Here is a 57,671-nt window from a genome sequence, read left to right as displayed (position 1 = left end):
ACCAACATCAAATCGAAGTGGTTGGCCGTGAATTAAGAAAAATGATGCCATTCGTAAAACCTCAACAAAAAGAGAAAGAAGTGGTAGCCGTTGCGAAAAATTAATATATTTGAAACTACGCTTCGAGATGGGGAGCAATCAGCCGGTGTGAATTTGAATTTTACCGAAAAGCTTGAAATTGCTTATCAGCTTGAAAGATTGGGTGTTGATATTATCGAAGCCGGTTTTCCGGCAGCATCCAAAGGGGATTTCAACTCCGTACAGGAAATCGCGCGCAAAATTAAAAACAGCTCTGTTACGGGGCTGGCGCGTGCTGTAAAAGGAGATATTGATGCAGCTTGGGATTCATTAAGGGACGGGGCGGAACCGAGATTGCATACGTTCATCGCCACTTCGCCCATTCATCGTGAATATAAGTTAAAAATGTCGAAGCAGCAAGTGATTGAAAAGTCGGTTGAAATGGTTAAGTACGGAGCAGCGCGTTTTCCGATCGTGCAATGGTCTGCAGAAGATGCAAGCCGTACGGAACTTGACTATTTGGCTGAAATCGTTGAAGCGGTCATTCAAGCTGGTGCTAAGGTCATTAATATCCCGGATACTGTAGGGTATGCAGCTCCAATCGAATACGGAAACATTTTCAGATACCTTCGTGAACATGTTCCTTCTATTGATAAGGTTAGCTTATCTGCACACTGCCATGACGATCTTGGAATGGCAACGGCCAATTCATTGGCTGCCATCGAAGGCGGGGCTACACAAGTCGAAGGCACAATCAACGGCATTGGTGAACGTGCTGGAAATGTGGCACTTGAAGAGGTGGCTATGGCACTCTACATCCGTAAAGATTTCTATCAAGCGGGAACGGGCCTTGTATTAAATGAAATTAAAAGGACCAGTGACCTGGTCAGCCGCCTTACGGGAATGCAAGTTCCTGCTAATAAAGCCATAATAGGCGCCAATGCTTACGCACATGAATCTGGCATTCATCAGGATGGCATGTTAAAAGAAAAAACGACATACGAAATCATATCACCTGAACTCGTCGGAGTTTCGTCCAATTCACTTGTTTTAGGGAAGCATTCAGGACGGCATGCTTTTAAAGAAAGGTTACAAGAGTTGAATTTTACGGTAACGGATGAGGAAATGAACTCATTATTCGTTCAATTCAAGGAATTGGCCGATAATAAAAAGACCATGACTGATGAAGATATCGTGGCACTGGTGCTTGAAGAGAAAGCGACGGATATCAGTTTCTATGACCTGATTTCTTTCCAGATTTCCCACGGTACACATCAAGTTGCCACAGCGACGGTTACACTGAAAAAAGGCGATAATGAAGAGATTCAGGAAGCGGCTACAGGGGCAGGAAGTGTTGAAGCCCTCTATAACACGCTTGAAAGATGTTTGGGCAGTGAAATCAACTTACTGGACTATCGAATTCAATCGGTGGGTGGCGGTATGGATGCCCTTGCTCAGGTTTTTGTGAAAATTGATTATAACGGTGTGGAAACGAGCGGCCGCGGTCTTGATCAGGACGTCTTGGAAGCATCTGCCAAAGCGTATTTGAACGCTGTGAACCGTGTGATCATCATGAAGGAACTGGAAGAAAAAGCAGTATTACAATAGGAAGGGGAGATTTCGATGAAAAGGAATATTGCGGTGCTTCAAGGAGATGGCATCGGGAAAGAAGTAACAAGAGGCGCTGTAGAAATCCTCGAAGCCGTTGCCCAAAGATATGGACACGATTTTGAATTTCAATATGGTGAGATTGGAGGCGGGGCCATCGATAACACAGGCTCCCCCTTGCCGGATGAAACAGTGGAGATTTGTAAAAACAGCGATGCGGTATTATTGGGTGCCGTTGGAGGACCTAAGTGGGATGACCAGCCTGCACACCTAAGACCGGAACGTGGTTTGTTGAAAATCCGAAAAGATTTGAATCTTTATGCTAACATCCGTCCAATCAGCTACTATTCCAGCTTGTCGGAATCTTCTCCTCTTAAAAAGGAATTCATTGAAGATGTTGATTTCGTGATTGTCAGGGAACTAACTGGCGGCCTGTATTTCGGTAAGCCAAGTGAGCGCGTTGAAAGAGAAGGGAAAGAAGCTGTCGTCGATACCCTTTTCTATCAGAAAAGCGAAATGAAGCGCATCATTGAACTTGCTTTTGAATTAGCATCGGAACGCAAGAAAAAAGTAACATCCGTGGATAAAGCGAATGTTCTTGAATCTAGCAGGATGTGGCGTGAAACGGCTGAAGAAATCGCCAAGGGCTATCCGGATGTAATCCTTGAACACATGCTTGTGGATAATGCAGCCATGCAACTGATTAAAAACCCGAAACAATTTGATATTATCGTGACGGAGAATATGTTCGGTGATATTTTAAGCGATGAAGCGTCTGTATTGACTGGCTCGCTTGGAATGCTTCCTTCCGCCTCCATATCAACGGAAGGGCCTAATCTATATGAACCGATTCATGGCTCTGCTCCTGATATTGCGGGCAAAAACTTAGCTAATCCAATTGGGACCATTTTATCAGCGGCGTCCATGCTGCGTTTGTCCTTTGGCTTGGAAGATGAGGCACATGCCGTTGAGCAGGCAGTGGAAACGGTCCTTGATTATGGTTTGAGAACAGGCGATATCGCAAATGGCCAACCAATTATTACGTCTACTTCAGAGATGATTGCAGAAATAAAAGCCAATCTTTTAGACCAGGAAGCCATTTCCAATATCATGGGAGCTTACGCATAAACTTCTTTCACGGCCTAATATTAGGCCGTGTTTTTTAAAAAAATATAAGATTGATCGAGGTGGGATAAGATGGGAAAGTCGATAATAGAGAAAATATGGGATCGTCATATTGTAAATGAAGAGGAAAATAAACCGGATTTGATTTATATAGACCTTCAATATATTCATGAAGTGACATCTCCGCAAGCATTTGAAGGATTGAGATTAAAAGGACGCACAGTCAGGAGACCAGACCGTACTTTTGCGACAATGGATCATAATGTACCAACCGTTAATCGCTATTTCATCGAGGATGATATTGCTAGAAAGCAATTAGAGGCACTAGACCAAAACTGTAAGGAGTTCGGTATCCGCCTGGCTGATTTGGACAGCCCGGAACAAGGGATCGTTCACGTTATCGGGCCGGAATTAGGGCTTACACAGCCAGGGATGACGATTGTATGCGGTGACAGTCATACTTCCACACATGGTGCGTTTGGATCGATTGCGTTTGGAATCGGTACGAGTGAAGTTGAGCATGTTTTGGCCACACAAACCCTTTGGCAAACAAAACCGAAAACATTAAAGCTTGAGGTTAATGGCAAACTTGGACACGGTGTGATGGCGAAAGATGTCATTTTATATGTGATTTCTAAATTTGGCGTCGATTTCGGCACTGGGCACATCATTGAGTATTGCGGGGAAGTTTTCCGGGATATGTCGATGGAAGAGAGAATGACGGTTTGCAATATGTCGATTGAAGGCGGGGCAAGGGCGGGGCTGGTTGCTCCTGATGAAACAACCTTCTCATATTTGAAAGGTCGTAAATATTTGCCGAAAGGAGAAGAGTTCGAGCAATGTGTTCAGGAGTGGAAGTCACTTTCAAGTGATGAGGATGCTGTATATGACCAAGAAATCATTCTTGATGGCAGCCTGATTTCACCTATGGTCAGCTGGGGTACAAATCCTGGAATGGCTAGTGGAGTGGACGGAAAGGTACCTACCTTCGCGGAAGGTATCATGGATTCTAAGGAGCTGAATCGGGCACTTGAGTACATGGGTCTTGAGGAAGGCATGCCAATCACGGATATCCCCGTTCAGCATGTATTCATAGGATCTTGTACGAACTCACGCATTGAAGACTTGCGGCAGGCCGCAGAAATGATCGATGGCAAGACTGTGCAAAAAGGAGTTCGGGCGATGGTCGTTCCCGGTTCACAGAGTGTTAAAAGGCAAGCGGAAGATGAAGGATTGGATGAGATCTTCAAATCTGCGGGCTTTGAATGGCGTGAATCAGGTTGCAGCATGTGCTTGAGCATGAACCCTGATGTGGTTCCAGCCGGAGAGCATTGTGCCTCCACCAGTAATCGGAACTTTGAAGGCAGGCAAGGAGCTGGTGCAAGGACACACCTAGTTAGTCCGGCAATGGCTGCCGCGGCGGCCATTCATGGGAAATTTGTCGATATCAGGAATTCGGAAAGAACTGAACAGGTCCATTAAGAATAAGAATTAACCGGAGGTGCAGAGAATGGAACCCATTACTATTTACAAAGGAAGAGCGGCGGCACTTGACCGTAAAAACGTGGATACGGACCAAATCATTCCAAAGCAATTTTTAAAACGGATTGAGCGAAGCGGATTTGGAGAATTTTTATTCTATAACTGGCGTTTTGATGAGAATGGAAAAGAAAGTCCTGATTTTGAATTGAATCAGCCCCATAATAAAAACGCGTCCATTTTAATAGCAGGTGAAAATTTTGGCTGCGGTTCTTCTCGTGAGCATGCTCCGTGGTCATTGAAAGACTATGGATTCGATATCATCATCGCACCGTCTTATGCTGATATCTTTAAAAGTAATTGCATGAAAAATGGCATGGTCCCCATCGCTTTAACCCAGGCTGAAGTAAAGTATTTAATGGAGAGGGTGTCGGCAACTGATTATGAGTTGACTATCGACCTTCCCAATCAGACATTGAAAGATGGTCAAGGGTTTGAAACAAGCTTTGACATCCATCCATATTGGAAGGAAATGCTTATTAAGGGCTGGGATGAAATTTCGATAACCCTGCAATATGATCAAAAGATTTCTGCCTATGAATCGCAAGAAAAGGTTGTATCGAGTATTTAATTGAAGAATGTCATTTTCCCGTCATCCTTTCATTTGAAAGGATGCGGGTTTTTTTTGAGGAAGCTGGTTAAGACGGAATGGCGTTCATCCGTCCATATAATTTTGTGTTTCCTGCTATTACATGCTAAACTGTTTTTCAAAAAGCGAACGGTGAGGCGGAAAATAGGATGGATAATGAGAACAACCAAAAGAAGGCCGGAGAAACCAAGATTATCGCCTTTCCAAATCTCGGTGAAAGGCTGATTGCAAAAGGGCTTGACGAGCTTGGGAACAGAAACTTTATAGCGGCTGCACAGCTTTTCAGCCAAGCCAGGGAGTATGAGCCCGAAAATGATGAAGTTTGCATGGGGCTTGTAGTCTCACTAGTAGAACTTGAGTATTATGAGGAGTCAAAAGAGTTGTGTATAGAGATGCTGAATAAAGGCATAGGCGACTATTTTCAACTTATCAATATCTATTTGATGGTACTGCTGCAATTAGGCGAGCATCAGGAAATGGTCACGACAATCGAGCTGCTATTTGAAGAGAGCCAAATTCCCTTTGATAAAGAGGAACATTTCGAAAAGATGCTTCAGTTCAGTAAAAGGGCCCTTGAGGATAAAAAGGAAGAAAAGGAAAGGCAAAATCAGCAGCTTGCAGAGGAATTGCAGGAGAATGATCTTTTTGAAGGGAAAATGGATAATGAAATGTTCATGGTCATTTCAAAACTAACGAATATCAATATTCGACCATTTATCCCGGAAATCGTACAATTTCTACAAAATGATGAGGGACACCCTTTCTTTAAAACGATGCTCCTTAACATTCTTATTGACCAGGAATATAACGAGGAAGTGACACTAAGGAAATTCAATCAAACGAAGTCGGTCATACCAAGGGAATTGAAAAGTGTGAAGGAGACGGACTTCTATAAGAAGGTCACCGGCCTGACTGAAGAGGAAATCAGTCAGGAAAATCCGAGCTTATTTGAAATGGTCCATAGTTTGATTGACCGTCATTCCTTTATATTGTATCCCTTTGAACCTGGACCTGAAAGATTTGCGGCGTGGGCAGCAGCCTATCATGCCTTAGCGGAAGAATACATGACTGGGGAAGTTTTTGGGAGTGACTTGGCTGACCTTTATCTGGCTGATGAAGAAACCGTTGCGGATATCCTATCCTATTTAAAAGAAATTGAGGAAATTTCTTATCCCATTATTTAAGCTATTGCTGTTGTAACAGATTAAACCTGTGGTATAATGTAGTGGTTGTAATGTATAATCGTCAGGTTTTGACGATTTCCCAATATTTTTTTTGGGTATATTTGAGGGATGACTTGTTACACTTGCAAAGCATATTCATCCAATGCTTATTATTGAAGTATATAGATTTTTTGGAGGGAAACACATGTCTGTAAAATGGGAAAAACAAGAAGGTAATCAAGGCGTACTAACAATTGAAGTTGACTCTGCAAAAGTAAACGAAGGTTTAGACGCAGCTTTCAAAAAAGTAGTGAAACAAGTAAATGTACCTGGCTTCCGTAAAGGGAAAATGCCACGTCAAATGTTCGAAAAAAAATTCGGCGTAGAATCACTATACCAAGATGCGCTTGATATCATTCTTCCAGATGCTTATGCAAATGCTGTCGAAGAAGCTGGAATCCAGCCTGTAGATCGTCCAGAAATCGACATCGAGAAAATGGAAAAAGGTGAAAACCTGATCTTCACTGCAACTGTAACAGTTAAGCCTGAAGTTAAATTGGGAGATTACAAAGGTGTTGAAGTTGAAAAATTCAATACTGAAGTAACTGACGAAGATGTTGAAAACGAATTGAAAACTTTGCAAGAGAAGCAAGCTGAGCTTGTTGTTAAAGAAGAAGGACAAGCTGCTGACGGCGATACAGTCGTTCTTGACTTTGAAGGATTCGTTGATGGTGAAGCATTCGAAGGCGGAGCTTCAGAAAACCATTCATTGGAAATCGGTTCAAACTCTTTCATTCCAGGATTTGAAGAGCAGCTTGTTGGTCTTGAAACTGGCGCTGAAAAAGATATCGAAGTTACTTTCCCTGAAGAATATCATGCTGCTGAACTTGCAGGTAAACCAGCTGTATTCAAAGTGAAAATTCATGAAATCAAAACTAAACAACTTCCTGAGTTGGATGATGAGTTCGCGAAAGATGTCGACGACGAAGTGGAAACTTTGGCTGAACTTAAAGAAAAAACAAAACATAAATTAGAGCATGACAAAAAACACGAAGAAGAAAACTTCATACAAAACACTGTAATTGGTAAAGCTGTTGAAGGCGCAGAAATGGACGTTCCTGAAGCAATGATTTCAAACGAAGTGGACCGCATGATGAATGAGTTCTCTCAACGCATTCAATCTCAAGGACTTAATTTGGAACTTTACTACCAATTCTCAGGTCAAGACGAAGAAGCTTTAAAAGCACAAATGAAAGAAGAAGCTGAAGGACAAGTTCGTACGAGCCTGACTCTTGAAGCAATCGCTGAAGTTGAAAAACTTGAAGCGACTGACGAAGATGTAGAAGCTGAACTTGGACAAATGGCTACAATGTACAATATGGAAATTGAAGCGATCAAACAAGCTCTTGGAAACTTAGAAGGAATCAAAGGCGATCTTAAAATTAAGAAAGCTATTGACTTCTTGGTAGAAAACAGCAAAACAGTTGACGCAAAATAATTTTTATAAATAAGTAGATTTAAATATTTCCTTAAAAAACAAGGCGCGAGTAATCGTGCCTTGTTTTATACATATTGAGAATTAGTGGAAATTTCAAATATCGGTAAGTTCCTGATTGATTTTTTTTGAATTTCAGTGTAGATTAGTTCTAATACCGCATATACATATTTATACAGCAAATCCTGATTTTAAAAATCAAAAGTTTTGGGCATACTGGTAAAGGGCAAATACATATTGATTGATTATTGTACATATTTACAACTCGGACGCGTGAGCATTTTTGTTACTAAACTTCCTAGAACATGATAAAATGCAAAACATGCTAGGGATTTTGGAATGCTTAAGTAGGTGTGTGCCCGGTTTTTTTACAATCGGGTACCGCTATGTAATAGAGTTGGAAGAGTATTTGAAGGGGTGAACGTACATGTTTAAATTTAATGATGAAAAAGGACAGTTAAAATGTTCTTTTTGCGGTAAAACACAAGAACAAGTCCGTAAACTGGTTGCTGGTCCAGGTGTATATATTTGTGACGAGTGTATCGAGCTTTGTACGGAGATCGTCGAAGAAGAGTTGGGGACTGATGAAGAAGTAGAATTCAGAGATGTGCCTAAACCTATGGAAATCCGTGAAATTCTTGACGAATATGTGATTGGACAAGAACAGGCGAAGAAGTCTTTGGCTGTCGCTGTTTACAATCATTATAAACGTATCAATTCCAATAGCAAAGTCGACGATGTTGAGCTTTCTAAAAGTAACATTGCCTTGATCGGACCGACTGGAAGCGGGAAAACCCTTCTTGCGCAAACATTGGCGCGATTACTGAATGTTCCTTTTGCAATTGCTGATGCGACTTCATTGACAGAAGCTGGATATGTTGGGGAAGATGTTGAAAACATCCTTCTAAAATTGATCCAAGCAGCTGATTATGATGTGGAAAAAGCGGAAAAAGGCATCATTTATATTGATGAAATTGATAAAGTTGCCCGTAAATCAGAGAATCCTTCCATTACACGTGACGTGTCCGGTGAAGGTGTGCAACAAGCTTTATTGAAAATTCTTGAAGGAACGGTTGCAAGCGTACCGCCTCAGGGTGGACGTAAACACCCACATCAAGAATTCATCCAAATCGATACGACCAATATCTTGTTCATCTGTGGCGGTGCATTTGATGGCATCGAACCGATCATCAAACGCCGTCTTGGTCAAAAAGTCATTGGTTTTGGCTCTGACGTGAAAAAGGATGATATTGCAGAAAAAGAATTGCTTTCAAAAGTTCTTCCTGAAGACTTGCTTCGTTTCGGTTTAATTCCGGAATTCATCGGGCGTCTTCCGGTAATTGCGACTCTTGAGCAATTGGATGAAGCTGCTTTGATTGAAATCCTGACAAAGCCGAAAAATGCCCTTGTTAAGCAATATCAAAAATTGCTTGAGCTTGACGATGTTGAATTGGAATTCGAACAGGAAGCGCTAAGTGAAATTGCTAAAAAGGCAATTGAACGTAAAACTGGTGCACGTGGTCTGCGTTCCATCATTGAAGGTATCATTCTTGAAGTTATGTTCGATCTGCCTTCACGTGATGATGTTGCGAAATGTGTAATCACAGGCAGCACGATTTCGAAAAATGAATCTCCAAAGCTCGTCCTTAAAGACGGTACAACCATCAAAGGACAAGGAAAGAAAACATCTGCTTAATTTATAGGAAAAGTAAGACTGCCAGTTCATCCTGGCAGTCTTTTTTTCTTTTGTCTTTTTTTATGTTTATTGAGAAAATACTGTTCTTTAAGATGAAAACCCCAAAATTTACAACACGAAATTTTTGGATAATTTCGCCCTTCCAAAGGAGATACTAACAGAAATGACAAACTTGGAGAGTGCAGGAGGGAATACGATGAATTGGACAGGATTGGCGTTGTTTATCCAGCTGTTTTTTGGGATCATTATTGGATTGTATTTTTTGAACTTATTGAAAGGCCAGCGGACACAAAAAGTTTCCATTGACCGTGATTCACGTAAGGAAATGGACCAATTACGGAAGATGAGATCGATTTCGTTAACAGAGCCATTGGCGGAGAAGGTTAGACCAAGCACATTTAATGAAATCATCGGTCAGGAAGATGGCATTAAATCTTTAAAGGCTGCCTTATGTGGACCAAATCCCCAGCATGTGATAGTTTATGGTCCTCCTGGGGTGGGGAAAACAGCAGCGGCCAGGCTTGTTTTGGAAGAGGCTAAGAAAAATGGTAAGTCCCCTTTTAAGAATTCGGCAGTGTTTGTTGAACTGGATGCCACCACCGCCAGGTTCGATGAACGGGGGATTGCCGATCCGCTGATTGGTTCTGTGCATGATCCAATCTATCAAGGGGCCGGGGCGATGGGACAGGCTGGCATTCCGCAGCCAAAGCAAGGTGCAGTAAGCAATGCTCATGGGGGCGTACTGTTCATAGATGAAATAGGGGAGCTTCATCCAATACAGATGAATAAACTGTTGAAGGTATTGGAGGATCGCAAGGTCTTTCTGGAAAGTGCCTATTACCAAGAGGAAAATCAAAGTATTCCCACTCACATCCATGATATTTTTAAAAATGGACTTCCGGCTGACTTTCGATTGATTGGGGCCACAACAAGAACGCCAAATGAAATCGCACCTGCGATACGCTCGAGATGCATAGAAGTGTTTTTTCGTGAACTTGACAGGGAAGAAATAATCACTGTGGCTAAGAATGCCTCCGATAAAGTTGGAATTACCATCAGTGAAAAAGGCTTGCAGTCGATTTCGGATTATGCCCGAAATGGCAGGGAAGCTGTCAACATGATTCAGACTCTTGCAGGAATATCAATTAATGAAAACAGGACTTTTATCAGAGAAGAAGATATTGATTGGATGGCACATAGCAGCCAACTTACCCAAAGGATGGACAGGAAAATAGAATCAAATTCTAAAATAGGCCTTGTCAACGGTCTTGCAGTCTACGGTCCCAACAGCGGGGCATTGCTGGAAATCGAGGTCATGGTCATGGCCGCCCCTGATGAAAAAGGTTCGATTAATATTACCGGCATTGTCGAAGAAGAGAGTATTGGCGGTGGGAATGGCAAGTCGATTCGCCGCAAAAGCATGGCAAAAGGTTCGATTGAAAATGTGATTACGGTTTTACGATCGATGGGAGTGCCTGCCGATCAATTCGATATCCATGTCAACTTTCCGGGCGGAAGTCCTGTAGATGGTCCTTCTGCTGGAATTGCAATGGCAACAGGCATTTACTCGGCCATTTATAAAATCCCTGTAGATCACACATTAGCGATGACTGGAGAAATTAGCATTCATGGCGGTGTTAAACCGATCGGCGGAGTCATTCCGAAAATCAAGGCAGCAAAACTTGCCGGGGCAAAGAAAGTAATCATCCCTGCCGATAACATGCAGCCGCTGCTATCTGAGATCAAGGATATAGAAATCATTACAGTTTCGAATGTGAAAGAAGTGCTGGATCAGGCACTGAAAAAGGAACTGATGTCGGAACAAATTCTCACATCCTTAGACCTATCGAAAAAAGAAAGCGTATAAAGGAAATGCCCCGGATTAAAACAGAACCGGGGCATTTTAAGGACCATAATGGGGGTCTTCCATAAACCTAACAAAAAAATAAACACTGTTAAGACGTGCTTTTTTATCTAATATTGGAGATAATAATAGCAGTCGAAACGTGTTAAGGTAAACGAATAGACACTTCTATATAAATAGGATAGAATTGTTAAAAGGTTGAGAACATGGGTAAATAGTTTACAACGACGATACTAATTAGATGGAGGTGTCAGGAAATGACTGATCAAGAAATCATCGTCCCCCTCCTGCCGCTTAGAGGACTGCTTGTATATCCAACAATGGTACTTCATTTAGATGTAGGCCGAGATAAATCGGTACAAGCCCTTGAGAAAGCAATGGTGGAAGACCATCTTATATTTTTGACGACACAACAAGATGTTTCGTTGGACGAACCAGGTGAAGAAGATTTATTTACTATGGGAACTTTAACAAAGGTAAAACAGATGCTGAAGCTTCCGAATGGTACAATCCGGGTGTTAGTGGAAGGATTGAACCGGGCAGAGGTCATTGAATTTTACGATTATGAGACACATTATGGTGCCAAGATTAAAATATATGAAGACAGTGATGAAAAGGATGCTGAACATCAAGCATTAATGCGCACCCTACTGGATTATTTTGAACAATACATAAAAATGTCCAAGAAAATAACCGGTGAAACGTTTTCGTCCACTTCCGATATTGAAGAGCCGGGGAGATTAGCGGATATAATCGCTTCCCATTTGCCTTTGAAATTGAAGGAGAAGCAAGAAGTGCTTGAGACCATTGATATGAAAAAGCGTTTAAGCCGGGTGATCGAAATCATCAATAACGAGAAAGAAGTTCTTTTTCTCGAGAAAAAAATTGGCCAGCGTGTTAAGCGTTCGATGGAACGGACCCAAAAGGAATATTACCTACGTGAACAAATGAAAGCGATCCAAAAGGAATTGGGCGATAAAGAAGGAAAAACAGGGGAAATTGAGGTCCTCAACGAAAAGATAGAAGAAGCGGATATGCCTGAGCATATTAAAGAAACGGCATTAAAGGAATTGGACCGTTATGAAAAGGTTCCGTCAAGCTCTGCCGAGAGTTCTGTCATCCGTAATTATATCGAATGGTTGATCTCGCTTCCTTGGTCCAAAGCGACTAAAGATGACTTGAATATTCACAAAGCTGAAAAGATCCTGAACAGGGACCACCATGGATTGGAAAAGGTGAAAGAACGGGTGCTTGAGTATTTAGCCGTCCAGCAATTGACCAATTCATTGAAGGGACCGATCCTTTGCTTAGTGGGACCACCCGGCGTCGGGAAAACAAGTCTGGCTAAATCGATTGCCTCATCCCTGAATAGGAATTTCGTCCGTATATCTTTAGGCGGGGTGCGTGATGAATCAGAAATCCGCGGACATCGCCGCACATATGTAGGGGCGATGCCGGGAAGGATCATCCAAGGCATGAAAAAAGCTGGAACGATCAATCCTGTCTTTTTACTGGACGAAGTTGATAAGATGTCCAATGACTTTAGGGGAGATCCATCTGCAGCGATGCTGGAGGTGCTCGATCCGGAGCAAAATCATAATTTCAGTGATCATTATATTGAAGAAACGTATAATCTTTCCAAAGTCATGTTCATAGCGACTGCGAATAATTTGGGATCTATTCCAGGCCCGCTTCGTGATCGTATGGAAATCATTTCGATTGCAGGTTATACTGAGATAGAGAAACTTCATATAGCCAAGGATCACTTACTGCCAAGACAGTTGGAAAACCATGGTTTAATGAAGACACAATTGCAAATCCGTGAGGAAGCACTTACCAAAATCATCCGTTATTATACCCGGGAAGCCGGTGTTCGGAGTCTGGAGCGACAGCTTGCAAGCATCTGTCGTAAGACTGCAAAAATCATCGTGTCCGGAGATAAAAAGCGGGTCGTCATTTCTGAAAAGAATGTCGAGGAGTTTTTAGGGAAAACCATGTTCCATTATGGACAGGCGGAAGTCGAAAACCAAGTAGGAGTAGCTAATGGTTTAGCTTACACATCGGTTGGTGGCGATACGCTGCAAATCGAGGTTTCCTTGTCACCGGGTAAAGGCAAGCTTATCCTGACAGGAAAGCTTGGCGATGTAATGAAAGAGTCAGCCCAGGCTGCTTTCAGTTATGTCCGTTCGAAAACCGAAAAACTTCATATTGATACGAACTTCCATGAAAAATATGATATTCATATTCATGTCCCCGAAGGTGCCGTCCCTAAAGATGGTCCTTCTGCAGGCATCACGATTGCAACAGCGTTAATATCGGCCCTTACTAATAGGCCGATCAGAAAAGAGGTAGGCATGACAGGCGAAATTACATTACGCGGACGGGTTCTTCCGATCGGCGGGCTTAAAGAAAAATCTTTAGCGGCCCATCGCGCAGGACTTACGAAAATCATCATCCCGCAAAATAACGAAAAGGATATTGATGATATCCCGGAAAGTGTCCGTAAAGCATTAACATTTGTTCCAGTTTCACACGTCGATGAAGTCCTTGAGCATGCATTGGTAGGTGTGAACGAATGAAAGTGACAAGTTCAGATATTGTCATCAGCGCTGTAAAGCCTGAACAATATCCCAATACTCCAATACCGGAATTTGCCTTGGCGGGCCGTTCCAATGTTGGGAAATCCAGTTTCATCAACAAAATGATCAATCGAAAAAACTTGGCGCGCACATCCTCTAAACCGGGTAAAACGCAGACCTTGAATTTTTACATCATAAATGAAGCAATCCATTTTGTTGATGTACCGGGTTATGGCTATGCAAAGGTTTCAAAAACGGAGCGTGATGCTTGGGGAAGGATGATCGAAACGTACTTCACTTCCCGTGATCAGCTCCGCGCTGCGCTTCTGATCGTCGATTTGCGTCATCCGCCTACAAAGGATGATATCGCAATGTATGAATTCCTGAAGCATTATGACCTGCCCAGGATCGTAATTGCAACAAAAGCGGATAAAATTCCAAAAGGCAAATGGCAGAAGCACTTGAAAATAACACGCCAAACGTTAAATATGGAAAGAGAAGATGAATTGCTTCTTTTCTCGGGTGAAACAGGCGAAGGTAAGGAACAAGCCTGGGGCGTCCTTAAGAAATATATGTAAAAGAAAAGGGTATTCCGCATTTGGAATACCCTTTTTCATTATGAAATTCGCATGAAATGCGACTCGGCTGAAGTTTTACTTTTTTCGAACCAAAAAGTAGATGCCGATTGCCATCAAGGCAAATGGCCAAAACCTTTCGATGTTAGCCGTATTTGTTTCAACAATCCCGAAAGACGTTGTGATTTTATCATAGAACAAGAAAAGGATCGAGATGATGAATAATACCATCCCGTGAAACATTCCAGAATTTGTTTTACGTGCCCGGAGAATAAATCCCAGTGAGATGATTAAAATAAAGATACCTATATTATCCGGCCAAATATCAAGGTTTGCTACGATATGGAAGTGAGCCCCGAACCCCAGTAGGATGACGCCTGGCAGGATGGATTCATATTCATTACCGCTATAGGCCTGAACCAAGAAGGCGGCACCGACTATGCATAATAAAGTGGGCCAGCTATAAAAGCCTGGAAAGATTTCCATTTGGGAATGTTCAAGAAAAAAATAGAGTCCGAAACCGATTAAAACGGTTCCGGGGAAAATACGTTGCGTTTTCATTTTATCCTCCTATTCAATTCGATTACTTGAAGTTCTTTGCCATTTTTGATATGGTACTTTTGTACACAATGTCGAAATATGTATGTAACTTACAAATCCCGCTTAGACACCTTTTGGAGCAATTCAGGCGTTTTGGCGTCTTTTCATGGTAGCATACGTTTTCATAAACTGTTCATATTATTTACGTGTATCCATTTTAGTACATGGTATAATAAATTTACATGAAAAATTTTGGGGGTGCAAAACAAAAGGATGCATATTCTAGCGGTTGGTATTAATTACAAAACTGCCCCTGTTGAAATTCGGGAAAAACTATCGTTTAACGAAGCCGAACTTGCCGAGGCAATGAAAGCTCTTAAAAATAAAAAAAGCATCTTGGAAAACATTATTATTTCAACATGCAACAGAACAGAAATATATGCGGTCGGTGACCAGCTTCATACGAGCCGGTATTATATAAAGGAATTTCTTTCGGAATGGTTTAACATCGATAAAGAAGAATTTTCTAAATACCTGTTCATCTATGAAGGCGATGGGGCAGTCGAGCATTTATTTTCAGTTATCTGCGGCTTGAATTCCATGATACTGGGGGAAACCCAGATTTTGGGACAAGTGCGTACAAGCTATATGTTAGGACAGAAGGATGATACGATCGGCACCGTTTTTAACCATCTCTTCAAGCAAGCCATTACATTAGCTAAAAAGGCTCATTCAGAAACGGATATCAATACGAATGCCGTTTCTGTCAGCTATGCGGCAGTCGAGCTTGCAAAAAAAATCTTTGGAGGCCTGAACGGCAAGAACGTCTTGATTCTTGGGGCCGGTAAGATGGGTGAGTTAGCCATTCAGAATCTGCATAGTAATGGCGCTGACAGCATCACAGTCATTAACCGCACCTTTCAGAAAGCGGTCGACTTGGCGGAGAGATTCAATGGTACAGCGAAACAGCTTCAAGAGCTGCAATGCGCTTTAGTGGAAGCGGATATCCTGATTACCTCCACTGGTTCAAAGGATCTTCTAGTAACAAAAGAAATGATGACATACGTGAATAAGCTTCGTAAAGGCCGTCCTATTTTCATGGTGGATATCGCAGTGCCTCGTGACCTTGATCCAACATTGGCGGAGCTTGAAAATATCTTCTTGTATGACATTGACGATCTTGAAGGGATCGTGCAAGCGAATATCGAAGAGCGCAAAAAAGCTGCCGAGAAAATAGAATTGATGATCGAATCTGAAATTGTGGACTTCAATCAATGGATTAATTTGCTTGGTGTGGTTCCTGTCATTTCTTCTTTACGGGAAAAATCCCTATCAATACAACAGGAAACGATGGAAAGCATCGAAAGAAAGCTTCCTCATTTAAGCGAACGGGACAAAAAGGTTCTGAACAAGCATACGAAGAGCATCATCAACCAAATGCTAAAAGATCCGATTCTTTATGCAAAAGAGCTTGCGGATGAGCCGAATGCAAAAGAGCAATTAAATAATTTCGTGAAAATCTTTCATTTAGAGGACTTGATTGAAGACCAGCTGGTAGCGGATGATGAAAAAGAAATGAACAGCTCCAAGGCATCCCTATTGAATCCAGTTCCTGTCCAGTAATGAGGTAAATATGGAATTACTAATGACAAGATTGCATGAAGCCACTGTATTGTTGTATGCCATCAGTATGCTTTTATACTTTATTGACTTCCTTAATAATAACCAGAAGGCGAATAAGGTCGCCTTCTGGTTGCTTTCTATTGTTTGGGTACTGCAAACAATTTTTTTATTTCTGTATGTATTGAAAACGGGAAGGTTCCCGGTATTGACGATTTTTGAAGGCTTATATTTTTATGCATGGGTCCTCATATCGTTATCTTTAATCATTAACCGATTGCTAAGAGTCGATTTTACGGTCTTTTTTACGAACGTATTAGGTTTTATGGTTATGGCCATCCATACCTTTGCACCTGTTCAGATAGAATCTCAAGTGCTTGCACAGCGTCTGGTTTCAGAGCTATTGCTCATACATATCACTTTTGCCATCCTATCTTATGGGGCATTCACGCTTTCTTTCGTTTTTTCCCTTCTCTACTTAATTCAATATGATTTACTTAAACGGAAGAAGTGGGGGAAACGGCTGCTTCGACTCGGCGATTTAACGAAGCTCGAGCAAATGTCTTATGTCCTCGCAGTAATAGGTGTTCCATTATTAGTGGTCTCCCTTATCTTGGGGATTCAATGGGCTTATATAAAAGTGCCTGGGGTATCCTGGCTGGATATGAAGATCATCGGTTCATTCATTTTGCTCATCGCTTACAGTATGTTTTTATACTTGAAAATTCGGAAACAAATGTATGGAAGGACCCTAGCCTTTCTGAATATTGGATCTTTCATGATTGTGTTAATTAACTTTTTCCTTTTCGGAAGCCTTTCAACATTCCACTTTTGGAATACATAGGAGGAAACTATGAGAAAAATAATTGTTGGTTCTAGACGTAGTAAATTAGCGATCACCCAAACGAACTGGGTAATCGATCAACTTAAAGAGCTTGGGGTTCCATACGAGTTCGAGGTGAAGGAAATTGTCACAAAGGGTGACCAAATCCTTGATGTAACGCTTTCCAAGGTAGGCGGAAAAGGCTTATTCGTTAAAGAAATCGAACAAGCGATGCTGGATAAAGAAATAGATATGGCTGTACATAGTATGAAAGATATGCCGGCGGTGCTGCCTCCAGGCTTGACGATCGGCTGCATACCACCGAGGGAGGACCATCGGGATGCCTTGATTTCAAAGAACCATGAAACCCTTTCTGAACTGAAGCCCGGTTCCATTATAGGTACAAGCAGCTTGCGCCGCGGCGCTCAAATTTTGGCTAGAAGGCCGGATCTTGAAATTAAATGGATTCGCGGGAATATCGATACCCGTCTCAATAAGCTGAACACGGAAGATTATGATGCCATCATTTTAGCAGCAGCCGGACTATCAAGAATGGGATGGGAGCAGGACATCGTATCGGAATTTTTAGATGAAGATATTTGCATTCCTGCAGTTGGACAAGGGGCACTTTCCATTGAATGCCGCGAAGACGACAAAGAACTGCTGGCTGAACTTGAGAAATTAACCTGTGAAAAAACGAAAAGAACGGTTGAAGCGGAACGTGCCTTTTTGGATAAAATGGAAGGCGGATGCCAGGTGCCGATTGCCGGATTTGCGGTAGCGAAAGATAATGGATTCGTTTCCTTGACGGCTTTGGTCGCTTCTCCGGATGGAAAAGTGATTTATAAAGAAATGGTTGAGGGGGCTGATCCCGAGACGGTTGGGCATGATGCTGCCAAACAGATAAGTGAAATGGGCGGTAAAGAATTGATTGATCGCGTAAAAGAGGAGCTTGATCAGTAATGAATCCCTTTCAACCTCTTAAGGATTATCGGGTATTAATCACCAGAGGGAAAGGGCAGGCAGATGGTTTAAAAGATTCGATCGATAAAAATGGCGGAACGCCGCTTCTTGTGCCATTGCTTGAGTTCACTCTTCCTGATCATATGGAAGTTGTTCAAGAGCGGTTAGATGAGCTGCATACCTATGACTGGATAATTCTCACCAGTCAAAATGGAGTGGATTTCTTCTTTAAACTTATTGGTGAACAGCCTTTAATGCTTCCGAAAATAGCCGTTATCGGCTCTAAAACAGAAGCGGCCCTGAAACGACATGGATATAGGGCGGATTTCGTTCCAGCTCAGTTTGTTGCCGAAGGGTTTGTTTCGGAGTTCATTACCCTGCTTGATTCCGGTTCGCGTGTATTGCTGGCAAAAGGGAATCTCGCGAGGGCGGTTATTGCGGAGGCAATCAATGAAACTGGTGCATCCTGTGATGAAGTGATAATTTATCATACCGTGCTTCCCGGAAGCAGTGAAGAAAGACTCGTGAAACTTATAACGAATCATGAAATTGACATCATAACCTTTACGAGCTCTTCGACGGTCAATCATTTTTTACGTATCATGGAACGCCATGATTTGGATACATACATAGACCGGATCATCATCGCATGCATCGGGCCGATTGCCGCTAGAACGGCTGAAAAAAATGCGCTACACGTTGATGTTTGTCCAGATGTTTATACGACGGATGCCATGGTTGCGGATTTAATACGCTTCATAAGTAAAAAGAAATAATAAGGGAGGAACTTCAAAATGAAAAACATTCCATTCAATCGCCACCGTCGCTTGCGTGCAAGTGCTGGTATGAGGGCTTTAGTCCGTGAAACACAATTGCATAAAGAGGATTTGATCTATCCGATCTTCGTCATTGACGGTGAAAATGTAAAAAATGAAATCAACTCGATGCCGGGTATATATCAGTTATCCATGGATAACCTTGGGGCTGAAATGGATGAAGTCGTAAGTCTGGGCATTAAGTCAGTCATTTTATTCGGTGTCCCTTTTGCTCATGATAAAGACGAACAAGGCACAGGAGCATTTCACCATAACGGACTTGTGCAAGAGGCAACCCGCTATATCAAAAAACAATATCCTGAAGTCATTGTCATTGCTGATACATGTCTTTGTGAGTATACAAGCCATGGCCATTGCGGGGTCGTTGAAGGGGAAAAGATCCTGAATGACGCTTCCCTTGACCTTCTTGCCAAAACGGCGATCAGCCAGGCTGAGGCCGGTGCCGATATCATTGCCCCTTCCAATATGATGGACGGTTTCGTTGCGGCCATCCGTGCAGGCTTGGATGAAGCTGGCTATGAAGATATTCCGATCATGTCCTATGCAGTGAAATATGCTTCGGCTTTTTACGGCCCATTCCGTGATGCAGCGAATGGCGCGCCGCAATTTGGCGACAGGAAAACTTACCAAATGGATCCTGCCAATCGCCTTGAAGCATTCCGTGAAGCTGAATCCGATGTTGCTGAAGGTGCGGATTTCTTAATCGTGAAACCAGCCCTTTCCTACATGGACATTATCAGGGACGTTAAGAATAACTTTAATCTTCCCGTTGTTTCCTACAATGTGAGCGGTGAATATTCAATGGTCAAAGCTGCTGCCCAAAATGGCTGGATTGATGAAAAAGCGATAGTGATGGAAATGCTGACAGGATTGAAACGCGCAGGTTCCGACTTGATCATTACGTATTTCTCAAAAGAAGTAGCACGCTGGATAAACGAAGATAATCAAAGATGATTAACAAATAAAACCTGTAATGGAAAAGGGGATTGAATCATGCGGTCATATGAAAAATCGAAACAAGCGTTTGCCGAAGCAAAAAAATTGATGCCAGGCGGCGTGAACAGCCCTGTACGTGCCTTCAAATCCGTGGACATGGATCCCATTTTCATGGAGCGTGGAAAAGGCTCAAAAATGTATGATATCGATGGCAATGAATATATAGACTATGTTCTTTCATGGGGACCGCTTATCCTGGGTCACACGAATGACCATGTCGTTGAAGCATTGAAAAAGGTAGCGGAATCAGGTACAAGCTTCGGAACCTCTACGCTGATTGAGAATGAACTGGCTAAGTTGGTCATTGACCGGGTGCCTTCGATTGAGATGATCCGGATGGTGTCTTCAGGAACCGAAGCGACGATGAGTGCGCTAAGGTTGGCGAGAGGCTTTACAGGTCGGGATAAAATCCTTAAATTCGAAGGTTCATATCATGGACATGGCGATTCATTGCTAATCAAAGCAGGTTCCGGCGTTGCCACATTAGGTTTGCCGGATAGTCCGGGAGTACCGGAAGGCATTGCGAAAAATACGATTACCGTACCATATAATGATCTTGCAGCAACCAAATATGCGTTTGAACAATTTGGCGAAGACATCGCGTGTATCATCGTAGAACCTGTTGCAGGGAACATGGGCGTAGTTCCGCCGCAACCAGGTTTCCTCGAAGGCTTACGTGAAGTGACGACCCAATACGGGGCTCTATTGATCTTTGACGAAGTTATGACAGGTTTCCGTGTCGGTTATAACTGTGCACAAGGCTATTTTGGCATCGTACCGGACCTGACTTGCCTTGGGAAAGTAATTGGCGGCGGCTTACCGGTCGGAGCTTTCGGAGGCAAGCGCGAATTCATGGAACGAATTGCCCCGAGCGGGACAATCTATCAAGCAGGAACATTGTCAGGTAACCCTCTGGCCATGACGGCTGGTCTTGAAACGCTGAGCCAATTGACTCCAGAATCTTATGAAGAGTTCACCCGAAAAGGTGATATGCTTGAAAAAGGCATCGGAGAAGCAGCGAAAAAGTACGGAGTTCCCCATACATTCAACCGTGCCGGTTCCATGATTGGACTATTCTTTACGGATGAAGAAGTAATCAATTATGATACAGCAAAAACATCAGATTTAGAGTTCTTTGCTTCTTACTATAGGGAAATGGCGAATCAAGGCATCTACTTGCCGCCGTCCCAGTTTGAAGGTTTATTCCTTTCCACTGCACATAGTGATGAAGATATCGAAAAGACCATCACAGCGGCAGAACAGGCCTTTGCAAAATTAAAAAAATGAGGCTTCATGACACTATTAAAATTATTAACAGGCTACCATTTTTCCAAAAACCTTTGGAGAATGGTAGCCTGTTTTTTTTTGATTCAATCAGTAAGTGGAAGAAGGCCGAAAAAATGGTTGAAGGAGGAATTAAATGGTTGAAGGAGAAATTAAATGGTTGAAGGCCGAATTAAAGGGTTGAAGGACAAATTAATTGGCAGTAGGCCGAATTAAAATGGTTTAAGTCTGATTGATCCAATCGACATGGATTTTAGCCTGAAAAAGTAAAGTTCTACTCCTTATCATGGTTCAGTAAAAATAAGGTTTGGATGGCTGCAAATGAAATGAAGGAATAATCAGCTTGCTTTCTTCATAGATTGATATTGGTATAGGTACCGTTTCCTGAAGCTGAAAGGAGGAGTTGTCTTGTCGCAAGAAAATGAATCGTATTTACGATTTTCTTTAGAGGAATCCGTTTGGTTCCAGAAGGGACAGGAAGTGGCTGAGTTATTTTCCATTTCTCTGGATCCAAATGTGACGATTCAAGAAAGTGATCAATATGTTTTTATACGAGGCTCGTTAGATTTATGCGGTGAATACAAAGACTCGCAAAATGGTGAGGAAGAGGAGTTTTCGCAGACCTTTTTGCCAAAAGCCGTTCAAAAGGTCGAGAGGCATCCTGATGGACTTACTGAGTTCACACACCGTTTTCCGGTTGATATAACAATTCCGAATAATCGAATTGCCTCATTAGAGGAGATCGATGTCTCGATTCAAAGCTTTGATTATGCCATGCCTGAACATAACTGTTTGAAGTTGCAGGCGGATTTGTTGATAACCGGAATTTATAATGATTCATATGTGGAAGAACGGTTCGATACGGATCAGGAAGTTGGGGAAACAGAGGAACAAGAAGAAACGGACGGTGAAAACGAGTCATATATTCCATATGCGGCTGCAGTGCCGCCAATCCCAGATTTTCAGCCTGTTTTCCGAGATGAGCAGGAGGAAGAGTTATACACGCCTTTTTCTGCAGAGGCAAAACGGGTATCTGAAGCAAACGAGGAAGAGGAAGAGGAACCGATCTATTTAAGCGATCAGCATGATGTCCCAGTTTTTGAGATTCCCGTTTCACCATATCCTGAAGAGGAGGAGTGGGAAACGGAAGTGCACAGACAGGAAGAAGTGAATTTTTCTATAAGTGATCAGCCTGATTCAGCAGAGGTATCTATGTCATCCAAGGAAGAGGAGAAGCAGGAGGAAAATGTAAGCAGGCAGGAAACTATGGAGAAAGTCGAGACTCCTAGAAAGACTTTGATGGAAGAGGAAGCAGTGGAAGAGCCAAATCATATAATCAATCATATAAGTGTCCCAGTTGAGAATAGCCCTGTTTCAAATCCCGAAAACGAGGATGTCATCCGGCAGGAAGAAGCTGAGGCTGCAGCGGGTCCTATCCTTAATGAACATGCGAAGATGGAACATGAAGGGGAAGCAAATTCGTCGTCCATAAGCGATCTATTCAAAAAGAAGGAAAGACCAGCGCCGCCAGCTAAGGAAGTTAAAAATTTCAAAGGCAGGAAACAAGCCGTGGAACGTGATGATAAGGAAACCGCTGAACATGATGAAAAGCAGCTTTCCATCATGGACTTATTCGGTCGGAAACAAGAAGAAGAGCTGGTAAGGATGAAGGTTTGTATTGTCCAGCAAGGGGAAACGCTTGATGACTTGGCTCAACGTTATGATGTTACGGTTCAATCCATACTTTTCAGTAATGAGTTGGAGTCGAACCAGAACGTCCATGAAGGGCAAGTCATCTATATACCGAAGGCGGTTGCGTATAAGAATTGACCAGGACAGAGAGCAGAGCATATGGTCTGCTCCTGTTTTTTAGAGCAGCCCGGATTTAATTACACCTTTTGGTGGCTAGAGGAATCGAATAATCGGATTGTTGAGTGTTTATAGAGAAAGTGAGTGAGTCTCGTGAGGGAAAACGAGAATCAGCAGCCTATTAATCGGGATCGTGACACGGAGACCGTCTTGAAGGAATACGCCATGTATGTACAATATATTGAGGACTTCGGGCGGGTGAAAAAAGTATACAGTGATCGAGGTACATTTGCCTTGAAATCCATTGTACCGCATAAAGGCATTGATTTTATCAGGAATGTTCAAAAACTGTACCATCGAGGCTATAACCGGATCGTTCCCATTTATCAAACGATGGATCAGCGTTACGCCGTTCTTCATAATGGACGTTTGTATTACCTGATGCCCTGGCTTAATAATGAAGGGGACGGGGAGCGTGATGAAAAGCATAAGCAAATGTTCAGGGAGCTTGCTCGGATGCATACGCTGTCCGTAAAGGAAATCCAGGTGGATATAGAAGAACGGGAAGCTCATTATGAGCGGACGCTTGATGCCTGGAATAACGAGAAGGACTTTATGGATGAGTATATTGTCAGCTGCGAAAAGAAGTGGTATATGTCTCCATTTGAAATGACGGTTTGTTCATTCTTCACTGATATTTCACAGGCACTGAAGTACTCGATCAAGAAATTTGAAACTTGGTATGAAAAAACGAAGGAAAGTGAAAAGGTTCGAACCGTGATCACGCACGGAAAGGTCTCTTTGAAGCATTTCGTTAGTGATGAACGGGGGTATGGCTACTTCATCAATTTTGAGAATTCGAATACGGCACCGCCTCATTTCGATTTACTGCCATTTCTCGTTAAATCGGCCAGGACCTATCCTGTCCAATGCGATGACTGCGTCGACTGGCTATATAACTATTTTCGTTATTTTCCTTTGAAAGAAGAAGAATTGCTGCTCATGCAAAGTTATATGGCTTTCCCTGGATCAGCTTTGGAATTAGTGAAGGGTTATTCCGATGGCAGGAGCCATCGTTCAGAGCTTGATAATGTTACTCAACTGCAGAGGCAATTTTGGCTCCTGAAGAATGTAGAATATATGGTGATGAAAATCGAAGAAATCGAACAGAAGAAAAAGGCGGCCGCAGAGGCTGCCAAAGAAGAGCAATCACCCTCAAGCTAAATATACATGATTGGATCATCTCCAGTCATGTATATTTTTTTGCTGTGAGGGAATAATTAAATCCATTCGAAATATAAAGACAAGGCCAAGAAAATAAAGGCGACTAACAGGAGCATATCGAAGAAAGTAGGGAAAATCAGCGTACGTAATCCTTGGAATACGATAAAGGGAATGATGAACTGCTGGCAAACACCGCGGAATTTTTTCATCCAAGGCGGTAAAGTATAGGGAGTATATCTTCGCTTCATATTATTACCTTCCTTTTTAGGACTTCTTTTATTATATGGGTGGGTAGTGGGAAAGGTGAAAAAGCCGTCACATTAACTGTTCCTGGAGTATAAAATAAAGAAAATGGCCGGACAGCGGGAGTGAATGCGTGAAATGAGACGCTTCCTGGGAAAGTAAGCGAAAAGATGATTGACTGGAGCCCCATATTTTTTGTACTATATACTATATGCATTCAATGATTTTACATATGAATATAATTCAATGCAAAGACCGGAAATAGTAAGATGAAATGCACTTTTCAGAGAGGAAACCAATTGGTGGGAGGTTTCCAGGCAGCAGCATCCGAAGTCGTCCGCGAGCAGTTTTCGTGAAAGATCTTAGTAGCGAAGGCCGGTGAAGAGCCGTTATCCGATTTGAGAGCCGAAAGAGATTTTTTTATTTTTCGGAAAAAAGGTGGCACCGCGAACAACTTCCTTCGTCCTTTTGTGATGATGGAAGTTTTTTTTATGCCCAAAAAGGAGGAAATGATATGGAAGAGAACCAAATTTCGATGCCAACTAAATATGATCCGCAGACGATAGAGAAAGGCCGCTATAAATGGTGGCTTAATGGGAAGTTTTTCGAAGCGACGGGTGACGATAAAAAGGAACCATATACGATTGTCATCCCGCCCCCTAATGTAACAGGTAAGCTGCATCTTGGTCATGCTTGGGATACGACACTTCAAGATATATTGACACGCATGAAAAGGATGCAAGGCTATGATGTATTATGGTTGCCTGGCATGGACCATGCCGGTATCGCCACTCAAGCAAAGGTTGAACAAAAGCTTCGCTCGGAAGGCGTAAGCCGTTATGACCTTGGACGTGAAAAGTTCGTTGAAGAGACATGGAAATGGAAAGAGGAATATGCGAGCCATATCCGTGAACAATGGTCAAAGTTGGGTCTTGGGCTTGATTATACCCGTGAACGCTTCACTCTTGATGAGGGGCTTTCAAAAGCAGTACGCGAAGTTTTCGTCTCTCTTTATAAAAAGGACTTGATTTACCGAGGCGAATACATCATCAACTGGGATCCATCAACGAAAACGGCGTTATCAGATATCGAGGTTATTTATAAAGATGTGCAGGGTGCATTTTACCATATGAAATATCCGTTGGTTGACGGGTCAGGTGAAATTGAAATAGCCACAACACGTCCAGAAACGATGCTAGGCGATACTGCGGTTGCTGTACACCCTGAAGATGATCGTTATAAACACCTGATCGGCAAGATGGTTCGTTTGCCAATTACAGGCCGGGAAATCCCAATTGTCGGTGATGATTATGTCGATATGGAATTCGGTTCAGGCGCGGTTAAAATTACTCCGGCCCATGACCCGAATGACTTCGAAATTGGGAACCGTCACAATTTGGAGCGCATCCTTGTCATGCATGAAGACGGTTCGATGAATGAAAAGGCTGGTAAGTACGAAGGTATGGATCGCTTCGAATGCCGTAAGCAAATCGTCAAAGACCTTCAGGAAGAAGGAGTGCTCTTCAAAATCGAAGATCACCTTCACTCAGTCGGCCATTCAGAGAGAAGCGGTGCTGTTGTTGAACCATATCTTTCGACTCAATGGTTCGTAAAAATGCAGCCACTGGCTGATGCATCCGTTGAACTTCAAAAAGGGTCCGATGAGGAAAAGGTTCATTTCGTACCAGATCGTTTTGAAAAAACGTACCTCCACTGGATGGAAAATATCCGAGACTGGTGCATTTCCCGTCAGCTTTGGTGGGGTCACCGCATTCCAGCGTGGTACCATAAAGAAACAGGTGAAGTGTATGTTGGCCACGAAGAACCTGCGGATGCTGAAAACTGGGAACAGGATACAGATGTTCTGGATACATGGTTCAGCTCGGCATTATGGCCATTCTCGACTATGGGCTGGCCTGATAAGGACAGTATCGATTTCAAACGATACTATCCAAACGGAGCACTTGTAACAGGCTATGATATCATTTTCTTCTGGGTATCGCGGATGATTTTCCAAGCACTTGAGTTCACAGGTGAGCGTCCATTTGAAAATGTACTGATCCACGGTCTGGTTCGTGACGAACAGGGTCGCAAGATGAGTAAATCGCTTGGCAATGGTGTGGATCCGATGGATGTCATCGATCAATACGGTGCCGATTCCCTGCGTTACTTCTTATCTACAGGCAGCTCACCAGGGCAGGACCTTCGTTATAGTACGGAAAAAGTGGAAGCGGTTTGGAACTTCTCGAATAAGATTTGGAACGCATCCCGTTTTGCTTTGATGAACATGAATGGCATGACTTATGACGAAATCGATTTAAGCGGTGAGAAGTCTGTAGCCGATAAATGGATTTTGACGCGCTTGAATGAAACGATTTCAAACGTGACGAGACTTGCGGACCGTTATGAGTTCGGTGAAGTGGGCCGTGTGCTTTATAACTTTATTTGGGATGACTTCTGTGACTGGTATATTGAAATGGCGAAGCTTCCGTTATATGGCGAAAATGAAGCAGCGAAGATAACGACCCGCTCGATCTTGGCTTATGTACTGGATAACACGATGAGATTATTACACCCGTTCATGCCATTCATTACCGAAGAAATCTGGCAGAACCTTCCTCACCAAGGTGAGTCGATCACTGTTGCCGCTTGGCCGGAAGTGAATGAAGGATTGACAGATACAGCTGCAGCCGAGGAAATGAAGCTGCTTGTTGAAATCATCCGCTCCGTCCGTAACATCCGTGCTGAGGTGAATACACCATTAAGCAAAAAAATCAATTTGATTTTAAAAGCTAAAGATGAGTCCATCTTAGAAACGTTACAGAAAAACAGCAGCTATATCGAGCGTTTCTGTAATCCTGAACAATTGACGATCGGAATCGAGGTCGAAGAACCTGCTCAAGCCATGACAGCTGTCGTAACTGGTGTAGAACTGATCCTTCCGCTTACAGGACTGATCAATATCGACGAAGAAGTGAAACGTCTTGAAAAAGAACTCGACAAACTTAATAAAGAAGTTGAACGCGTACAGAAAAAATTAGGCAACGAGGGCTTCGTTAAAAAGGCGCCGGCAAGCGTCATTGAAGAAGAACGTGCCAAAGAAAAAGACTATAGCGAAAAACGCGACTCTGTGATCCACAGGATCAGCGAACTGCAACAACTGTAAAACAAAAGGATGAACCAGCTATATGCCGGTTCATCCTTTTGTATTTAACGCAATTGATGCCATTCCCAAAATCAAATGTTCCGTTGGGAGGATATTCTTTCTTTTATGAATATGAGGTAATCCCGTACGATATTCATGTCGCTTAGTGCACTTAATGTCCGGCTGCCGACGACATCCTCGATTTCGTTGAGCATGAGGCTGCCATCTTCGGCAAATATGAAATCGATTCCGACCAGGCCAAAATCAAATGCCTCGATTACTCTTTCTACAAGGGTTAAATCGGATGCGGTCAGCTCATATAACGAAGCCGATCCCCCTAGCGTGTAATTTGCCTTGAAACTTGAAGCGGATTCCCTAAGGACAGCAGCCTTCACTTTTTTACCAACTACAAAGACACGGATATCCCTGCCGAATAAACCAGGTTTTTGGACAATCCAATTTCCGTCATTCAGTTCGGCCAAATCATCGGCATCCTCGATTAAATAAACTTGTTTCCCTCCGCGGCCACCTGTTTCTTTAGCGATGAAAGGGAACTCCATATCCTCGGCATTCGGACTTCCGTTGCAGTAAACGGTATCGGCCATTGGTATCCCCATCGAGGACAAATATTGATGCGTCTTTGCTTTGTCATTCGCGATTTCGGATACGGTTGAGGAGTTAAAGCAGGCAATCCCCAGTTGCTCCAATTGCCTAGTAAAAAAAGGATCGATGGTCCGGACGATCGCAAAGTCAGGCAATGAAATTGGCTTCATCTCATGTTCCACGTACAATTCGTTGAAACGGTGGCCGATCCTAATGTCCTCCCGATGGAGAAAGTGTAAATCAAGATCAAGCTGACTGGCTTCGCCAAGCATCCAATCTATGTATCCTTTATTATTTATGGCATCCTCACGGTTATAAATCAACCAACCCGCTTGCTTTTTCATCAGAGGCACTTCCTTTTCCTAATTTGTTCAGGATATAATCGAACATGCTATCAGCGATGTTGATGCCTGTACATTCATAAATATTCAGTAAATGAGAATTCGAATTCACTTCGCATAAAAGCGGTCCCTCTTCACCGAACAGCAAATCGACGCCGGCGAAGTCGGCACCTAGAATCTCCGCACATCGGATGGCAAGTTGTGCTTCTTCCGTGGTGGGTGTATAGGGGGCAGCCTGCCCCCCAGCAGTCATATTAGCTCGGAAGTCTTGCTCGGAATGGCGTTGCATCGCTGCTATGACTCGATTGCCGACGACATTAACACGAATATCCCGCCCTTTACTGTGTTCAATGAATTCCTGAATGATAAATGGCTTGTGGCCAAGATTACGGATCGTCTTAAATAACTCATCCTCTGTTTGGATCAAATATACTTGTTCCCCAAAAGAACCGTATGCTTCCTTAACGATAAGTGGATACCCAAGTTCAATGCCGATTAGTTTAAAGGCATCCATATTGACCCTTTCGATCCCTTCGTACGTAAAGGGGGGAAACAAGGTTTTCGGCATCGGTATGCCATGCCCGGCCAATGCTTGATGTGTTTTTGCTTTACTGTCACAAATATCGATCGCTGTACTGCCGTTATATACTGGGATGCCGAGCAATTCCAAATGGCGTGCCAAATGAATGTCTTTATCCATGAACAGAACAAAATCAGGCAGCTTATCAAAGGCTCCTTTAATTAGAGGCACTCCTTTTTCAATTATGGGTATCAGATCTGAATTACGGATAAGGGTTGCCATGATTTCTTTCCTTTCAGCCGCCTCCTTAATGAACAAAGCTAAATTGGAAAACTTATCATGCTGTAAATAGCCGTTAACGACGATCCAACAGTGAAGATCTGAAGGTTTCATTTTAAAACACTACCTTTCATCTAGGTTAATCGTTCATATATTGATAAAATAATATTAACGCATAAGAGCGGTATAAAGAAAGAGGAGGCTCAACGATAATGGTAACAACCATGAAGGAAATCAATCATTTTTTTGAACGGCGCCAAGTTCAATTGGGTATGAATTTTGGCTTATCAAGGATGGAAACATTATTAACTAACTTAGGTGACCCACATAAGGCGCTTAAGTATATTCACATTGCAGGATCAAACGGGAAAGGATCTACCTTGCAATATATGAAAGAAATCCTTCTAGCTGAAGGGGTACGTGTCGCTTCCTTCACTTCACCTTATTTAATACGGTTGAATGAACAGCTGAAGATAAATGCGGACGAAATCAGTGATAAGGATTTTATCGCCACATTCCGGGAGCTGCAGCCGTTCATCCAAGAGATGGACAGTAAGGGGAATGGACCTACTCAGTTTGAAATATTGACTGCAATGGCATTTTCTTATTTCAGCAAAAAGGAAGTGGATTTGGTTTTAATGGAAACCGGACTGGGAGGCAGGCTCGATACAACGAATGTCATTCAGCCGTTTCTTTCGATCATTACCTCGATTTCTTTGGAACATACGAATATCCTGGGTAACACACTTGGGGAAATTGCTTCAGAGAAGGCGGGCATTATTAAAAGCGGGGCGCCGATCATCAGCGGAGTCACCGCTTGGGAACCAGCAAAAGTAATCGAAGAAAAAGCGTCTTCAGTAGGCGTGCCTTATTACCAATTAGGTAAAGACTTTCATGTAGGCAATGTAAAGCAAAGTGAATGTGGGCAAAGTTTCTCCTTTTCGCTTGGAGACAGGTCCATCGAAAATGTGGAAATGCAGATGTTAGGCCGTCATCAAATGGAAAATGCGGCGCTGGCCATTGCTGCTGTCCTATTAGGAATGGAAAATATCGATGAAAAAAGCATCCTTAAAGGAATAGGGGAAGCGAAATGGGATGGACGTTTTGAAAAAATATCGGATGAGCCGTTGGTGATCATTGATGGTGCACATAATCCTGCCGGCATCGACGTATTGATGGAAACGCTAAAAGTGCATTACCCTGAATATAAGTACCGGTTCATATTCAGCTCATTTAAAGATAAAAATTATTCCCAGATGCTTCGTGGACTGGAAACGGAAGCGATGGAAATCATCATTACTGAATTCTTCCACGAACGGGCGGCGGATGCGCACACGCTTTATGAAAAATGCAGTCATGAAAATAAAAGTATAAACAAGGATTGGCAGGCGGCGATAAGGGAAGGCAGACGGAAAACAGGGGGAAAAGAGGCCCTTGTCATCACAGGTTCCCTTCATTTCCTTTCACTTGTGAGGGAATTCCTAATCAGAGAAGATGCCTAAAAGGGATGTGCCTTTACCGGACTAATTATTTTTCCCGAATGTTGAGAAATGAGGCACTTTATCATGGAAACCAAAGCCTAAGAACCAACGGTAAGCCATATTTGTTTCAACTTCTTCAATTGTTTTACGCATTGAACGAATACCGAAGTTATATTGAATGAAAGTCTAGATCAATACTTGGGCGTCCTATCTCTGAATACAAAACTTTCAACAAATCATAAATGAAAGTGAAGTCAATGGCAGCCTCAATTTTACGAACCAAATGGTTCGCAGGCACCAGTTGATTTAAAGTAATCATTTCAAGTTGGTCACGCTTAATAGGATCATATTTAGAAAGCATCCTCATCACCTCAAGTTTTATTAAGTCTATTTTAGAACATTAAAGACTTTAGGCAAAAGGGCTCTATCTATAAGTTAAAACAAAGTTGATTGGAGCGGGTGTACGAGACTCCTGCTTAGAAAAGCGAGTCCATGGGAGACCCCGCAGGCGCAAAGGGAGTGTGCCCTACGTTCCAATTGCACAAACCCCTAAAAAACTGGTAGACAAGCTCTATTTTCATCGAGAGTTTGTCTACAGTCTGGAAAAGGATCTTTTCAAAGGTCCTTTTCTCTTGTTAACAGAGTCTCTTGAAAAGAAAAAACTCTAATAGAGTGATTGATAACAATTCACCAAGTATTTTTGTTAAAATATGTTTATATATTGAATCTATATGACTGATGAATAGTAGGATGAATACTTATTAAAATGACGGGAGGAATGAAAAATCATGAAGAAACCAAGTGATTATTATATAGCGGAAGGGACTTTTATATTAGGGACTCAAAGAAAAGCAATCGAATCCTCGTGCACTTTGTATAAATGATGGCTATCCATATCTATCTCTTCGTCTTGGGCTTAATTTTAGGCTCATTCTTTAACGTCGTCGGTTTAAGTGTTCCAGCGGGTAATTCATTTGCGAATCGGCGCTCTGCTTGCCCTTCTTGTGGGCGTACATTGACATTCTTCGAGTTGATACCGGTTATTTCTTATATGATGCAATACGGAAAATGCCTGGGCTGTAAAGCAAGGATTTCCCCCCTCTATCCGTCAGTGGAAATGCTGACCGGTGTTTTGTTTGCCTCAGCTCCCATATTTCTTGGCTGGTCGGACGAACTCTGGGTTGGCTGGACATTGATTTCATTATTTATGATCATCTTCGTGTCTGATGTAGCCTATATGCTCATTCCCGATAAAATACTGCTTTTCTTTATGGCGATTTTTACGGTTCTAAGAGTTTCATTTCCGCTGTCACCATGGTGGGATTCAATTGTCGGGGCAGCGATTGGCTTTAGCCTGCTGCTATTAATCGCTGTGGTGAGTAAGGGGGGCATGGGGGGCGGTGATATCAAACTATTTGCAGTGATTGGCTTTGTACTGGGAATGAAGATGGTCCTGCTATCGTTTCTTTTTGCGTGCTTTTATGGTGCATTCCTTGGAATCATCGGGTTGCTAACCGGGGTTCTAAAAAAGAAAACACTGATTCCTTTCGGGCCATATATCGTTTTGGGGACTTTGACTGCTTATTTTTGGGGCGATTCCCTTTTACATTGGTATGTAACTTTTCTAAGATGAGCTTAAAGGACCATCCCAGTTCAAGAGTAATTTGTCAAAAAACACCTGAACAATGAGGAGTAGGGAACTATCCCCATTTGACTTCAAGTGAAGATGACATGGAAGAGGTATATATGTAATTGGTGTATGGCGTTATTAAACGGTTCATGGACCAGAAGCACCAGTGCCTTGAAGTTCCTTTTTGTTTAACTCGATATGAATAGGGAAATTTGACGAAACCTATTAATGACAAGACGACAAAAGTCTTGTTATTTTTTTTTGCCTCTATGTTAGGATGAAAAAAATGATCTGGAGGGGAGGAAAAAAATTGGGCAAGACGGAAAAAAGCAAAGGCGTCACGATTAAAATAAATGGGGAAGAAAAAGTATTTGCGGATAAAAATAAGATGGAAAGCCAAGAGGCGGCGAGTGAGGAGCTGGAACAGCCAGATGAGAGTTTCGAATGGATACTCCCTGAGGATTCAAATGAAAACAAGATTGTATTGATTCCCTCACCGCCAAAGAAGAAAATGCCGAAGCTAATCGGTTTTGGGACTAGTTCGCTGAAAAGCCCGGATAATAGACCGATCAAGGCATTCATGATCGCTGTCATGTGTGCAGTGTTTTTTGGATCGATTCTTGGCTTGATCGCCGTTAAAACGATTACAAAGGAAAAAGCCGCAGTTTCTTCGGTCGGGACCTCGATTCCAAAGGGAGCCACTGTTGAAGATAAAAAAGTGGCAGCAAATGAACCAGGAACCCAGCTAAAGACGTTTCTTGTACAGGGTGGTGTATTCAGCAGCGAGGATGCGGCAAGGCAAATCCAAAAGAAAATCATGGAAAAGCAGGTTCCAGCTGAAATTTTCAAATTGGAAGACAGCTATTATTTATTCCTGGGATCGGCAGAGAGTCTCACTGCAAGTAAGGAGCTGGCCTTATTCTTAAAGTCTTATGATGTAGACGTATATTGGAAGGAAATCAATTTTGAAGCGGCTGGGACAAGCCAGGAAGAAGAGAAAACCCTTGACAAGATGAAGGCAGTATATACATCATTGGCAGAAATATCTGCAACAAAGCTTCGCGGAAAGGAAGGGACGGTAAACGAAGAAACCCTGAAAAAAAACCTGGATGAACTGAAGGGAGGGCAATTATCACCGAAGTTTTCAAAAATGAACGATGACCTGACGGCTGCGGCAAAGTCGATTAACGAATATGAGACTTCCCTAAACGAAGAAAAGCTATTTCAGGCTCAAGAAAGTCTTCTTGATTTTTTATTGAATTACCAAAATATATAAAGTTAAGTAAAGAAAAGGGGAGCTACCTAATGGGACAGGCTCCCAATATGAAACTATCTGCTGACACCTTTTTTTATTTTCCGGGAAATACTTTCGGGCATTTGTCGATTCCTAGTAAACAATAATTGTGGATTGGACCATTATTTGATAGGATAGATATGTATCTCCCTAGTAAAGAAAGGTGACTTTTTAATTATGCAGCCATTGATTTTAGCTTCTTCATCACCACGTCGTAAAGAACTTCTACAATTTCTTCAAATCCCCTTTGAAAGCATGAATTCCAATGTCGATGAAAGTATTGATGAAAACATGTGTCCGGATGCTGCGGTGAAAGACCTGGCCTCCCGTAAAGCGGAAGCCATCGCGGCGAAATTTCAGGAAAACTGGGTAATCGGCTCGGATACCGTTGTTGTCCTTGATGGTGAGATATTGGGGAAGCCGGCAAGCCGGGCAGATGGAAAAAGAATGCTGGAGATGTTATCAGGACGGACACACGAAGTATACACAGGTGTCGCCATCCTATTCGGAAAGCATCGCAGAGTATTCGCAGAAAAGACGGAAGTGACATTTTGGGAGCTGCCAGAAGCTGAAATCGAACGTTATCTGGATAGCGGGGAACCTTTTGACAAAGCTGGCGGCTATGGGATTCAAGGATATGGATCTCTTCTCGTCAAACAAATCAAAGGGGACTATTTCTCTGTCGTCGGGCTTCCGGTCTCAAGACTGGCCCGTGAACTTAAAGCGATGCAGGCAGACTTAGCATAAACGATTTCCCTCTGGCATCTCCCTTTTCCAAGAAAGGGTGGATCAAAAATGTTGATGCGGGATTACCCGAAAGAAGAGAGGCCGCGCGAAAGGTTTCTGCAGGACGGACCGCAAAGTCTATCCAATCAAGAATTGCTTGCTCTGTTATTGAGGACGGGATCAAAGGAAGAATCCGTTCTGCAACTATCGGGCAGGCTCATCAATTCCTTCAAGGGCCTGCGTCTGCTAAAAGAAGCCTCAGTGGAAGAACTGACGGTGATTAAAGGGATTGGTGAAGCGAAAGCGATTCAAATACTGGCCTCTGTCGAACTTGGCAGGAGGATTAACAAATTGAATGATCAAGACCGTTATGTGATTCGATCTCCTGAAGATGGAGCCAATTATTGCATGGAAGAAATGCGGTTTTTGTCACAGGAACATTTTGTCTGTCTCTATTTAAATACGAAAAATCAAGTGCTTCAAAAAACTACGGTCTTCATCGGCAGCCTCAATGCCTCAATCGTTCATCCGCGTGAGGTTTTTAAAGAAGCTTTCAGAAGGTCCGCTGCCTCTATCATCTGTCTTCATAACCACCCCTCCGGAGACCCCTCTCCCAGCAGAGAAGATATTGAAGTGACGAAAAGATTAGTCGAATGTGGTAAAATAATCGGGATTGAAGTATTGGACCATATCATTATCGGGGAACATAAATATGTTAGTTTGAAGGAAAAAGGTTATTTATGACACTATCAAAATTTTTGACGATACGATATAATATTGTTTATGATTTTTAAAAGAGGAAACTTTTTCAAAACTCTTATTGTCAAAAAACGACAAATTATTATTTGAACTTATAAAAGGCATTTTTGTTTACGAAAGGGAGATACCATAATGTTTGGAATTGGCGCTAGAGATATAGGGATTGATTTAGGAACGGCGAATACGCTTGTATATGTGAAAGGAAGAGGAATCGCAGTACGTGAACCATCGGTTGTAGCTGTGCAAACAGATACAAAGCAAATCGTTGCAGTCGGAAACGATGCGAAAAACATGATCGGCCGTACACCTGGTAACGTGGTTGCCCTTCGTCCTATGAAGGATGGAGTGATTGCCGATTATGAAACGACGGCTACCATGATGAAGTACTATATGAAGGAAGCTCAAAAGAAGGGCGTATTCGGTAATAAGCCATATGTCATGATTTGTGTGCCTTCCGGAATTACGGCAGTTGAGCAGCGCGCAGTCATCGATGCAGCTAGACAAGCTGGAGCCCGTGATGCATATCCTATCGAAGAACCGTTTGCAGCAGCGATCGGGGCTGACCTTCCTGTTTGGGAGCCTACAGGCAGCATGGTCGTTGATATTGGCGGTGGAACAACGGAGGTGGCGATCATTTCCCTTGGCGGAATCGTAACAAGCCAATCCATCCGTATTGCCGGTGATGAAATGGATGATGCCATTATCGTTTACATCCGTAAGAACTACAATTTGATGATCGGTGAGCGTACTGCTGAGGCCATCAAAATGGAAATTGGTTCTGCTGGAGACACGGAAGGCGTAGATAACATGGAAATTCGCGGCCGTGACCTATTGACTGGACTACCGAAAACGATCGAAATTACAGCTGAGGAAATATCCAAGGCATTAAGCGACACAGTTTCTGCAATTGTGGATTCCGTGAAAAACACTCTAGAGAAAACACCACCTGAATTAGCAGCTGACATCATGGACAGAGGCATTGTGCTGACAGGCGGGGGTGCTTTGCTGCGCAATTTGGATAAAGTCATCAGTGAAGAAACGCAAATGCCGGTGATCATCGCTGAAAATCCGCTGGATTGTGTTGCAATCGGAACGGGTAAAGCATTGGACCACATTCATTTGTTCAAGACTAAATCAAGAGATTCGCGATAAGCATTACTTCTCAAATAGGGCCGGCTCAACAAAAGGTGCAATTTTGAGCCGGTTTTTCTTATGTTTATCTGTTTAATTATAATCATTTATAGCTGTTTTTTTGGTCTGTATGAACAAGACGATTGTGTAAATTTTAGATGATTTTAGATTTTATATATTTTAGATATAGAGGTGCAATTATCATGCCACAGTTTTTTAATAAAAAGCTCCTTCTCTTGCTCGTTAGTATTATCGTTCTCGTGGCATTGATCGGTTTTTCATTAAGAGAGAGAGAAGAGTTGACATGGCCGGAGCAATTCCTGAAAGATACGACAGGCTGGGTCGGAAATGTGTTTAATAAGCCAGTATCGGGTATAACAGGTTTTGTAGGGGGCTTAAAAGACCTTCAAAATACATACGATGAAAACAAAAAATTGAAAGCCCGCTTGGATGAATATGTATTATTGAAAACCCAAGTCCAAGATTTAAAACAAGAAAATGAAGACCTTCGCGATAACCTCAAAAAAGAAGATGACCTGCGGAAGTATTCACCCACTCAGGCGACGGTCATTGGACGTAATCCTGACCGCTGGCATGAAATGCTGACGATTAATAAAGGGAAGCGTAATGGGGTAGAAAAAAATATGGCTGTCATCACCTCCAAAGGGTTAGTCGGTAAGGTGAAAACAGCGACGGATTTCACGGCTTCGGTTCAACTCTTAAGTTCGATAGATAAAGCCAACCGTGTCTCTGCCATCGTTCAAGGTGATGATAAAGCATATGGCTTGATTGAAGGCTTCGATGATAAGAAGAACCTTTTACTGATGAAACGGATACCTTATGATAAAAAAATCAAGAAAAATTCATTGGTCATCACTTCAGGTTATGGAGGGATCTTTCCGAAAGGTTTGCTGATCGGGAAAGTTGTCGATGTCAAAGTGGATCAATATGGATTGAACCAAACCGCATATATTGAACCTTCGACGGATTTTTATGATATTAATAATGTAATGGTCGTTCAGCGTGAAGTGGGCGGTGTACTGAAAGAAAGTGATGGGGAGGATGAAGCTAAGTGAGATATTTCATCCTTTCTTTTATAGCCTTGGTTTTTTTCGTTTTTGAAAGCATCTTCGCCCAGATATTCGCTGGTGATGCATTCGGGTCCGATAAAATCCTCGTTCCCCATTTCATGATGATTTTCGTCTTTTTCCTGACCATGTACGGATCCAGGAAAATGGGTATGCTTTATGGAGCGATTCTTGGGTTGACTTATGATGTCGTGTATACGGAAATCCTGGGGATTTACATGTTCCTGCTGCCTTTTCTTGCATATCTGATATCGAAATGCATGAAAATCCTGCAAAATAGTTTATTGGTTTCCTGCCTGACGGCGCTTTTGTTCACGGCAGTGTTAGAGGTTGTCATCTTTCAGATGAATGTCATCCTTTCTTTTGCAGATATGGGATTCGGTGAATTTGCGGAACGCAGATTGCTGCCGACATTATTATTGAACCTCGCATTCATTATTATCAGCTGCTATCCTTTAAAAAGAATGTTTGAAAAGCTTGATTTGCAAGGAGAAACGGATTAACGTTCCTGTGTCTTACAAAGCAGGTCGAGAATGTATTTTCTCTTTTCCGTGTACGTAGAAAAAGGAAATTTGTTTTCCTATGTCGAATTATATTTCATTGAGGTGAAACTAACGTCATGAATAAAAGAATTCAGCAAAATGTCATGATTAAGGGAACAAAAGACGGGTTTATGCTTCATCTCGATGATTCTTGCTCATTTTCCGAGTTATTGAAAGAGTTAGAAGTGAAGCTTTCGGCAAACTATCAGTTTCAAGAAAATGACCCGTCCATTTCCGTAAAAGTACATACAGGGAACCGCTATCTTGATGAAAAACAAGAAGAAAAGATTAAAGAGGTCATCCATAAAAAGAAGAAGCTTTTCGTTGATGAGATGATTTCGAATGTCCTGACGAAGGAAGAAGCGAGACGCTGGAAAGATGAAAACCAAGTGACGACCGTGACCAAGGTGATCAGGTCGGGACAGGTTTTTGAAGTCCCTGGTGATTTACTTCTAATTGGCGATGTCAACCCCGACGGAACGGTTCGTGCGGGCGGCAACATATATATCATGGGTCAGCTAAAGGGAATAGCCCATGCCGGATATAAAGGGAATAATGAGGCCATAATAGCTGCCTCTGTCATGAAGCCTGCCCAGCTGCGCATTGCTGGACAAGTGAATTTATCTCCTGACCAATATACGAAATGGGGACATGACTTGGAATGTGCCTTCATGGATGAAGAAGAAAATATCATTATAGAAAAACTGCAAGTTTTAAAGAAATATAGACCTAATTTAAATAGATTAGAAGGGGGTCTCTAATCGTGGGAGAGGCAATAGTTATAACATCCGGTAAGGGTGGTGTCGGGAAAACGACCACCTCCGCCAATTTAGGAACATCTTTAGCTCTTCTAGGCAAAAAGGTTTGCTTGATTGATACGGATATTGGTCTTCGGAACCTGGATGTGATCATGGGATTGGAAAATCGCATCATCTATGATTTGGTCGATGTTGTAGAGGGGCGCTGTAAGGTACACCAAGCGCTTATTAAAGATAAACATTTCGAGGATCTGCTGTATTTGCTTCCAGCTCCACAAAATAGTGATAAATCAGCGGTGAATGAAGAGCAGATGAGGAAACTCATAAGCGATATGAAGCCTGATTATGATTATGTCATCATTGATTGCCCTGCAGGCATTGAACAGGGCTTCAGGAATGCCATCGCTGGGGCGGACAAGGCGATCATCGTTACGACTGCAGAGAGACCGGCTGTCAGGGATGCAGACCGTATTATTGGCCTGCTTGAAAAAGAAGAGCATATTGAACCGCCTCAATTGATCATCAACCGGATACGCGGCCATTTACTTCATGAGGATGAAGAAATGGATATCGATGGAGTTGCCGATTTTCTTAAAATTGATTTGATCGGCGTCATTCCTGATGATGACCAAGTCATTGTGGCAGCGAATAAAAAGGAACCCATTGCCTATAACCCGGACAATAGAGTCTCACTTGCCTATCGGAACATTGCCAGAAGGATCCTTGGCGAATCTGTACCCTTGACTCCAATTGGCGCAGAACCGAAAGGCTTCATGTCCAAATTGAAAAAATTCTTTAGCGTGCGGTAAATTCTATATTCCATATTAAGAAGCGGGAGCATTTTATGCATTCGCTTCTTTTGCTGCATGGAACTATTGGGTATTCCCATCATAATAAATAAAAAAGGCAAGCCATATCCTGGCTTGCCTTATCTATATGCTGGAATGTGCGGGTTATCCGCGTCTTCCGCCTCTGCCGCCGCGTTTTGATTCGGTGCTGCGTTTAAGAGTCGATAAATTTTCTTCACTAGTCTTTAAAAAGCGAACCATTTTATCTTCGAAATTTTCCTTTGGTTGGAAATTACCTTTTGAACGAAAATCTTTAGAACGGCTATCCCCTTGGCGTGGTGGGCGTTTGGTATAAGAAGAGGTTTGCCCTTCGGGTTTATCTATAGCCTTTTTGATGGACAAGGCAGTTTTTCCGTCTTTCTCACTAATCACTTTTACTTCAATTTGGTCGCCTACTTTAAGATGGTCATTTACGTCTTTTACATAGCTATCTGCTACCTCACTGATATGCACAAGACCTGTTGAGCCTCCTGGTAATTCTACGAATGCTCCAAAATTAGTGATACCTGTTACTTTACCTTGTACTTTGCTGCCTATTTCGATTGACATAAAAAAACGTTCCCCCTCAATAATGTTAAAACCACTTTATTATAACAAATTAATGGGAACAATATCAATTGGATTTTTTCCTCAATTATTCGATTATCTGAATCGATGCCCAAATTGCCTGAGGAATTCATTAGTTTCCGGTGGATTTTTCCTTCAAAAATTTTTTTTCGCTTTATAAATCCTGGGCATGTCCGGAAAGAAAAACTTTTCTCCGTCATAGTCAGGACAAGTTGCTCATACGTTGTAATATAGCGCTTTGACATGAACAGGGGGGAGAATCTGGAATGGATGATCGGAGGAAAGATATCCGCAATCGTATCGCCAAGAGACGTAAGTTTAATGATAAACCGGCAGGAAGCAGTAGTTGGACGGAGATCAATAATGAGGAACCATATGGGGTTGATTCATTTAACGGGTATTCCGAGAAAGATCATCCGCTCTTCAAGAAAGAATATTTTTTCTTTAAAGTCCTTGCCAGTGTATGCCTGTTCCTGATTATCGCGGTGATGTTCAAACACCCTTCTGTGCGGCTTGACCCTGCCAGAAGTTTTGTCACGGAGAACATGAGCAAGGAATTTCAGTTCGCTTCAATCTCCAATTGGTACGAAAGTGCGTTTGGTAAACCAATTGCTTTTTTACCGAATGAAGCAGGTAAGGAAACTGTTGATTCGAATGAAGAATATGCAATGCCAGCTTCTGCGAAGATTACCCAAACCTTCGAGACGAACGGTGAGGGAATCATATTGGAAACGAGCAAAGGCTCAAAGGTTGAGGCCGTTAATGAAGGGGTAGTCATTTTTGCCGGTGAAAAGGAGGGGATTGGAAAGACGGTCGTCATTCAGCATGCCAATAAAAGTGAATCTTGGTATGGGCAACTGGAAGGTATTGATGTGAAGTTGTACGAGTTCGTTAAAAAGGGCAATGAAGTCGGACAGGTTACAGTAAGTGAAGATGGATCCAAGGGCAGGTTTTATTTAGCGATAAAAGAAAATGACGCTTTCGTCAATCCTAAAAAGGTGATTCGATTTGAGTGAATATGGGAAATTACTGTTTAAAATCAGGGTGCATCCGACATTGTGGTTTGTCATTGGCATCGCCATCCTCACTGCTCATTTCGTTGAAGTGATGATGCTGCTGCTCATTGTCTTCATTCATGAGATGGGGCATGCCGTCTGTGCCCAGCACTTCAAATGGCGGATAAAGTCAATCCAGCTGCTTCCTTTTGGTGGGGCTGTCGAGACTGAGGAGTATGGAAATAAGAGTTTGAAGGAGGATTTGGCGGTGGTGCTCGCCGGTCCGCTTCAACATGTTTGGCTCATTGGTGCAGCCTTTTTGCTCTATTTCTTTTCTATTATTTCCTATGAACTGTATCAGCCCTTTTTGTATATGAATCTTATGCTGCTGGTTTTTAATTTGCTGCCAATCTGGCCATTGGACGGGGGACGGCTGCTCTTCATCGGTGTTTCCCTATACTGTACCTTTCTTGAAGCGCAGAAACATACACTTCATTTTTCTGCAGCATTCGCTGTCCTGGCTTTTTTGACCTGGCTCATTCTTGATCCGCTCAATTTGAACATCTGGCTCATCATCTTTTTCATAAGTCTGTCGCTCGTCATGGAATGGCGGCAGCGGTATTATGCGTTTATCCGCTTTCTTTTGCAGCGCCATTACGGGCATACGAATGATTTGGCGAAACTGAAGCCGATTTCGGTGGATTCACAAGAACCGATTTATAAAGTGCTGGAACTGTTCCAACGCGGATGTAAACACCCCGTCATCATCATGAAAAACGGGAAAGAAAGCGGTTCGTTGGATGAAACGGAAATCCTTCATGCCTATTTTTCCGAGAAAATGACAAACGGGAAAATCGGCGACCTATTATATTCTTATTAAATATGTTATCCTTTCTTCAAATTGAGGAGAGGATTTTTTTGATGAAAAAGATGATCGCGAACCTAGCTTCACGCGAAAAAAGAGTGGCCGTACTTGAGAATGGTGTTTTACGTAAACTTGAAATCATGCCGCCTCAAAAGCGCAGTACGGTCGGTAATATTTATCTTGGGAAAGTGACGAAGGTGTTACCGGGTATGGATGCCGTCTTCATTGATTACGGTGCAGAGAAGAATGGCTTTTTACACCGTGACGAGATTCCCTCTTACCAGCTGACAAAAAAAAGCGATGGGAAAGCATCAATCGGTCAATATGTCCGTCAAGGAGAAAAGCTGCTAGTTCAGGTGGCCCGGGATGAAACGGGTACGAAAGGTGCTAAATTGACAGGGCTGATCGAGTTTTCAACGGATTCCCTCGTATACATACATGGAATAGATTATGCTGGCGTTTCAAAGAAATTCAAAAATGATGATTTGCATAAGCAGTGGCGGGAAACGGCCTTACAATATAAAAAGCCAGATGAGGGATTGATTGTCCGCACCTCGATGGAGAACGAAAGTGAAACGGTCTTCCTGGATAGGTTAACTATATTGCGGGAGCTCTATAAAGGACTTGAAATTAAAGCTGCGTCCCTCAAGGCCCCGTCCCTTCTATATGAGAGGGACACATACCTTGATATGATCATTTCTGAAATGTCGGGAACGGCTGCCGGAGAACTTGCCATCGATGATTTCGAGGCCTATCAGGAATTGAAAAAATGGGTACAGGAAAACCGTAAGGAGTGGGAAATATCCCATGTATCTGGCAAGAATATTTTTTCTGAATGGAATGTGGAAGCGCAAGTCGAGAAAATGGCCAAGAAAATCGTCTGGCTTGATAATGGCGGATATTTAATTTTTGAAGAAACGGAAGCTTTCACCGTAATCGATGTCAATTCAGGTAAGTTCACCGGTAAGGTGGCGAAGGAAGCAACATTGTTTGCGGTGAATCAGGCTGCGGCGAAAGAGGTCGCCCGTCAACTGAGATTGAGGAATATCAGCGGAATCATTTTGATAGATTTCATCAATATGGACCAATCACGACATGCGCAAGAAATCATCGACATCGTCAAAAAGGAAGCGGCGAGGGATGAGAAGCGGGTCCAGGTCATCGGTTTTACGGAACTGGGCATTTTACAAATGACGAGAAAGCGAACATCCCCATCTTTAACTGAAATGATGACGGTGCCTTGCCCCGTGTGCAGTGGTATCGGTAAAATCGAGAGCCCGGAAACGGTGGCCTTCCGCTTGGAACGTGAATTGCTTGAACATCGGAAGACGGATGATGAAGCGGTTTGGGTGGAGGTCAGTAAAACGGTGGCGGACGTGCTGCTTGGTGAAAAGGAATCATACCGGCAGACACTGGAGGAATTGATCGCTAAAAAGTTATTCCTATCTTTTATCCCAGGTCCCAGGAATGCCTATTCCATCAAGCGCTTCGGGAGTATACAGGAAATCGGGCGGGCTTTCGAATGAAGAAAGGGTAAATCTCACAAATATATTGACAGCCATTCCGGTTTCATGTTAGGATTTTAATGTTATGTTTGTAGCACCCGTGCTACAACCGCTCAACAACAGGTCCTAAGCTTTTGCCTTTCTGGTAAAACGCCTGTGATTGGCGAGTCTGAGACATTTAAGGAGGTGCAAGTATGTACGCAATTATCGAAACTGGCGGTAAACAAATTAAAGTAGCAGCTGGCGAAGCGGTTTACATTGAAAAATTAAACGCAGAAGCAGGCGAAACTGTTACATTTGACAAAGTTTTATTCGTAGGTGGCGAAGACGTGAAAGTCGGTGCTCCACTAGTTGAAGGCGCTACTGTAACAGGTACTGTCGAAAAACAAGGTAAGCAAAAGAAAATCACTGTTTTCAAATACAAAGCGAAGAAAAACAATCGTAAAAAACAAGGTCATCGTCAACCATACACAAAAGTTGTTATCGAAGCAATCAACGCGTAAGGGCTGATTCTAGATGATTAAAGTTGTCTTTGATGCTCCGCAGGAACGGATTACTTCGTTCACCTTAAGCGGACATGCTAATTTTGCTAAAAAAGGTTCTGATATCGTTTGTGCAGGTGTATCGGCTGTTTCCTTTGGGGCAGTCAATGCGATCATGTCCTTAACGGACGTAGAGCCTGAGATTGAGCAAGGTAGGGAAGGCGGCTATCTTCGCTGCGTCATTCCGGGGAATCTTTCGCCGGAATCGGAAGAGAAGGTTCAGCTGCTTTTGAACAGTATGCTCATATCGCTGCAAACCATCGAACGTGATTATGGTAAATACATGAAAATTATCCTCAACCAATAGGAGGTGGAACAAATGTTAAGATTAAATCTTCAGTTCTTCGCTTCGAAAAAAGGAGTAGGTTCTACAAAGAACGGACGTGACTCTCAATCTAAGCGTCTTGGCGCTAAGCGTGCAGATGGTCAATTCGTATCTGGTGGTTCTATCCTTTACCGTCAACGCGGAACAAAAATCTATCCTGGTGAGAACGTAGGCCGTGGTGGAGACGATACTCTATTCGCTAAAGTAGACGGTGTTGTTAAATTCGAACGTTTCGGACGTGACCGTAAAAAAGTAAGCGTATATCCAGTTGCACAAGAAGCATAATTGGCATCTTTGAACAGAGGCTGACTCAAAAGGGTCTGATTCCTTCTACGAGACACTATATACCGCGTCATTTTTAATAATGGTATGCTATATAGTGAAGAAGGGGTCTGGCCCTTTATTTATACTATAGGAACGATTAATAACCAGCATTTTGCAGGAGACTTTAGTCATTAGTATAAGGAAAACAACCTCTGACTTACAAAAGGCTCGCCAATCGGCGGGCTTTCTTAAACTTTCAGGGGGGAAAATCCAAGGTCACTCATCCTTCCCATTTGATTAAACCGAATAGACAGTCCAATTCAACTATAATATCTCCAATTGGTGCATAAATAAGGCCCATTCTCTTTTTTAGTTCAAACGGCTCTACCATCGTCCAAAGAACTCAGGGTGTGCGGCTGTATTTTTTGGACGGGGGCTTTCATGTGAAGGCATGTGAATCGAGCTTCATTTCCTGTTTGTCGTTTTTTTGATATACTGTACAAATGGAAGTATTCAACATGATAGAGCTGAAAAAAGTTTCTTTATCATAATTGAAGGTGTTTATAATGGAAAAAAATTGGACGACTATTGAAACTCTTCGTCAAACCAGGCATGACTGGCTGAATAAAATTCAAATCATCAAAGGGAATCTGGAGCTGAACAGAATTGATCGTGTCAAGGGCATCATTGATGAAATCATTGTTGAAACCCAGAATGAAGCACGCCTCTCCAGTTTGAATTTACCTAAGTTCACCGAGATGTTGTTGACGTCGAATTGGAATAATGGATCATTTTATTGCGAATATGAAATCATTGATATTTTTGAAGGCTCTGCTGAAATGGACGAGCTGATGTATCGCTGGACGAACGATTTCTTTAAAATTCTGGATAAGAATCTGGACCCGTTTTTTGAAAATATACTAGCTGTTTCTATGAGTAAAAAAGAAAAAGAAGTGAGCGATATGCGCTGTGCATTTCAAATGCAAGGCAGGTTCATTGATCAATCCGCAGTGAGGGAGTTTTTGGAAAGTTCATTAACGGCCGAGCAATCAATTGAAATTCTCGAATGTAATGAGGATGAAATATTTTTTAAGATGGATATTAACTTTTAGAGAAGTATACAGCAAGAAATGACTTGCAGAAAACAAGGAAGTGATAGCATGTTTGTCGATCAAACGAAAGTCTATATAAAAGGCGGAGACGGTGGTAACGGAATAGTTGCTTATCGTCGTGAGAAATTCATACCAAAAGGCGGACCTGCCGGCGGAGATGGCGGTAATGGGGCAAATGTCGTTTTTGAAGTGGAAGAGGGCTTGCGTACGTTAATGGATTTCCGTTATCAACGTCACTTTAAGGCACCCCGCGGGGAACATGGCATGTCCAAAAACATGCATGGTGCGGCCGCAAAGGATATGGTCATCAAAGTTCCACCAGGCACGGTTGTCATTGATGAAAAAACGAAGGAAGTCATTGCTGATTTAGTTGAGCACGGGCAGCGCGCCATTATCGCAAAGGGTGGCCGTGGAGGCCGGGGAAATTCCCGTTTTGCTACACCTGCCAATCCTGCACCTGAAATCGCGGAGAACGGTGAACCGGGCCAAGAGCGCGATATAATCATGGAATTGAAACTGTTGGCTGATGTCGGTTTGGTTGGTTTCCCAAGTGTAGGGAAATCCACTTTGCTTTCTGTCGTATCCGCAGCAAGACCTAAAATTGCCGAATATCATTTCACAACGATCGTTCCTAACCTCGGAATGGTGGAAACGGAAGATCACCGCAGCTTCGTAATGGCCGATTTACCGGGTTTGATCGAAGGCGCTTCAGAAGGAGTGGGCCTTGGACATCAATTCCTGCGCCATATTGAAAGAACGAGAGTAATCGTTCATGTAATCGATATGTCGGGTCTTGAAGGCAGGGATCCATATGAAGACTACCAAACAATCAATAAAGAGTTGGAAGAGTATAACCTGCGCTTGACTGAACGTCCGCAAATCATTGTAGCAAGTAAAATGGATATGCCGGACTCAGCAGATAATTTAGCAGCATTCAAAGAAAAGCTGGAAGAAGACTATCCTGTTTTCCCGATTTCTGCCGTAACGCGTGAAGGAATCCGTGAGCTTCTTTATGCAATTGCTGATAAAATCGAAGAAACGCCTGAGTTCCCTCTTGATCATGAAGAAGAGAATACTGGAATCCACCGGGTTCTTTATAAACATACTTCACAGTCGGATGAATTTAACATTGAACGCGAATCCGATGGCAGCTTTGCCGTATCAGGATTCAAGATCGAACGTCTATTCAAAATGACTGACTTTACCCGTGATGAGTCCATACGTCGTTTCGCTAGACAGCTTCGTTCATTCGGAGTCGACGAAGGCCTTCGTCAAAAAGGTGCAACAAATGGCGATATCGTCCGTATCCTTGAATATGAATTTGAATTTGTTGATTGATTGAAGACCATGATGGCAGGCAAAAGGAGGCGTGCGGAGTTTGAATAAGGCCGATCAGAAATTTTTCCTCGTTCGGGAGGATGTCCTTCCCGAAGCGATGAAAAAAACGCTGGATGCAAAAGAAATGATTGAACGGGGAAAAGCAGAATCAGTTTGGGAAGCGGTACAGCGAGTGGACCTAAGCAGGAGTGCTTTTTACAAATACCGTGACACGGTATTTCCGTTTCATACTGTTGTTAAAGAAAAGCTGATTACACTGTTCTTCTACCTCGAGGATCGTTCTGGTACTCTATCGGAGCTCTTACGGCTCGTCGCCTCATCCGGTTGCAACATCATGACTATCCACCAAACGATTCCTTTGCAGGGTCGTGCCAATGTTACCCTATCTCTGAACACGGGTGGGATGACTATGGATATTGATGAACTGCTTACTAAATTGCGTAAAATGGAGTTCGTCGAAAAAGTCGAAATTATTGGGAACGGCGCATGAAAACAGCCTGTACATTTCAAATGTACAGGCTGTTTTTATTTGTAAGAGGATGATTTATCGATTAACTATTGTAAAAAATCAGAAAATGGCATAACATAAACAATAGATTTTCCGTGAAAAGGAGTTTATAATATGACATCAAAAATTGCATTTCTTGGACCAAAAGCAACGTTCACGGATTTAGCTGTTTCGCGACTATTTCCTAATGATATAAAAATGCCGATGAACACGATTCCAGACTGCCTTGATGCTGTCCGGGACGGGGAAGTGAATCACGCGCTCGTACCGATCGAGAATGCTTTGGAGGGATCGGTAAATATTACGATGGATTACTTAGTCCATGAAGTCACATTACCGATGAAAGGGGAAGTGACGATCCCAATTCAACAGCATTATATGGTGCATCCGGATCATGCATATCCTGGTTTCAAACCGGACATGGTTTATTCGCATTCCCATGCCATCGCTCAATGCCGCAAATTCCTCCATAAAGAACTAAGGGGCATTCCATATGAGTATGTCACATCCACTGCAGCCGCTGCAAAAATGGTGATGGAGAATCCCGATATCAATATTGCTGCGATTGCAAATGATATGGCTGCAGCGGAGTATGGTTTGACGATTGTGGAAGAAAACATTCACGATTACGAACATAATCACACCAAGTTTATTGTTGTATCCAACAGTGAAGTCGACTATGAAGGGCATTTGACCGTTGAAGGGAACAAGAAAACGACCCTGATGATTCAGCTGCCTGCCGACCACTCAGGGCAGCTTCACCAAGTCCTATCCGCTTTTTCCTGGAGGAAGCTTAATCTTTCCAAGATTGAATCAAGACCCATGAAAACAGGATTAGGCAATTACTTTTTCATCATCGACATTGAAATGGCCCTTGACGATGTTCTCATTCCAGGAGCGATCTCTGAGCTCGAGGCCCTTGGATGTACGGTTTCGATCATGGGAAGCTATTCATGCTTTAGAGTCCAAAATGGTGTACCGCAACGATGATTTCCCAGGAAAATTGAACGCTTAAAGCGACGGTAAACGATTTTTCCTGGGTACACAAGGCTGGAAGTTTGCATCATCGATTTCCTAAGTGATAAATGGTACAACCCTCAGCTGTGCTTTATACAAGAAAGGTGCCCCGGGATTATTTCCGGGGCTTTTTCTTGTGTATAAGTTCTTAAAATGGCTGCCTGTCATTTTATAGAATATATATATAATGGAGAGCGATGAAGGAATTCATTATTTTTCACTTTGGAGATGATTCTTTAGAGGAATTTGAGGATTACCTGTATGGAACATGATTACATAACTTGTGACTAATCCTCAGTGGATGCACCTATTTTTAATACTGGTAAAATATCCAAACATGCATGATAGGATGATGGTAAGCAGAGATGGATAGGCAATTCGAAGAAACGTTCGGTTCTTGGACTCAAGCGATTGGAACCGTCATTTCTACTGTTAAGGTCCACCATTCATTACCTTGGACGAAGAATTTCGCAAAAAACTTAGATTTGATTGGTAATGAACTTCAGCGCATCTGAAAATGCAGAAATATCAATATCCCATTTGGAAGAGAAGCCATCGAATGGTGAATTAATACAAGGGATAGGAGGCTGGGTACAGGCGGTAGGCTCCATCATTAGTCTTTTAGGGCAATTGAGAATCTAGGATGGAGAGTGCGGAGCCAATAAAAAATCCTCAAAAGATGTGGCTTTTGAGGATTTTCATTTTTTCAATCGACCAAAATGCCGGCATCCCTCAATGCACCTTCCGCTTCATCAAGTAGTTCTTGTGATGATGCACTCAGTGTATGGAGATGGATGCCGCTCGTTAGTTCCGATAAAAAAGATGCGTTCGTTGCCGTCACCTTAGAGAGGAATTGCTGGACTTCTTTACGGCTGCTGACCATGATGGAAGCGGTCAGGTCGCCGTATACGGGGTGCTCGATTTTGACATCTTTCACCGTGATGCCGATATCCACGAGTAAAAATAACTCTTCTTGGGCCCGTGAAGGATCATGCTGGCAAGCAATTATCCTTTCCGGCTTTTGGGTGCTCCCCGTTTGTAAGTACATATAGCCCTGGCTCGTGGCAATGATAGGTTCATTCCGTGCTTTCAGGAGCGTTATGTCACCAACGATAACCTGCCGGCTTACATTCGTGATTTGCGAAAGCTCGCTGCCTGTTACTGGCTGATCGCTTGTTTGCAATAAATGTAAGAGTTTCGTCCGTCTTTCTTCCCCGAGTAATTTCTTTCTTTCCATAATCATTCACCTCTTTATTAACAAACATTCTACCATAGAATGGAGGGGTTTATCGAATGGAAGCTATTCCTTCGAGACAGTCTGCCAACTTGTGAATGTCGTCGGCCGTTGTATTTTTACCAAATGAAAAACGGACGAATTGATGTGCTTCATCTTCGCTTTTCCCAATAGCCATCATTGTTTTTGAAGGATCCTGTTTACCGATTTGACAGGCGCTTCCCGTCGATACAGCAAATCCCTTCTGGTTTAATTCCAGCATGATGTATTGTCCTTGGAATCCAGCAAAGGTCAGTGCCAGAATGTGGGGCAATTGCTTGTCCTTCGCATCGATGATTTGAAAATCGACTTTCTTTTCCGTAAGCCGCTCGATCAATTGCACCCTAAGCATGGAAATCCGTTTCCGTTCATCTTCCATGATATCCCCTAATTTCTTTGCAGCCGTTACGAAGGAAGCTATACCGGGGACGTCCACTGTCCCTGGCCGGAAACCATATTCATGAGTGATATTAGGTACTGAAGCCTTCAACCGATGGATGGCCGGGAAAATGACGGCTCCAGTCCCTTTTGGACCATAAACTTTATGACTGGAAACTGATAATCCATCACATAAGGCAGATAACTTCCCAAGCGGCAATTTAGCAAATGATTGGACACAATCCACATGCAAGAAAGCATGGTGTCTTCGAACGATTTTACTTATTTGCTCAATGGGTTGAATGACCCCGATTTCTGAATTCACATGTTGGACGATGACCAAGCAAGTTTTCTCCGACAAACATTCCTGTAGATGTTCAATATCAACTCGGCCATCTTCCAAATGCCGTAAATACGTAACCTCGAAGCCTTCATGTTCAAGCTTTGCGACAAAATTGGCAATTGATGCATGTTCAGTTCGGCTTACAATCAAGTGGTTCTGCCAGGATGGTTTTGATGCGATGAATGTATCAATGGCAAGCATGTTGCTTTCTGACCCGCCGCTCGTAAAGATGATTCCTTCCTTTTTTATGTTCAGCATTTCTGCTAGTTGCTGCCGTGACATATCCAATAAACGTGCCGCTTCAGAGCCAATATCATGCAAACTGCTCGCATTCCCGAAAAACTTCCGGGATGCTTGGCTGAATACGTCGAGTGCCTCATCATCAATCGGCGTTGTGGCTGCATAATCCAAATAAATCAAGAAATCACCTCTATCTTGTAATCTTAAAAAACTCTTGATAATAGTTTAATAATATGTAAATATAGTTGTCAAGACACCTGTCATAAACAGGAGGAATGAAATAATGGTAAAAGCGGGAATCATCGTTATAGGTAGCGGGATTGCTGCCTTGAAAACGGCATTGGAAGCAAGTAAACATAAGCATGTGATACTCATCACAAAATCAAAGATCCGCCATAGTAATTCCTATTTAGCACAGGGCGGGATTGCAGCTGCAATATCTGATCGTGACAGAGTATCCTATCATAAAAAAGATACGCTGGAGGCTGGTCAGCGTTATAACAAGGAAAAGGCAGTGGAAATACTCGTCGAAGAGGCCCCTTCGGTGATAGCTGAACTTATTCGTTCCGGCATGCAATTTGACCATGATCATGATGGTACCCTCATGCTTGGCATGGAGGGTGCCCACAGTGAAAGGAGAATCCTTCATAGTCATGGGGATTCTACAGGAAAGTACATCATGGAACATCTAATAGGGTGTTTGAAAAACTCTTTGATTACTGTGGTCGAGAATGCGGCAGCAGTGGAGTTGATTATCGGAAAAGATGATTCTTGCATAGGCGTCAAAACTCTTGATAAGGCTGGGAAACTTGTAACGTACCACGCGGAACGAACAGTGTTGGCAACTGGCGGCTGTGGTTCCCTATACCATTTCACTTCAAATTCACAAACGGTTTCAGGAGATGGAATCGCACTTGCATTCAAGGCCGGTGCAAAAGTTCGTGACATGGAATTCATACAGTTTCATCCGACCCTGCTTTTTATAAATGGTAAAGCGGAAGGGCTGGTTTCAGAAGCGGTCCGCGGGGATGGTGCAAGGTTAGTGACTGAAATGGGAAGACCGATCATGGAGGATGTCCATGCCATGAAAGATCTGGCTCCAAGGCATATTGTGGCACAGACGATTTTTTCTTATTTACAGCGCGGAGAAAAGGTATTTTTGGATATTTCAATGATTAAGGATTTTAAGAAGCGTTTTCCGACAGTGAGCTCATTATGTGAAAAAAGCGGGCTGGACCTTAAATTCGGGAAAATCCCTGTAGCGCCTGGAAACCATTTCCTGATGGGGGGGATTGAAGTCGACGAATGGGGGAGAACCTCTGTCCCTTCTTTGTATGCAGTTGGTGAAGTGGCATGCACTGGTGTACATGGGGCGAACCGATTGGCCAGCAACTCCCTACTCGAAGGGCTGGTTTTTGGAAATGCGCTTGGTCAATTGCTAGCTAACATGCCAGCAAGGTCGATACCGGAAGAAAAAGAGCAGTCCAAAGGTTCCTGCCATTTTACCATTTTACCTGATCTCGCGACATTGCAGGGAAAATTAATGAACGAAGCAGGAATCGTTCGAAATGAAGCAGGTTTAACTCGACTGAAGGATTATCTTGAGACATTCAATATCGAAAAATTGCTGCATATGGAAGTAACGGGATTATCGATAAAAGAGATAACGAATATCAATGCCACAATCGTGGCATGGCTGATTGCCGAATCCGCATTGACCAGAACGGAAAGCAGGGGCGGTCATTTCCGCAGTGACTATCCAAGCGAAGATGACTCCCAATGGCTTGAAAATTCGGTTATCCTTGCTTGCACAGATGTGAAAAACCGGGTAAAAGGGAGGCGACTATATGAATATATTGAAGCTTAAGCAGATGCTGCAACAATTTTTAATGGAAGATATAGGTGAATGCGACGTAACGAGTGATACGATTTTTGATCAAGGTGAACAAGGGACTTTGACATTCATTGCAAAAGAAGGCGGAGTTTTTAGTGGAAGTGACGTCATCAAGACAGGATTTGCATTGTTGGATGAGCAAATCGAGGTTATCCTTTTTGTTCATGATGGCGAAGTTTTTGAACCAGGACATCAACTTGCAAGAATGACCGGCGATATGGCTTCTCTTTTAAAAGGGGAACGGGTGGTTTTGAATTTAGTACAGCGTATGTCCGCCATTGCGACACAGGCTCATAAAGCTACCAAGATATTAGCGGGGACGAAGACGAGGGCTTGTGATACGAGGAAAACTACACCTGGCCTGCGGATGCTTGAAAAATATGCGGTCCGTTCAGGCGGGGCATTCAATCACCGATATGGCCTGTTTGATGCCGTCATGATAAAGGATAATCATATTTCTTTCGCTGGGTCCATAACGAAGGCGGTTCAAACGGTAAAATCCAAACTGGGACATACCACTAAAGTGGAAGTGGAAACGGAATCAATCGAACAGGTGCTTGAAGCAGTGGAAGCCGGTGCTGATATCATCATGTTCGATAACCGGAGCCCCGAAGAAATTAAGCAACTGATCAAATTGGTTCCTGCCCGCATCATAACTGAAGCTTCCGGAGGTATTCATTTAGACAATCTAGCCTCATATCGGGAAACAGGGGTTGACTATATTTCATTGGGCAGTCTGACTCACAGTGTCAGGGCACTTGATATTAGCGCTAAGGTCAAAGAACGTGAGGGGATATTGAAATGAACATATTGGAGATGGCTAGTACGGCAGGGAATGTATTGCCTGAAAAATATAAGACGATGACAATGGAAGATATGGAAAATCGGGTCCATGACATTAAGAACCGAATGGGAAAGCGGCTTTATATCCCAGGTCATCATTATCAACGGGAGGAAGTCATTCAATTTTCGGATGTAACGGGAGATTCACTTCAGTTGGCACAGCTTTCCGCCGAAAATCGCGAAGCGGATTATATCGTGTTTTGTGGCGTACATTTCATGGCTGAAACTGCCGATATTTTGACTGAAGAAGGGCAGACGGTCATCCTTCCTGACATGCGTGCAGGCTGTTCAATGGCAGATATGGCGGATATTGAACAAACCGAACGGGCCTGGACAAAGCTTCAGGAATTATTTGGCGATACGATCCTTCCGCTCACTTATGTTAATTCGACTGCGGCCATCAAAGCTTTTGTAGGGAAAAATGGCGGGGCGACGGTGACTTCTTCAAATGCACAAGGGATGGTATCGTGGGCCCTCTCGCAAAAAGAACGGATCCTGTTTCTTCCCGATCAGCATCTTGGGAGGAATACAGCCTTTGACCTTGGCATTCCATTAAATGAAATGGCTGTCTGGGATCCTCATAAGGACGAATTAATCTATGAAGGGGAACTCGAAGATCTGAAGGTACTTCTTTGGAAAGGGCATTGTTCGGTCCATGAAAATTTCACGACGGCGAATATTGAAACGCTTCGAGCGGAGCAGCCGGAAATGAATATCATCGTTCATCCCGAATGTCGCCGTGAGGTAGTCGCCCTGTCGGATTATGCGGGTTCGACATCGTACATCATTAATATGATAGAAAAGGCCGAACCAGGTAGTTCTTGGGCAATCGGCACGGAAATGAACCTTGTCAAACGGCTTATCGCCAATAACCCTGACAAGAACATCATCTCGTTAAATCCGAATATGTGTCCATGCCTTACGATGAACCGGATTGATTTGCCTCACTTGCTTTGGGCGCTTGAATCAATTGAAGAAGGTATTATCATTAATCCGATAAAAGTCGAGAAGGGCATTGCGGATAATGCCATACTAGCTTTGAACCGAATGTTGGAACGGGTTTAAGTTAATCCTTTCAATAATAAAATTGAAAAAGGCTTTTCATAACATAAGAAAGGGAGGGCAGAAGCCCCCCCTCAGACTGTAGACAAACTCGATAAATAATTGAGTGTGTCTACAGTTTTTTTTGGGGTTTGTTAAATTTGAACGTTGATTGGAACGCAGGGCACTCGCTTTCCGCGGACGGTCCGACCTGGGCACTCTTTGCGCCTGTGGGGACTTCCATGGACGCACTTTTCCCGGGAGTCTCGCATCTTCCATCTCAGTCAAATTTGTTTTACCATTTAGATAAAACTCCTTTTGCCAGCATTCTTTTTGGTTTTAAAATAGAAGTATATCCAAATCTGTGGAATTCAAGCTGCCTAGCAATTCGCTTGGATTACCGCCAGGAGCATCACGAACAAGATGATTGCCAAACCGATTCCGGCCATACCTTTACCCCTTTTGTCCTCCACGTTCGAGCTGTCCTTTCTTCCACTAATATTCCTCCCAGAATGTAAGAAAAGTTACCTGGACCCACAGCTTTAGGTCATTTACTTTCTTATACCAGGGTTTCCCTTTCGTTTAGACAGGTTGAAGGAAGCGTTTCTTTCATGATGGATTCCTGACGAATCCTTTTTTTAGGATGAATGCAATGGTTCCTTTCTAATTATCGATCCTGTTAATAAGGCAGGTCCTAAGAGAGAAGAATATCCTTTTTCCGAGATGCCAAATCGATTTTTTCTTCTTCAAAAAAGTACCTTTCATATTCCTAAATCATTGGTTCCAATCATAAAAGTCCTTTTTCACGCATAAGTTTTCATGATAAAAATAATAGCAATTCACCCACTGCATCATAGAATATATGGACATATGCACAGGAGGGGTTAACAGCGTGAAAATTCATATAGTCCAAAAAGGCGATACGCTTTGGAAACTCGCCAAAAAATATGGCGTCAGTTTTGAAGAACTTAAAAAAGTTAACACGCAATTGAGCAACCCGGACATGATGATGCCCGGAATGAAAATTAAAATACCAGGGACATCCGGAGCTGTAATAAAAGAAACGGTTAAACCAAACGTGAATATTCAACAGGGAATGAAAGAATCCCAAATTCAACCGTATCAAGCACAGCCTGCACCTATGAAAGAGCAGCAAATTATGCAAAAACATCCAGTAAAAGAACAGCCGAAATTTCAACAGCCGGTTAAAGAACAACCAATCGTTCAAAAACCAGTAAAAGAGCAGAAAATCTTTCAACAGCCAGCTAAGAAGGAGCAGCAGATCGTTCATAAGCCAGCTAAGAAAGAGCAGCAGATCGTTCAGCCAAAGCCAATCATTAAAGAAAAGCAAATAATCGTTCCAAAAGAAGTACCAGTACCGATGCCAGTGATTCCGGAAATCGATATCAATAATTATTATATGGTCAACATGACCAATATGAGTGTACAGAAGCCTCCTGCACCACCACCTTTACCAAAGAAAAAAGAAGTGCAGGCAGTCACTAAAAAGAAGAAGAAAAAGCCTGCTGTCCAGCCAGAACAGGAATATTGTGAGCCGGTGGATGATTGTATTCCAGTAACGCCAATCATGCCTGGAAGCGGTTATTGTATTCAGCCGCCTCCATGGGCGTATATGCAGATGCAAGGGATGCAAGCCCCATATCAAGGTGCTCAAGGGTACCAGGCGGCTCCACAAGGTTATCAAATGATGGAAGAAAGTTCTGATGTTTGGGGAGAATCTCCTGACATGCAAACGATGGGGCAAGGATTCGTTCAAGGGGCAAGTATGAATCCAGCAGGCCAGCAACATTATCCATATCAAGCCTCAGCACCGGTTCCGCATCATTTTTATGGGGGGATGAATCAACAAGCTCAAGTAGCAGGTTCATATATGCAACAAGAGTATGGGCCATCAGTGGAATCGTCTTCTTCAAATGATCACCATAACTTTCCTCAGCAGTATACCCAGACAGTCGGTGAAGAAGATTGCGGCTGTAATAAGGGGGTACTAGGAACTTATGGGCCGGATGTGAAAGGGCAGTATCAAGGAAACAAAAAAATAGAGATGCAGCATCAATATGAAGCAGAGTCAGAAGAATCGGCTCAAGTCCAACAATATGGCGGTCAAAGTGGTAGCGATCCAGGCATGATGATGGGCGGTCAAAGTGGAGGCGATCCAAGTATGATGATGGGCGGTCAAAGTGGAGGCGATCCAAGTATGGTGATAGGCGGTCAAAGTGGAAGTGATCCAGGAATGATGATGGGCGGTCAAAGTGGAAGCCATCCAGGCATGATGATAGGTGGCCAAGGTGGAGGTCAACCATGGATGATGGGAGGTCATCAAGGAAGCCACTCAGGCATGATGGGAGGTCATCAAGGAGGCCATTCAGGGATGATGGAAGGTCATCAAGGAAGCCATTCAGGGATGATGGAAGGTCATCAAGGAGGCCACTCAGGCATGATGGAAGGTCATCAAGGAGGCCATTCAGGCATGATGGGAAGTCATCAAGGAAGCCACTCAGGCATGACGGGAGGTCATCAAGGAAGCCATTCAGGCATGATGGGAAGTCATCAAGGAGGCCATTCAGGCATGATGGAAGGTCATCAAGGAAGCCATTCAGGCATGATGGGAAGTCATCAAGGAAGCCATTCAGGCATGATGGGAAGTCATCAAGGAAGCCATCCAAGCATGATGGGAAGTCATCAAGGAAGCCATTCAGGCATGATGGAAGGTCATCAAGGAAGCCATCCAGGGATGATGGAAGGTCATCAAGGAAGCCATTCAGGGATGACGGGAGGCCATCAAGGAAGCCATCCAGGGATGATGGAAGGTCATCAAGGAAGCCATTCAGGGATGACGGGAGGCCATCAAGGAAGCCATTCAGGG

Annotated in this window: 52 protein-coding genes, 2 pseudogenes and 2 other annotated features (1 of these 56 only partly in view); of the genes and pseudogenes, 46 read left to right on the top strand and 8 right to left on the bottom strand. The window is 42.9% G+C overall.

Features of this window, described 5'->3' with window-relative positions:
- The 11 genes from ilvC to yihA form a co-directional block, all read left to right on the top strand.
- Positions 1 to 104 carry the 3' end of a ketol-acid reductoisomerase gene (gene ilvC / locus ACFX4X_RS01955; protein WP_061464283.1) on the top strand. 925 nt of this gene lie to the left of the window's left edge, so the window shows 104 of its 1,029 coding nt (coding positions 926–1,029); its start codon lies off the left edge, out of view; its stop codon occupies positions 102 to 104.
- Complete coding sequence (locus ACFX4X_RS01950; protein WP_284470080.1) at positions 91 to 1,626, top strand: 2-isopropylmalate synthase; 1,536 nt, start codon at positions 91 to 93, stop codon at positions 1,624 to 1,626. Before ilvC ends, ACFX4X_RS01950 begins: the two co-directional genes overlap by 14 nt.
- Before the next feature lie 15 nt (positions 1,627 to 1,641).
- Positions 1,642 to 2,754, top strand: a complete 1,113-nt coding sequence (leuB, locus tag ACFX4X_RS01945; protein ID WP_284470081.1) for a 3-isopropylmalate dehydrogenase — start codon at positions 1,642 to 1,644, stop codon at positions 2,752 to 2,754.
- Between the two features lie 69 nt (positions 2,755 to 2,823).
- Positions 2,824 to 4,233: a 3-isopropylmalate dehydratase large subunit gene (leuC, locus tag ACFX4X_RS01940; protein ID WP_377381185.1), complete on the top strand. Its 1,410-nt coding sequence runs from the start codon at positions 2,824 to 2,826 to the stop codon at positions 4,231 to 4,233.
- 28 nt (positions 4,234 to 4,261) lie between these two features.
- On the top strand, positions 4,262 to 4,861 hold the full coding sequence (leuD, locus tag ACFX4X_RS01935) for a 3-isopropylmalate dehydratase small subunit (protein ID WP_377381182.1): 600 nt from the start codon (positions 4,262 to 4,264) through the stop codon (positions 4,859 to 4,861).
- Positions 4,862 to 5,028: 167 nt separating this feature from the next.
- A complete protein-coding gene (locus ACFX4X_RS01930) occupies positions 5,029 to 6,063 on the top strand; it encodes a tetratricopeptide repeat protein (RefSeq protein WP_377381179.1) in 1,035 nt (344 codons plus the stop codon).
- A gap of 184 nt (positions 6,064 to 6,247) precedes the next feature.
- Positions 6,248 to 7,540: a trigger factor gene (gene tig, locus ACFX4X_RS01925; RefSeq protein WP_284470086.1), complete on the top strand. Its 1,293-nt coding sequence runs from the start codon at positions 6,248 to 6,250 to the stop codon at positions 7,538 to 7,540.
- A 424-nt stretch (positions 7,541 to 7,964) separates the two neighbouring features.
- A complete protein-coding gene (clpX, locus tag ACFX4X_RS01920) occupies positions 7,965 to 9,233 on the top strand; it encodes an ATP-dependent protease ATP-binding subunit ClpX (protein WP_061464276.1) in 1,269 nt (422 codons plus the stop codon).
- A 196-nt stretch (positions 9,234 to 9,429) separates the two neighbouring features.
- Complete coding sequence (gene lonB, locus ACFX4X_RS01915) at positions 9,430 to 11,100, top strand: ATP-dependent protease LonB (RefSeq protein ID WP_089361681.1); 1,671 nt, start codon at positions 9,430 to 9,432, stop codon at positions 11,098 to 11,100.
- A gap of 254 nt (positions 11,101 to 11,354) precedes the next feature.
- A complete protein-coding gene (gene lon / locus ACFX4X_RS01910; RefSeq protein ID WP_061464274.1) occupies positions 11,355 to 13,676 on the top strand; it encodes an endopeptidase La in 2,322 nt (773 codons plus the stop codon).
- Entirely contained in the window at positions 13,673 to 14,254 is a 582-nt protein-coding gene (yihA, locus tag ACFX4X_RS01905) for a ribosome biogenesis GTP-binding protein YihA/YsxC (protein WP_061464273.1), read from the top strand. The genes lon and yihA overlap by 4 nt, the downstream gene beginning before the upstream one ends.
- Before the next feature lie 75 nt (positions 14,255 to 14,329).
- Here the strand turns inward: yihA and ACFX4X_RS01900 are convergent, their stop codons facing one another.
- Complete coding sequence (locus tag ACFX4X_RS01900) at positions 14,330 to 14,812, bottom strand: LiaI-LiaF-like domain-containing protein (RefSeq protein WP_284470088.1); 483 nt, start codon at positions 14,810 to 14,812, stop codon at positions 14,330 to 14,332.
- Between the two features lie 252 nt (positions 14,813 to 15,064).
- Here ACFX4X_RS01900 and hemA point away from each other — a divergent pair, with 252 nt between their 5' ends.
- The 8 genes from hemA to ysxE all read left to right on the top strand — a co-directional run bounded on the left by hemA (position 15,065) and on the right by ysxE (position 24,346).
- Positions 15,065 to 16,414 (top strand): glutamyl-tRNA reductase, encoded by a 1,350-nt coding sequence (gene hemA, locus ACFX4X_RS01895; protein ID WP_061464271.1) that lies wholly within the window; start codon positions 15,065 to 15,067, stop codon positions 16,412 to 16,414.
- 10 nt (positions 16,415 to 16,424) lie between these two features.
- Positions 16,425 to 17,255, top strand: coding sequence for a cytochrome C assembly family protein (locus tag ACFX4X_RS01890; RefSeq protein ID WP_284470090.1), 831 nt, complete (start codon positions 16,425 to 16,427; stop codon positions 17,253 to 17,255).
- Positions 17,256 to 17,264: 9 nt separating this feature from the next.
- Positions 17,265 to 18,197 (top strand): hydroxymethylbilane synthase, encoded by a 933-nt coding sequence (hemC, locus tag ACFX4X_RS01885; protein WP_125160074.1) that lies wholly within the window; start codon positions 17,265 to 17,267, stop codon positions 18,195 to 18,197.
- Positions 18,197 to 18,973 (top strand): uroporphyrinogen-III synthase, encoded by a 777-nt coding sequence (locus ACFX4X_RS01880; RefSeq protein WP_377381170.1) that lies wholly within the window; start codon positions 18,197 to 18,199, stop codon positions 18,971 to 18,973. The genes hemC and ACFX4X_RS01880 overlap by 1 nt, the downstream gene beginning before the upstream one ends.
- A gap of 18 nt (positions 18,974 to 18,991) precedes the next feature.
- Positions 18,992 to 19,987, top strand: a complete 996-nt coding sequence (gene hemB, locus ACFX4X_RS01875) for a porphobilinogen synthase (RefSeq protein ID WP_089361674.1) — start codon at positions 18,992 to 18,994, stop codon at positions 19,985 to 19,987.
- A gap of 39 nt (positions 19,988 to 20,026) precedes the next feature.
- The gene (hemL, locus tag ACFX4X_RS01870) at positions 20,027 to 21,316 is read left to right on the top strand and encodes a glutamate-1-semialdehyde 2,1-aminomutase (protein WP_089361673.1); all 1,290 of its coding nucleotides are present in this window, start codon (positions 20,027 to 20,029) and stop codon (positions 21,314 to 21,316) included.
- 405 nt (positions 21,317 to 21,721) lie between these two features.
- The gene (locus ACFX4X_RS01865; protein ID WP_377381166.1) at positions 21,722 to 23,143 is read left to right on the top strand and encodes a LysM peptidoglycan-binding domain-containing protein; all 1,422 of its coding nucleotides are present in this window, start codon (positions 21,722 to 21,724) and stop codon (positions 23,141 to 23,143) included.
- Positions 23,144 to 23,275: 132 nt separating this feature from the next.
- Positions 23,276 to 24,346, top strand: a complete 1,071-nt coding sequence (gene ysxE / locus ACFX4X_RS01860; protein WP_284470094.1) for a spore coat protein YsxE — start codon at positions 23,276 to 23,278, stop codon at positions 24,344 to 24,346.
- A 56-nt stretch (positions 24,347 to 24,402) separates the two neighbouring features.
- Here ysxE and ACFX4X_RS01855 read toward each other — a convergent pair whose 3' ends face one another.
- Positions 24,403 to 24,594, bottom strand: a complete 192-nt coding sequence (locus tag ACFX4X_RS01855) for a hypothetical protein (protein ID WP_061464264.1) — start codon at positions 24,592 to 24,594, stop codon at positions 24,403 to 24,405.
- Positions 24,595 to 24,831: 237 nt separating this feature from the next.
- Positions 24,832 to 25,060, top strand: a binding site (T-box leader).
- A gap of 43 nt (positions 25,061 to 25,103) precedes the next feature.
- Between ACFX4X_RS01855 and ACFX4X_RS01850 the strand changes: the two genes are divergently transcribed.
- Complete coding sequence (locus tag ACFX4X_RS01850; protein ID WP_377381161.1) at positions 25,104 to 27,755, top strand: valine--tRNA ligase; 2,652 nt, start codon at positions 25,104 to 25,106, stop codon at positions 27,753 to 27,755.
- Between the two features lie 71 nt (positions 27,756 to 27,826).
- On the opposite strand, the gene ACFX4X_RS01845 is transcribed toward ACFX4X_RS01850, so the two are convergent.
- The gene (locus ACFX4X_RS01845; protein ID WP_377381158.1) at positions 27,827 to 28,681 is read right to left on the bottom strand and encodes an ATP-grasp domain-containing protein; all 855 of its coding nucleotides are present in this window, start codon (positions 28,679 to 28,681) and stop codon (positions 27,827 to 27,829) included.
- Positions 28,650 to 29,591 (bottom strand): ATP-grasp domain-containing protein, encoded by a 942-nt coding sequence (locus ACFX4X_RS01840; RefSeq protein WP_377381155.1) that lies wholly within the window; start codon positions 29,589 to 29,591, stop codon positions 28,650 to 28,652. The genes ACFX4X_RS01845 and ACFX4X_RS01840 overlap by 32 nt, the downstream gene beginning before the upstream one ends.
- Before the next feature lie 98 nt (positions 29,592 to 29,689).
- Between ACFX4X_RS01840 and ACFX4X_RS01835 the strand changes: the two genes are divergently transcribed.
- The gene (locus ACFX4X_RS01835) at positions 29,690 to 30,979 is read left to right on the top strand and encodes a bifunctional folylpolyglutamate synthase/dihydrofolate synthase (protein WP_284470098.1); all 1,290 of its coding nucleotides are present in this window, start codon (positions 29,690 to 29,692) and stop codon (positions 30,977 to 30,979) included.
- A gap of 27 nt (positions 30,980 to 31,006) precedes the next feature.
- Here the strand turns inward: ACFX4X_RS01835 and ACFX4X_RS01830 are convergent.
- Positions 31,007 to 31,319, bottom strand: a pseudogene (locus tag ACFX4X_RS01830) (transposase); the annotation flags it as partial.
- A gap of 519 nt (positions 31,320 to 31,838) precedes the next feature.
- On the opposite strand from ACFX4X_RS01830, the gene ACFX4X_RS01825 reads away from it, so the two are divergent.
- The 9 genes from ACFX4X_RS01825 to minD all read left to right on the top strand — a co-directional run bounded on the left by ACFX4X_RS01825 (position 31,839) and on the right by minD (position 39,695).
- Positions 31,839 to 32,591, top strand: coding sequence for a prepilin peptidase (locus tag ACFX4X_RS01825; RefSeq protein ID WP_318681323.1), 753 nt, complete (start codon positions 31,839 to 31,841; stop codon positions 32,589 to 32,591).
- Positions 32,592 to 32,898: 307 nt separating this feature from the next.
- Positions 32,899 to 33,864 carry a hypothetical protein gene (locus ACFX4X_RS01820; RefSeq protein ID WP_377381152.1) on the top strand — a complete coding sequence of 322 codons (966 nt, stop codon included), beginning with the start codon at positions 32,899 to 32,901 and terminating at the stop codon, positions 33,862 to 33,864.
- Positions 33,865 to 34,059: 195 nt separating this feature from the next.
- On the top strand, positions 34,060 to 34,629 hold the full coding sequence (locus ACFX4X_RS01815) for a Maf family protein (protein WP_377381149.1): 570 nt from the start codon (positions 34,060 to 34,062) through the stop codon (positions 34,627 to 34,629).
- Between the two features lie 48 nt (positions 34,630 to 34,677).
- Positions 34,678 to 35,352 (top strand): RadC family protein, encoded by a 675-nt coding sequence (radC, locus tag ACFX4X_RS01810; RefSeq protein WP_377381146.1) that lies wholly within the window; start codon positions 34,678 to 34,680, stop codon positions 35,350 to 35,352.
- Between the two features lie 147 nt (positions 35,353 to 35,499).
- A complete protein-coding gene (locus tag ACFX4X_RS01805) occupies positions 35,500 to 36,519 on the top strand; it encodes a rod shape-determining protein (protein WP_061464254.1) in 1,020 nt (339 codons plus the stop codon).
- Positions 36,520 to 36,701: 182 nt separating this feature from the next.
- Positions 36,702 to 37,574, top strand: coding sequence for a rod shape-determining protein MreC (gene mreC / locus ACFX4X_RS01800; protein WP_284470101.1), 873 nt, complete (start codon positions 36,702 to 36,704; stop codon positions 37,572 to 37,574).
- Positions 37,571 to 38,089, top strand: coding sequence for a rod shape-determining protein MreD (gene mreD, locus ACFX4X_RS01795; RefSeq protein ID WP_284470102.1), 519 nt, complete (start codon positions 37,571 to 37,573; stop codon positions 38,087 to 38,089). The genes mreC and mreD overlap by 4 nt, the downstream gene beginning before the upstream one ends.
- A gap of 116 nt (positions 38,090 to 38,205) precedes the next feature.
- Positions 38,206 to 38,889: a septum site-determining protein MinC gene (minC, locus tag ACFX4X_RS01790; protein ID WP_089361660.1), complete on the top strand. Its 684-nt coding sequence runs from the start codon at positions 38,206 to 38,208 to the stop codon at positions 38,887 to 38,889.
- Positions 38,890 to 38,891: 2 nt separating this feature from the next.
- Positions 38,892 to 39,695, top strand: coding sequence for a septum site-determining protein MinD (gene minD, locus ACFX4X_RS01785; protein WP_317776867.1), 804 nt, complete (start codon positions 38,892 to 38,894; stop codon positions 39,693 to 39,695).
- Positions 39,696 to 39,839: 144 nt separating this feature from the next.
- On the opposite strand, the gene ACFX4X_RS01780 is transcribed toward minD, so the two are convergent.
- Positions 39,840 to 40,283 carry a S1 domain-containing RNA-binding protein gene (locus ACFX4X_RS01780; protein WP_053347157.1) on the bottom strand — a complete coding sequence of 148 codons (444 nt, stop codon included), beginning with the start codon at positions 40,281 to 40,283 and terminating at the stop codon, positions 39,840 to 39,842.
- A 284-nt stretch (positions 40,284 to 40,567) separates the two neighbouring features.
- On the opposite strand from ACFX4X_RS01780, the gene ACFX4X_RS01775 reads away from it, so the two are divergent.
- From ACFX4X_RS01775 to ACFX4X_RS01725, 11 genes are all read left to right on the top strand, one after another.
- Entirely contained in the window at positions 40,568 to 41,317 is a 750-nt protein-coding gene (locus ACFX4X_RS01775; RefSeq protein WP_089361657.1) for a M23 family metallopeptidase, read from the top strand.
- Positions 41,310 to 42,176 (top strand): M50 family metallopeptidase, encoded by an 867-nt coding sequence (locus tag ACFX4X_RS01770; RefSeq protein WP_061464246.1) that lies wholly within the window; start codon positions 41,310 to 41,312, stop codon positions 42,174 to 42,176. The genes ACFX4X_RS01775 and ACFX4X_RS01770 overlap by 8 nt, the downstream gene beginning before the upstream one ends.
- 41 nt (positions 42,177 to 42,217) lie before the next feature.
- Positions 42,218 to 43,687, top strand: coding sequence for an Rne/Rng family ribonuclease (locus ACFX4X_RS01765; RefSeq protein ID WP_377381139.1), 1,470 nt, complete (start codon positions 42,218 to 42,220; stop codon positions 43,685 to 43,687).
- Positions 43,688 to 43,763: 76 nt separating this feature from the next.
- Positions 43,764 to 43,847: a sequence feature (ribosomal protein L21 leader region), on the top strand.
- A gap of 13 nt (positions 43,848 to 43,860) precedes the next feature.
- Positions 43,861 to 44,169: a 50S ribosomal protein L21 gene (gene rplU, locus ACFX4X_RS01760; protein WP_034308849.1), complete on the top strand. Its 309-nt coding sequence runs from the start codon at positions 43,861 to 43,863 to the stop codon at positions 44,167 to 44,169.
- A gap of 13 nt (positions 44,170 to 44,182) precedes the next feature.
- Positions 44,183 to 44,515, top strand: coding sequence for a ribosomal-processing cysteine protease Prp (locus tag ACFX4X_RS01755; RefSeq protein WP_061464244.1), 333 nt, complete (start codon positions 44,183 to 44,185; stop codon positions 44,513 to 44,515).
- Positions 44,516 to 44,527: 12 nt separating this feature from the next.
- A complete protein-coding gene (gene rpmA / locus ACFX4X_RS01750) occupies positions 44,528 to 44,818 on the top strand; it encodes a 50S ribosomal protein L27 (RefSeq protein WP_230154959.1) in 291 nt (96 codons plus the stop codon).
- A gap of 545 nt (positions 44,819 to 45,363) precedes the next feature.
- Positions 45,364 to 45,909, top strand: coding sequence for a Spo0B C-terminal domain-containing protein (locus tag ACFX4X_RS01745; RefSeq protein ID WP_377381136.1), 546 nt, complete (start codon positions 45,364 to 45,366; stop codon positions 45,907 to 45,909).
- 48 nt (positions 45,910 to 45,957) lie between these two features.
- Positions 45,958 to 47,247 carry a GTPase ObgE gene (gene obgE, locus ACFX4X_RS01740; RefSeq protein ID WP_061464242.1) on the top strand — a complete coding sequence of 430 codons (1,290 nt, stop codon included), beginning with the start codon at positions 45,958 to 45,960 and terminating at the stop codon, positions 47,245 to 47,247.
- Between the two features lie 40 nt (positions 47,248 to 47,287).
- Positions 47,288 to 47,737, top strand: a complete 450-nt coding sequence (locus tag ACFX4X_RS01735; protein WP_061464241.1) for an ACT domain-containing protein — start codon at positions 47,288 to 47,290, stop codon at positions 47,735 to 47,737.
- Between the two features lie 132 nt (positions 47,738 to 47,869).
- Positions 47,870 to 48,745 (top strand): prephenate dehydratase, encoded by an 876-nt coding sequence (gene pheA / locus ACFX4X_RS01730; RefSeq protein WP_089361654.1) that lies wholly within the window; start codon positions 47,870 to 47,872, stop codon positions 48,743 to 48,745.
- A gap of 392 nt (positions 48,746 to 49,137) precedes the next feature.
- A complete protein-coding gene (locus ACFX4X_RS01725) occupies positions 49,138 to 49,287 on the top strand; it encodes a DUF6944 family repetitive protein (RefSeq protein WP_284470107.1) in 150 nt (49 codons plus the stop codon).
- A gap of 191 nt (positions 49,288 to 49,478) precedes the next feature.
- On the opposite strand, the gene ACFX4X_RS01720 is transcribed toward ACFX4X_RS01725, so the two are convergent.
- The gene (locus tag ACFX4X_RS01720; protein ID WP_377381396.1) at positions 49,479 to 50,012 is read right to left on the bottom strand and encodes a transcription repressor NadR; all 534 of its coding nucleotides are present in this window, start codon (positions 50,010 to 50,012) and stop codon (positions 49,479 to 49,481) included.
- Between the two features lie 46 nt (positions 50,013 to 50,058).
- Positions 50,059 to 51,186 carry an IscS subfamily cysteine desulfurase gene (locus tag ACFX4X_RS01715; protein ID WP_284470108.1) on the bottom strand — a complete coding sequence of 376 codons (1,128 nt, stop codon included), beginning with the start codon at positions 51,184 to 51,186 and terminating at the stop codon, positions 50,059 to 50,061.
- Positions 51,187 to 51,289: 103 nt separating this feature from the next.
- On the opposite strand from ACFX4X_RS01715, the gene nadB reads away from it, so the two are divergent.
- The 5 genes and pseudogenes from nadB to safA form a co-directional block, all read left to right on the top strand.
- Positions 51,290 to 52,873, top strand: coding sequence for an L-aspartate oxidase (gene nadB / locus ACFX4X_RS01710; protein ID WP_377381132.1), 1,584 nt, complete (start codon positions 51,290 to 51,292; stop codon positions 52,871 to 52,873).
- On the top strand, positions 52,854 to 53,705 hold the full coding sequence (nadC, locus tag ACFX4X_RS01705) for a carboxylating nicotinate-nucleotide diphosphorylase (protein WP_377381129.1): 852 nt from the start codon (positions 52,854 to 52,856) through the stop codon (positions 53,703 to 53,705). Before nadB ends, nadC begins: the two co-directional genes overlap by 20 nt.
- The gene (gene nadA / locus ACFX4X_RS01700; RefSeq protein ID WP_125160049.1) at positions 53,702 to 54,808 is read left to right on the top strand and encodes a quinolinate synthase NadA; all 1,107 of its coding nucleotides are present in this window, start codon (positions 53,702 to 53,704) and stop codon (positions 54,806 to 54,808) included. Before nadC ends, nadA begins: the two co-directional genes overlap by 4 nt.
- Before the next feature lie 137 nt (positions 54,809 to 54,945).
- Positions 54,946 to 55,302 (top strand): hypothetical protein, encoded by a 357-nt coding sequence (locus ACFX4X_RS01695; protein WP_377381126.1) that lies wholly within the window; start codon positions 54,946 to 54,948, stop codon positions 55,300 to 55,302.
- 374 nt (positions 55,303 to 55,676) lie between these two features.
- A pseudogene (safA, locus tag ACFX4X_RS25515) lies at positions 55,677 to 55,824 on the top strand (SafA/ExsA family spore coat assembly protein); the annotation flags it as partial.
- Positions 55,825 to 57,671 lie beyond the last annotated feature (1,847 nt).

Source organism: Peribacillus sp. YIM B13481 (assembly GCF_042787985.1).
GTDB classification, from domain to species: domain Bacteria; phylum Bacillota; class Bacilli; order Bacillales; family DSM-1321; genus Peribacillus; species Peribacillus simplex_A.
The sequence above is the reverse complement of the archived record's forward strand: the minus strand, read 5'-3'. Positions and strand labels throughout refer to the sequence as shown.

Excerpts from the sequence above, each read along its gene's own strand:
- hemL (WP_089361673.1), top strand. The coding sequence starts at position 20,027 with ATGCGGTCATATGAAAAATCGAAACAAGCGTTTGCCGAAGCAAAAAAA.
- pheA (WP_089361654.1), top strand. The coding sequence starts at position 47,870 with ATGACATCAAAAATTGCATTTCTTGGACCAAAAGCAACGTTCACGGAT.
- minC (WP_089361660.1), top strand. The coding sequence starts at position 38,206 with ATGAATAAAAGAATTCAGCAAAATGTCATGATTAAGGGAACAAAAGAC.
- rpmA (WP_230154959.1), top strand. The coding sequence starts at position 44,528 with ATGTTAAGATTAAATCTTCAGTTCTTCGCTTCGAAAAAAGGAGTAGGT.
- ACFX4X_RS01840 (WP_377381155.1), bottom strand. The coding sequence starts at position 29,591 with ATGAAACCTTCAGATCTTCACTGTTGGATCGTCGTTAACGGCTATTTA.
- leuB (WP_284470081.1), top strand. The coding sequence starts at position 1,642 with ATGAAAAGGAATATTGCGGTGCTTCAAGGAGATGGCATCGGGAAAGAA.
- ACFX4X_RS01890 (WP_284470090.1), top strand. The coding sequence starts at position 16,425 with ATGGAATTACTAATGACAAGATTGCATGAAGCCACTGTATTGTTGTAT.
- nadC (WP_377381129.1), top strand. The coding sequence starts at position 52,854 with ATGAATATATTGAAGCTTAAGCAGATGCTGCAACAATTTTTAATGGAA.
- hemC (WP_125160074.1), top strand. The coding sequence starts at position 17,265 with ATGAGAAAAATAATTGTTGGTTCTAGACGTAGTAAATTAGCGATCACC.
- nadB (WP_377381132.1), top strand. The coding sequence starts at position 51,290 with ATGGTAAAAGCGGGAATCATCGTTATAGGTAGCGGGATTGCTGCCTTG.
- ACFX4X_RS01755 (WP_061464244.1), top strand. The coding sequence starts at position 44,183 with ATGATTAAAGTTGTCTTTGATGCTCCGCAGGAACGGATTACTTCGTTC.
- hemA (WP_061464271.1), top strand. The coding sequence starts at position 15,065 with ATGCATATTCTAGCGGTTGGTATTAATTACAAAACTGCCCCTGTTGAA.
- ACFX4X_RS01780 (WP_053347157.1), bottom strand. The coding sequence starts at position 40,283 with ATGTCAATCGAAATAGGCAGCAAAGTACAAGGTAAAGTAACAGGTATC.
- ACFX4X_RS01805 (WP_061464254.1), top strand. The coding sequence starts at position 35,500 with ATGTTTGGAATTGGCGCTAGAGATATAGGGATTGATTTAGGAACGGCG.
- leuC (WP_377381185.1), top strand. The coding sequence starts at position 2,824 with ATGGGAAAGTCGATAATAGAGAAAATATGGGATCGTCATATTGTAAAT.
- tig (WP_284470086.1), top strand. The coding sequence starts at position 6,248 with ATGTCTGTAAAATGGGAAAAACAAGAAGGTAATCAAGGCGTACTAACA.
- ACFX4X_RS01745 (WP_377381136.1), top strand. The coding sequence starts at position 45,364 with ATGGAAAAAAATTGGACGACTATTGAAACTCTTCGTCAAACCAGGCAT.
- ACFX4X_RS01775 (WP_089361657.1), top strand. The coding sequence starts at position 40,568 with ATGGATGATCGGAGGAAAGATATCCGCAATCGTATCGCCAAGAGACGT.
- ACFX4X_RS01930 (WP_377381179.1), top strand. The coding sequence starts at position 5,029 with ATGGATAATGAGAACAACCAAAAGAAGGCCGGAGAAACCAAGATTATC.
- ACFX4X_RS01880 (WP_377381170.1), top strand. The coding sequence starts at position 18,197 with ATGAATCCCTTTCAACCTCTTAAGGATTATCGGGTATTAATCACCAGA.
- lonB (WP_089361681.1), top strand. The coding sequence starts at position 9,430 with ATGAATTGGACAGGATTGGCGTTGTTTATCCAGCTGTTTTTTGGGATC.
- ACFX4X_RS01855 (WP_061464264.1), bottom strand. The coding sequence starts at position 24,594 with ATGAAGCGAAGATATACTCCCTATACTTTACCGCCTTGGATGAAAAAA.
- ACFX4X_RS01835 (WP_284470098.1), top strand. The coding sequence starts at position 29,690 with ATGGTAACAACCATGAAGGAAATCAATCATTTTTTTGAACGGCGCCAA.
- leuD (WP_377381182.1), top strand. The coding sequence starts at position 4,262 with ATGGAACCCATTACTATTTACAAAGGAAGAGCGGCGGCACTTGACCGT.
- ACFX4X_RS01815 (WP_377381149.1), top strand. The coding sequence starts at position 34,060 with ATGCAGCCATTGATTTTAGCTTCTTCATCACCACGTCGTAAAGAACTT.
- ACFX4X_RS01765 (WP_377381139.1), top strand. The coding sequence starts at position 42,218 with ATGAAAAAGATGATCGCGAACCTAGCTTCACGCGAAAAAAGAGTGGCC.
- ACFX4X_RS01725 (WP_284470107.1), top strand. The coding sequence starts at position 49,138 with ATGGATAGGCAATTCGAAGAAACGTTCGGTTCTTGGACTCAAGCGATT.
- yihA (WP_061464273.1), top strand. The coding sequence starts at position 13,673 with ATGAAAGTGACAAGTTCAGATATTGTCATCAGCGCTGTAAAGCCTGAA.
- mreC (WP_284470101.1), top strand. The coding sequence starts at position 36,702 with ATGCCACAGTTTTTTAATAAAAAGCTCCTTCTCTTGCTCGTTAGTATT.
- rplU (WP_034308849.1), top strand. The coding sequence starts at position 43,861 with ATGTACGCAATTATCGAAACTGGCGGTAAACAAATTAAAGTAGCAGCT.
- nadA (WP_125160049.1), top strand. The coding sequence starts at position 53,702 with ATGAACATATTGGAGATGGCTAGTACGGCAGGGAATGTATTGCCTGAA.
- obgE (WP_061464242.1), top strand. The coding sequence starts at position 45,958 with ATGTTTGTCGATCAAACGAAAGTCTATATAAAAGGCGGAGACGGTGGT.
- ACFX4X_RS01850 (WP_377381161.1), top strand. The coding sequence starts at position 25,104 with ATGGAAGAGAACCAAATTTCGATGCCAACTAAATATGATCCGCAGACG.
- clpX (WP_061464276.1), top strand. The coding sequence starts at position 7,965 with ATGTTTAAATTTAATGATGAAAAAGGACAGTTAAAATGTTCTTTTTGC.
- ACFX4X_RS01845 (WP_377381158.1), bottom strand. The coding sequence starts at position 28,681 with ATGAAAAAGCAAGCGGGTTGGTTGATTTATAACCGTGAGGATGCCATA.
- hemB (WP_089361674.1), top strand. The coding sequence starts at position 18,992 with ATGAAAAACATTCCATTCAATCGCCACCGTCGCTTGCGTGCAAGTGCT.
- radC (WP_377381146.1), top strand. The coding sequence starts at position 34,678 with ATGTTGATGCGGGATTACCCGAAAGAAGAGAGGCCGCGCGAAAGGTTT.
- lon (WP_061464274.1), top strand. The coding sequence starts at position 11,355 with ATGACTGATCAAGAAATCATCGTCCCCCTCCTGCCGCTTAGAGGACTG.
- ACFX4X_RS01900 (WP_284470088.1), bottom strand. The coding sequence starts at position 14,812 with ATGAAAACGCAACGTATTTTCCCCGGAACCGTTTTAATCGGTTTCGGA.
- ACFX4X_RS01825 (WP_318681323.1), top strand. The coding sequence starts at position 31,839 with ATGATGGCTATCCATATCTATCTCTTCGTCTTGGGCTTAATTTTAGGC.